The sequence below is a fragment of the Duganella sp. Root336D2 genome (assembly GCF_001425005.1).
Classification (GTDB): domain Bacteria; phylum Pseudomonadota; class Gammaproteobacteria; order Burkholderiales; family Burkholderiaceae_D; genus Rugamonas.
This window is the reverse complement of sequence record NZ_LMDB01000038.1, coordinates 334,417-379,378: the sequence shown is the minus strand read 5'-3', so window position 1 is coordinate 379,378 and position 44,962 is coordinate 334,417. Positions and strand designations below refer to the sequence as shown.

At 61.6% G+C, this 44,962-nt stretch carries 39 protein-coding genes, 1 tRNA gene and 1 pseudogene (1 of these 41 cut by a window edge); 24 read left to right on the top strand and 17 right to left on the bottom strand.

Features of this window, described 5'->3' with window-relative positions; genetic code table 11:
- Positions 1-799 precede the first annotated feature (799 nt).
- Complete coding sequence (locus ASD07_RS28100; RefSeq protein WP_055938534.1) at positions 800-1,576, bottom strand: enoyl-CoA hydratase; 777 nt, start codon at positions 1,574-1,576, stop codon at positions 800-802.
- A 116-nt stretch (positions 1,577-1,692) separates the two neighbouring features.
- On the opposite strand from ASD07_RS28100, the gene ASD07_RS28095 reads away from it, so the two are divergent.
- Entirely contained in the window at positions 1,693-2,130 is a 438-nt protein-coding gene (locus tag ASD07_RS28095; protein ID WP_055938531.1) for a universal stress protein, read from the top strand.
- Here ASD07_RS28095 and ASD07_RS28090 read toward each other — a convergent pair.
- On the bottom strand, positions 2,127-3,350 hold the full coding sequence (locus tag ASD07_RS28090) for a murein transglycosylase A (protein WP_055938528.1): 1,224 nt from the start codon (positions 3,348-3,350) through the stop codon (positions 2,127-2,129). The genes ASD07_RS28095 and ASD07_RS28090 overlap by 4 nt on opposite strands.
- A gap of 117 nt (positions 3,351-3,467) precedes the next feature.
- On the bottom strand, positions 3,468-3,842 hold the full coding sequence (gene apaG, locus ASD07_RS28085; protein ID WP_055938524.1) for a Co2+/Mg2+ efflux protein ApaG: 375 nt from the start codon (positions 3,840-3,842) through the stop codon (positions 3,468-3,470).
- 102 nt (positions 3,843-3,944) lie between these two features.
- Here apaG and rpe point away from each other — a divergent pair, with 102 nt between their 5' ends.
- The 7 genes from rpe to trpC all read left to right on the top strand — a co-directional run bounded on the left by rpe (position 3,945) and on the right by trpC (position 10,062).
- On the top strand, positions 3,945-4,610 hold the full coding sequence (gene rpe, locus ASD07_RS28080) for a ribulose-phosphate 3-epimerase (protein ID WP_055938521.1): 666 nt from the start codon (positions 3,945-3,947) through the stop codon (positions 4,608-4,610).
- 4 nt (positions 4,611-4,614) lie between these two features.
- Positions 4,615-5,301, top strand: a complete 687-nt coding sequence (locus ASD07_RS28075) for a phosphoglycolate phosphatase (protein ID WP_055938518.1) — start codon at positions 4,615-4,617, stop codon at positions 5,299-5,301.
- Positions 5,302-5,480: 179 nt separating this feature from the next.
- Positions 5,481-6,977 (top strand): anthranilate synthase component I, encoded by a 1,497-nt coding sequence (trpE, locus tag ASD07_RS28070; RefSeq protein WP_055938515.1) that lies wholly within the window; start codon positions 5,481-5,483, stop codon positions 6,975-6,977.
- A gap of 1 nt (position 6,978) precedes the next feature.
- Positions 6,979-7,545 carry an aminodeoxychorismate/anthranilate synthase component II gene (locus ASD07_RS28065; RefSeq protein ID WP_055938512.1) on the top strand — a complete coding sequence of 189 codons (567 nt, stop codon included), beginning with the start codon at positions 6,979-6,981 and terminating at the stop codon, positions 7,543-7,545.
- Between the two features lie 14 nt (positions 7,546-7,559).
- Positions 7,560-8,597 carry an anthranilate phosphoribosyltransferase gene (gene trpD / locus ASD07_RS28060; RefSeq protein ID WP_055938509.1) on the top strand — a complete coding sequence of 346 codons (1,038 nt, stop codon included), beginning with the start codon at positions 7,560-7,562 and terminating at the stop codon, positions 8,595-8,597.
- A 3-nt stretch (positions 8,598-8,600) separates the two neighbouring features.
- Positions 8,601-9,254 (top strand): LysE family translocator, encoded by a 654-nt coding sequence (locus ASD07_RS28055; protein WP_055938505.1) that lies wholly within the window; start codon positions 8,601-8,603, stop codon positions 9,252-9,254.
- Positions 9,255-9,261: 7 nt separating this feature from the next.
- Positions 9,262-10,062 (top strand): indole-3-glycerol phosphate synthase TrpC, encoded by an 801-nt coding sequence (gene trpC / locus ASD07_RS28050; protein WP_055938502.1) that lies wholly within the window; start codon positions 9,262-9,264, stop codon positions 10,060-10,062.
- Here the strand turns inward: trpC and ASD07_RS28045 are convergent.
- The 9 genes from ASD07_RS28045 to ASD07_RS28005 all read right to left on the bottom strand — a co-directional run bounded on the left by ASD07_RS28045 (position 10,055) and on the right by ASD07_RS28005 (position 21,290).
- The gene (locus ASD07_RS28045) at positions 10,055-11,575 is read right to left on the bottom strand and encodes a hypothetical protein (RefSeq protein ID WP_055938499.1); all 1,521 of its coding nucleotides are present in this window, start codon (positions 11,573-11,575) and stop codon (positions 10,055-10,057) included. The genes trpC and ASD07_RS28045 overlap by 8 nt on opposite strands.
- Before the next feature lie 176 nt (positions 11,576-11,751).
- A complete protein-coding gene (locus ASD07_RS28040) occupies positions 11,752-12,912 on the bottom strand; it encodes a hypothetical protein (protein ID WP_055938496.1) in 1,161 nt (386 codons plus the stop codon).
- A gap of 103 nt (positions 12,913-13,015) precedes the next feature.
- Entirely contained in the window at positions 13,016-14,185 is a 1,170-nt protein-coding gene (locus ASD07_RS28035; RefSeq protein ID WP_082507603.1) for a GGDEF domain-containing protein, read from the bottom strand.
- 7 nt (positions 14,186-14,192) lie between these two features.
- The gene (locus ASD07_RS28030; RefSeq protein WP_055938494.1) at positions 14,193-15,980 is read right to left on the bottom strand and encodes a M61 family metallopeptidase; all 1,788 of its coding nucleotides are present in this window, start codon (positions 15,978-15,980) and stop codon (positions 14,193-14,195) included.
- Positions 15,977-16,570, bottom strand: coding sequence for an NTP transferase domain-containing protein (locus ASD07_RS28025; protein WP_055938624.1), 594 nt, complete (start codon positions 16,568-16,570; stop codon positions 15,977-15,979). Before ASD07_RS28025 ends, ASD07_RS28030 begins: the two co-directional genes overlap by 4 nt.
- 68 nt (positions 16,571-16,638) lie before the next feature.
- Complete coding sequence (locus tag ASD07_RS28020) at positions 16,639-18,843, bottom strand: xanthine dehydrogenase family protein molybdopterin-binding subunit (RefSeq protein WP_055938491.1); 2,205 nt, start codon at positions 18,841-18,843, stop codon at positions 16,639-16,641.
- 11 nt (positions 18,844-18,854) lie between these two features.
- The gene (locus ASD07_RS28015; protein WP_055938489.1) at positions 18,855-19,313 is read right to left on the bottom strand and encodes a (2Fe-2S)-binding protein; all 459 of its coding nucleotides are present in this window, start codon (positions 19,311-19,313) and stop codon (positions 18,855-18,857) included.
- Positions 19,314-19,350: 37 nt separating this feature from the next.
- Positions 19,351-20,073 (bottom strand): thioredoxin fold domain-containing protein, encoded by a 723-nt coding sequence (locus tag ASD07_RS28010; RefSeq protein ID WP_055938488.1) that lies wholly within the window; start codon positions 20,071-20,073, stop codon positions 19,351-19,353.
- Positions 20,074-20,084: 11 nt separating this feature from the next.
- Positions 20,085-21,290, bottom strand: coding sequence for an FAD-dependent monooxygenase (locus tag ASD07_RS28005; RefSeq protein WP_055938621.1), 1,206 nt, complete (start codon positions 21,288-21,290; stop codon positions 20,085-20,087).
- A 75-nt stretch (positions 21,291-21,365) separates the two neighbouring features.
- Here ASD07_RS28005 and ASD07_RS28000 point away from each other — a divergent pair.
- The 5 genes from ASD07_RS28000 (at position 21,366) to ASD07_RS27980 (ending at position 24,409) form a co-directional block, all read left to right on the top strand.
- Positions 21,366-21,441, top strand: a tRNA-Phe gene (locus ASD07_RS28000).
- Positions 21,442-21,602: 161 nt separating this feature from the next.
- Complete coding sequence (locus ASD07_RS27995; RefSeq protein WP_055938485.1) at positions 21,603-22,193, top strand: outer membrane beta-barrel protein; 591 nt, start codon at positions 21,603-21,605, stop codon at positions 22,191-22,193.
- Positions 22,194-22,408: 215 nt separating this feature from the next.
- The gene (locus tag ASD07_RS27990) at positions 22,409-22,981 is read left to right on the top strand and encodes a PEP-CTERM sorting domain-containing protein (protein WP_055938482.1); all 573 of its coding nucleotides are present in this window, start codon (positions 22,409-22,411) and stop codon (positions 22,979-22,981) included.
- Between the two features lie 131 nt (positions 22,982-23,112).
- Complete coding sequence (locus tag ASD07_RS27985) at positions 23,113-23,469, top strand: helix-turn-helix transcriptional regulator (RefSeq protein WP_055938479.1); 357 nt, start codon at positions 23,113-23,115, stop codon at positions 23,467-23,469.
- A complete protein-coding gene (locus tag ASD07_RS27980) occupies positions 23,462-24,409 on the top strand; it encodes an SRPBCC family protein (protein WP_055938476.1) in 948 nt (315 codons plus the stop codon). Before ASD07_RS27985 ends, ASD07_RS27980 begins: the two co-directional genes overlap by 8 nt.
- A gap of 37 nt (positions 24,410-24,446) precedes the next feature.
- On the opposite strand, the gene ASD07_RS27975 is transcribed toward ASD07_RS27980, so the two are convergent.
- Both ASD07_RS27975 and ASD07_RS27970 read right to left on the bottom strand, forming a co-directional pair.
- Entirely contained in the window at positions 24,447-27,266 is a 2,820-nt protein-coding gene (locus ASD07_RS27975) for a pitrilysin family protein (protein WP_055938474.1), read from the bottom strand.
- Positions 27,267-27,354: 88 nt separating this feature from the next.
- Complete coding sequence (locus ASD07_RS27970; protein ID WP_055938472.1) at positions 27,355-27,729, bottom strand: GFA family protein; 375 nt, start codon at positions 27,727-27,729, stop codon at positions 27,355-27,357.
- A 90-nt stretch (positions 27,730-27,819) separates the two neighbouring features.
- Between ASD07_RS27970 and ASD07_RS27965 the strand changes: the two genes are divergently transcribed.
- From ASD07_RS27965 to ASD07_RS27955, 3 genes are all read left to right on the top strand, one after another.
- A complete protein-coding gene (locus tag ASD07_RS27965; protein ID WP_082507602.1) occupies positions 27,820-28,803 on the top strand; it encodes a DUF4424 family protein in 984 nt (327 codons plus the stop codon).
- A gap of 247 nt (positions 28,804-29,050) precedes the next feature.
- A complete protein-coding gene (locus tag ASD07_RS27960) occupies positions 29,051-30,631 on the top strand; it encodes an isocitrate lyase (RefSeq protein WP_055938466.1) in 1,581 nt (526 codons plus the stop codon).
- Positions 30,632-30,850: 219 nt separating this feature from the next.
- The gene (locus tag ASD07_RS27955; protein ID WP_082507601.1) at positions 30,851-32,416 is read left to right on the top strand and encodes a S8 family serine peptidase; all 1,566 of its coding nucleotides are present in this window, start codon (positions 30,851-30,853) and stop codon (positions 32,414-32,416) included.
- Here ASD07_RS27955 and ASD07_RS27950 read toward each other — a convergent pair.
- Positions 32,413-33,360, bottom strand: a complete 948-nt coding sequence (locus ASD07_RS27950; RefSeq protein WP_055938464.1) for an MYG1 family protein — start codon at positions 33,358-33,360, stop codon at positions 32,413-32,415. The two genes, ASD07_RS27955 and ASD07_RS27950, sit on opposite strands and share 4 nt — an antisense overlap.
- Positions 33,361-33,462: 102 nt before the next feature.
- On the opposite strand from ASD07_RS27950, the pseudogene ASD07_RS27945 reads away from it, so the two are divergent.
- Positions 33,463-34,170 (top strand): annotated as a pseudogene (locus ASD07_RS27945) (alpha/beta fold hydrolase); the annotation flags it as partial.
- Here ASD07_RS27945 and ASD07_RS27940 read toward each other — a convergent pair.
- A complete protein-coding gene (locus ASD07_RS27940) occupies positions 34,171-35,061 on the bottom strand; it encodes a DJ-1/PfpI family protein (RefSeq protein WP_082507611.1) in 891 nt (296 codons plus the stop codon). It lies immediately after the preceding pseudogene.
- Between the two features lie 138 nt (positions 35,062-35,199).
- Here ASD07_RS27940 and ASD07_RS27935 point away from each other — a divergent pair, with 138 nt between their 5' ends.
- From ASD07_RS27935 to yegQ, 5 genes are all read left to right on the top strand, one after another.
- Positions 35,200-36,234, top strand: a complete 1,035-nt coding sequence (locus ASD07_RS27935) for a sensor histidine kinase (RefSeq protein ID WP_162246606.1) — start codon at positions 35,200-35,202, stop codon at positions 36,232-36,234.
- Positions 36,234-36,935, top strand: a complete 702-nt coding sequence (locus ASD07_RS27930) for a LytTR family DNA-binding domain-containing protein (protein WP_055938454.1) — start codon at positions 36,234-36,236, stop codon at positions 36,933-36,935. Before ASD07_RS27935 ends, ASD07_RS27930 begins: the two co-directional genes overlap by 1 nt.
- Before the next feature lie 33 nt (positions 36,936-36,968).
- Positions 36,969-37,445, top strand: a complete 477-nt coding sequence (locus tag ASD07_RS27925; protein WP_055938451.1) for a hypothetical protein — start codon at positions 36,969-36,971, stop codon at positions 37,443-37,445.
- 68 nt (positions 37,446-37,513) lie between these two features.
- Positions 37,514-38,284, top strand: a complete 771-nt coding sequence (locus ASD07_RS27920; RefSeq protein WP_055938448.1) for a ParA family protein — start codon at positions 37,514-37,516, stop codon at positions 38,282-38,284.
- Positions 38,285-38,353: 69 nt separating this feature from the next.
- On the top strand, positions 38,354-39,649 hold the full coding sequence (yegQ, locus tag ASD07_RS27915) for a tRNA 5-hydroxyuridine modification protein YegQ (RefSeq protein ID WP_200953864.1): 1,296 nt from the start codon (positions 38,354-38,356) through the stop codon (positions 39,647-39,649).
- A gap of 103 nt (positions 39,650-39,752) precedes the next feature.
- Here yegQ and ASD07_RS27910 read toward each other — a convergent pair whose 3' ends face one another.
- Positions 39,753-41,777, bottom strand: coding sequence for a M13 family metallopeptidase (locus tag ASD07_RS27910; protein ID WP_055938445.1), 2,025 nt, complete (start codon positions 41,775-41,777; stop codon positions 39,753-39,755).
- Between the two features lie 177 nt (positions 41,778-41,954).
- Here ASD07_RS27910 and ASD07_RS27905 point away from each other — a divergent pair, with 177 nt between their 5' ends.
- On the top strand, positions 41,955-43,607 hold the full coding sequence (locus tag ASD07_RS27905) for a M28 family metallopeptidase (protein WP_055938442.1): 1,653 nt from the start codon (positions 41,955-41,957) through the stop codon (positions 43,605-43,607).
- Between the two features lie 104 nt (positions 43,608-43,711).
- On the top strand, positions 43,712-44,962 hold the 5' portion of the coding sequence (locus ASD07_RS27900; protein ID WP_229207314.1) for a methyl-accepting chemotaxis protein. 357 nt of this gene lie beyond the right edge of the window; 1,251 of the gene's 1,608 nt are visible here — the first part of the coding sequence; its start codon is at positions 43,712-43,714; its stop codon lies beyond the right edge, outside the window.

The window sequence follows — 44,962 nt, the reverse complement described above, 5'->3', positions numbered from 1 at the left end:
AAACTCTTCAGTTTAATCTCTGTTTTTCCAGCATTGCTGCCGGAGGTCACTCACTCAAAATACTGACGAATCTCTTGCGAGATTACGTTTAATATATTTGTGCGAGCGTATAACTATATTTTGAGCATCGAACCCGAAGGTTCGTGGCAATATCGTCAAACGCCCACACTTATCGACTGTTGATTTTTAAAGATCGCTGCCTTGTTTATTCGACGAAGCGTTGTGTTCGTCAGCAGCAGAGAAGCGCTGCCGTTCGACTTGCATGTGTAAAGCATGCCGCCAGCGTTCAATCTGAGCCAGGATCAAACTCTTCAGTTTAATCTCTGTTTTTCCAGCATTGCTGCYGGAGGTCACTCACTCAAAATACTGACGAATCTCTTGCGAGATTACGTTTAATATATTTTGTGCGAGCGTATAACTATATTTTGAGCATCGAACCCGAAGGTTCGTGGCAATATCGTCAAACGCCCACACTTATCGACTGTTGATTTTTAAAGATCGCTGCCTTGTTTGTTCGACGAAGCGTTGTGTTCGTCAGCAGCAGAGAAGCGAGATTATGCGGTACAGCGTGCAGCTCGTCAACCCCTTCTTTTTCTCGTTTCGCTCTGCTGTTTTGTCAGCACTGCGTTGCGAGGGACAGAACTATAGCAAACGACNGCAGCAGAGAAGCGAGATTATGCGGTACAGCGTGCAGCTCGTCAACCCCTTCTTTTTCTCGTTTCGCTCTGCTGTTTTGTCAGCACTGCGTTGCGAGGGACAGAACTATAGCAAAGGGATCGCCATACCGCAAGGCCTGTTTTTACAAACCCTCGAACTTCGGTGCCCGTTTTTCCAGGAAGGCATACATGCCTTCGCGCTGGGCAGGGGTGCCGAAGCCCGCGTGGAACAGGCGGCGCTCGTAGTTCACGCCCTCGGATAGCGTGGTTTCAAAGGCGCGATTCACGCAATCCTTGATCTGCATGGCGACGGAAACCGGCATCTGGGCGATTCCCTGGGCGATCTCCAGCACGGATTCGATCAGCTTGTCGGCCGGGACCACCCGCGACACCAGGCCGATACGCTCCGCTTCGGCAGCGTCGATCATGCGGGTGGTCAGCAACATATCCATGGCCTTTGACTTGCCGATGGTGCGCGGCAAGCGCTGGGTGCCGCCTGCGCCCGGAGTTACGCCGACCTTGATTTCAGGCTGGCCGAACTTGGCGCTGTCCGCTGCAACCAGGAAGTCGCACATCATGGCCAGCTCGCACCCGCCGCCCAGCGCGAAGCCGGCCACCGCGCCGATCACCGGCTTGCGTACTTTCAGGATGTGCTCCCAGTTGCGGCCAATATAGTTGTCCCGGTGGGTATCCTGATAGGTGTAGTCCTTCATTGCGGCGATATCGGCGCCAGCGGCAAAGGCTTTTTCGCTGCCAGTCAGCACGATCACGTGGATTGCAGGGTCTTTCTCGAACTTGGCGAAGGCCTCACCCAGCTCATTCATCATATTGTCGTTCAGGGCATTCAGCGCCTTGGGGCGGTTCAGACGGATCAGTGCCACTTTTTCATGCACTTCCACGAGCAGGTCCTGGTATTCCATTTATTCTCCTCCAGTCGGTTAACTATCGGGCAATTGTAGCTGTTGTGGTCGAAGCGCGCGCCTGTGAATCGGGGGCAGACCTACACTGGACAAAGGAATTTGTCAGGAGAACCGCCATGTTCAAATCGATTTTGCTGCCCACCGACGGCTCGCAACTTTCGGAACGGGCTACCCAGACCGCGATCGAGTTTGCCAAGATCCATGGCGCGCGTATTACTGCGGTGTCCGTGGTTCAGCCCCTGCCCTTCGTGCCGCTGGCTGATGCGGCCGTGCTGCCGGATCCGGGGGCCTTCGACCGCGAAATGCGGCGGAATGTGCAGCTCGGCCTGGATAAGGTGCTGGCTGCCGCCAGCGCTGCCGGCATCGAGTGCGAAACAGTGCTGGGCGAGGCGATCAGCCCTTATGAGGTGATCGTCAGGACTGCAGAGGAACGCCATTGCGACATCATCCTGATGGCGTCCCATGGCCGCACCGGCTTAAACAGGCTTTTCCTCGGTAGCGAAACGCAGAAAGTCCTCGCCCACACACATTTGCCGGTACTCGTGCTGCGCTAACGGGCCAGCTTGGGCAGCAGCACCCAGATATTGCCGCGCTGTTTCATGCGGCCGGCAAGATCTGCCGCTTCCGAGCCGAAGCCGAAGAACAGGTCGAGGCGAATCGCACCCTTGATGGCGCCACCCGTATCCTGCGCCAGCATCAGCCTTTGCAGCGGCATCTCGTCGTCGCCTGGCAGCGTGGTATTCAGGTAGACCGGCGCACCCAGGGGAAGCTGGCTGCGGTCGATCGCGACGGAACGCTGCGGCGTCAACGGCACGTTCAGCGTGCCTTTCGGCCCGACTTTCGGGTCCGGCAGCTTTTCTTCCTTGAAGAAGACATAGCTCGGATTCGCGTTGAACAGTTCCTGCTGGCGCGTCGGATGGCCATCGATCCAGGCCTTGATGCCTTGCGCGGTGGCTTGCTCGAGCGTCAGCTCTCCCTTCTGCACCAGCCATTTGCCGATCGACTGGTAAGGGCGGCCATTCTGGTCGGCGTAGGCAACACGCACGGTATCGCCGTCAGGCAGTTGCACGCGGCCGGAGCCCTGCACCTCCAGGAAGAAGGCCTCGACCGAATCGTCCACCCACAGCAGTTCGTTGCCCGGCAGGCCTGCGCGGCTGATCTCCTCTCGCGCCGGATAGGGCACCACGCGCTTGCCTTTCAGGCGGCCGCGCACGCGCTTGCCGGCCAGCTCGGGGTAGACCGAGCCGACGTCGATAATGACCATATCGTCCGGCACTTTATATAAAGGGGTCTTGTATGGGCCACCCTTCTTGCGGGCGCCCCGCAGCAGCGGCTCGTAATAGCCGGTAATCAGCCCGGTGTTGCTGCCGTCCGGCCCAACCACCTGATGCGGGTCGAAGAAGGACTCAAAGAACAGGCGGATGGCAGCTTGGCTGTTGGCATCCACCGTTTTGGCGATGGCGCAAGGCTCTTTCCAGTCTGCGCCGCCTGCCAGCTTGGAGCAGGACAGCATGAAGGCCGGCCATGCGGCGCGCAGGTCGTCACGGTCCCAACCGGGCAGGTCGGAGAAGCGGGCCGGGATGAATTCAGCCTTGGCGGGTGCAGTCGGCGCCGCGGGCACGGTCGGCTGTGCCGGCGGCTGGGTGGGCGCGGCCGGTGCGGTTGGCGTAACTGGCGCAGGCTTGCTTGGTGGAGATGGCTGCGTCGCGCAGCCGGCCAGCACTAACGCGACGGCGGTGGCGCAAACGGGTAAACTACGGCGTGTCAAAAACATGAGGTGTTGTCTATGATTTATCTGATGCTTGAAGCGCTGGTGGCGCTCTTCCTTCTGGTGTTCATCGTCTGGTGGACGCTGCCATCCAACAAAAAGAAGAAGGACGGCGACAAGTAATTAGTGCAGGGCTCGCGGCAGCGACAGCACGAATTCCGGAATCCTGGTCTCGAACTGATGGCCATCTTCGGCCACGCAGAAATATTCGCCATACATGGAACCCTGCTGCGTGCGCAGTTGCGTGCCGCTGGTGTATTCAAACACTTCGCCTGGCGCCAGCAATGGCTGGTGGCCCACCACGCCCAGTCCGCGCACTTCTTCAATATGGTTGTTCGCATCGGTGATCACCCAGTGGCGGGAAATCAGCTGGGCAGGCACAGTGCCGGTGTTCTTGATGGTAATCGTGTAAGTAAACACGAAATTGGTGCGATCCGGATTGGACTGTTCCGGCAGGTACTGGGTGCGTACCTCGACCGCAAACTCATACTGGGCCATAAGGGTTTCCTTCATAACAATTGGGCAATTCTAGTCCAAGCAATCGGACAGCGTCCGCACGGAAGCGTAAAATAACGCATCTTTTTTCACAGCCGACCAGCCATGACTACATTCCGTATCGCTCCCAGCATCCTGTCCGCCGACTTCGCCCGCCTGGGCGAAGAGGTTCGCAACGTTGTTGCAGCCGGTGCCGACATCATCCACTTTGACGTCATGGACAACCACTACGTGCCGAACCTGACCATCGGTCCGCTGGTATGCCAGGCAATTCGCCCGCACGTGCAAGTGCCGATCGACGTGCACCTGATGGTCAAGCCGGTCGACCGCATCATCCCTGATTTTGCCAAAGCCGGCGCCAACATCATCACCTTCCACCCGGAAGCCTCCGATCACATCGACCGCTCGCTGCAACTGATCCGCGACAACGGCTGCAAGGCCGGCCTGGTTTTCAACCCTGCCACCCCACTGAGCTACCTGGACCACGTGATGGACAAGATCGACATGATCCTGATCATGTCGGTGAATCCGGGCTTCGGCGGCCAGTCCTTCATCCCGCAGGCGCTGAAGAAGATCGCCGAAGCGCGTCGCCGCATCGACGAATCCGGCCGCGACATCATGCTGGAAGTCGACGGCGGCATCAAGATCGACAACATCAAAGCGGCAGCAGAAGCTGGCGCCGACACCTTCGTGGCCGGTTCCGCGATCTTCGGCCAGCCTGACTACAAGGCCGTGATCGACGCAATGCGCGGCCAACTGGCTTCGGTGTAATCGCATGGCAGCGGTCCTGCGCGGCGTAAGGGCCGCCATCATTGACCTCGACGGCACCATGCTCGACACGATGCCGGACTTCGAGGTGGCCATCAACCTGATGCGCGAAGAACTGGGCCTGGCGCCGATTGGCGTGGCGCAGATCGAGCTGATGGTCGGCAAAGGCTCCGAGAACCTGGTACGGCGCGTGCTCGCACTGGACTACGGTGAAGAAGGCGTTGAACGCCTGTTCGCCCAGGCGATGGAGGCTTACCAGCGCCATTACCTGGTCATCAACGGCCGCCACAGCGAGGTGTATGCCGATGTGATGGCGGGCCTGCAGGCGATGAAAGCCAGCGGCCTGCGCCTGGCCTGCGTCACCAACAAGCCGGTAGCCTTCGCCAAACCGCTGCTCGCGCTGAAAGGCCTGGACGGTTATTTCGAGGTGCTGTTCGGCGGCGACTCCTTCGAAAAGAAGAAGCCGCACCCTATGCCGCTGTTGAAGGCCTGCGAATTCTTCGACCTGCCGCCGGCCCAGGTAGTGGCGATCGGCGACTCCTCAAACGATGCGGAAGCGGCCCGCGCGGCCGGCTGTCCTGTGCTTACTGTGCCATATGGATATAACCACGGAGTGGGTATACATGAAACAGATTCCGATGGTATAGTTGACACGCTTCTTCATGCAGCTGAACTGATTTCACGCGCAAACTAGACCGATGTTTCTCAACAAAAGACACAATGTAACCCACCGGGGCTCGATTGAGGCCTGGCTGTGGCGACGCTGGCAATCCTGACTTAGTCCTGATTGCTGCCGGCGCACGCGCATGTGTTCCGGCAGGTTTTTTGCAACCTACCGCCCCCACCCTATCCTGCGGCGGAACGGAGAGACACATGACCGAACTCGAATTCAAATCCCTGGCCGCGGAAGGCTATACCCGTATCCCTTTGATCGCGGAAGCTTTCGCCGACCTTGAAACCCCGCTCACCCTGTACCTCAAGCTGGCCCAGACCCAGAACTACGGCAAGAACACCTTCCTGCTGGAGTCGGTGGTAGGCGGCGAGCGCTTCGGCCGCTACTCTTTCATCGGGCTGCCGGCCAACACCATCCTGCGCAGCACCGGCAAGCTGACCGAGATCGTCAAAAACGGCCAGGTGATCGAGACCCATGAAGGCAATCCGCTCGAATTCATCGAGCAATACCAGGCGCGCTTCAAAGTAGCCGTGCGTCCCGGCATGCCGCGCTTCTGCGGCGGCCTGGCCGGCTACTTCGGCTACGACACCGTTCGCCATATTGAAAAGACCGTGGCCAGGACACAGCCAAAGGACGACCTGGGCCTGCCGGAAATCCAGCTGATGGTGACGGAAGAACTGGCCGTCATCGACAACCTGTCCGGCAAGCTCTATCTGATCGTCTACGCCGACCCGCAACAGCCGGAAGCCTACTCCAAAGCGCGCCAGCGCCTGAAAGACCTGCGCGCCCTACTGCGCCGCGGCGTCGATGCGCCGGTGACCACGCCTTCGGTACGCACTGAAACCATCCGCGACTTCGCCAAAGAAGATTACCTGAAGGCGGTCGCCAAAGCACACGAATACATCCTGGCCGGTGACCTGATGCAGGTGCAGATCGGCCAGCGCATCCGCAAACCGTATGTGGATTCGCCGCTCACGCTGTACCGCTCCCTGCGTTCGCTGAACCCCTCGCCTTACATGTACTTCTACAATTTCGGCGACATGCAGATCGTCGGTGCGTCGCCGGAAATCCTGGTGCGCAACGAGACGCTGCCGGACGGCGAAAAGAAAGTCACGCTGCGCCCGATCGCCGGCACCCGCACGCGCGGCAATACGCCGGAACGCGATGCGGCCCTGGCGGAAGAACTGCTGAACGATCCGAAGGAAGTGGCGGAACACGTCATGCTGATCGACCTGGCGCGCAATGACCTGGGCCGCATCTCCGAAATCGGCAGCGTGAAGCTGACCGACAAGATGGTGATCGAGAAGTACTCGCACGTACAGCACATCGTCTCCAACGTCGAGGGCAAGCTGAAGAAAGGCATGTCCAACCTGGACGTGCTGCGCGCGACCTTCCCTGCCGGCACCCTGACCGGCGCGCCAAAAGTGCGTGCGATGGAAATCATCGACGAACTGGAAATCTGCAAGCGCGGCATCTACGGCGGCGCCTGCGGCTACCTGTCCTTCGGCGGCGAAATGGACGTGGCAATTGCGATCCGCACCGGCGTGATCAAGGACGGCATGCTGTATGTGCAGGCCGCCGCCGGCATCGTCGCCGACTCGATCCCGGAAATGGAATGGCAGGAAACTGAAAACAAGGCGCGCGCCGTGCTGCGCGCAGCCGAGCAAGTGCAAGATGGCCTGGATGGGGAGTTCTGAAATGCTGCTGATGATCGACAACTACGACTCCTTCACCTACAACATCGTGCAGTATTTCGGCGAACTGGGCGAAGACGTGCGCGTGCACCGCAACGACGAGATCACCATCGCTGAAATCGAAGCATTGAATCCCGACCGCATCTGCATCTCGCCCGGTCCAAAAGACCCGTCGCAGGCGGGCATCTCGCTGGAAGTGCTGAAGCACTTCGCGGGCAAGAAACCTATCCTGGGCGTCTGCCTGGGACACCAGGCCATCGGCGAAGCCTTTGGCGGCAAAGTTATCCGAGCCAAGCAAGTCATGCATGGCAAAACTTCTCTTATCGCGCATACGGGTGTCGGCGTGTTCCAGGGCTTATCCAGCCCGTTCACGGTAATCCGCTACCACTCTTTGGCAATCGAGCGATCCTCGCTGCCTTCCTGCCTGGAAGTGACAGCATGGACCGACGACGGCGAAATCATGGGCGTGCGGCACAAGGAATACGACATCGAGGGTGTGCAATTCCACCCTGAGTCCATCCTGTCCGAGCACGGCCACGCCTTGCTGAAGAATTTCCTCGACCGCAAATAAGAGAAGGAAGCATCATGGCAATCACGCATCAAGAAGCACTGGTTCGCTGCATCGAACACCGTGAGATTTTCCACGACGAGATGCTGCACCTGTTCCGCCAGATTATGTCCGGCGAAATGTCGCCTGTGATGATGGCGGCCCTGATCATGGGCCTGCGCGTCAAGAAGGAAACCATCGGCGAGATCACCGCTGCGGCGCAAGTCATGCGCGAGTTCTCGACCAAGGTGCCGATGGCCGACACCACCAACCTGGTGGACATTGTCGGCACCGGCGGCGACGGCGCCCATACTTTCAATATTTCTTCCGCCTCGATGTTTGTCGCCGCTGCCGCAGGCGCGCGCGTGGCCAAGCATGGCGGGCGTTCCGTGTCTTCCTCTTCGGGCAGTGCGGACCTGATCGAATCGCTGGGCGCCAATATCAACCTGAAGCCGGAGCAGATCGCGCAGTCGATCGCGCAGACCGGCATCGGCTTCATGTTCGCGCCCAACCACCATGCCGCGATGAAGCATGTGGCGCCGGTGCGCCGCGAACTGGGCGTGCGATCGATCTTCAACATCCTTGGCCCGCTGACCAATCCTGCCGGCGCGCCGAACATCCTGATGGGCGTGTTCCACCCGGACCTGGTCGGTATCCAGGTGCGCGTGCTGCAGCGCCTGGGCGCGCAGCACGCGGTGGTGGTGTACGGCCGCGACAACATGGATGAAGTGTCGCTGGGCGCCGGCACCATGGTGGGTGAACTGGTCAACGGCGAGATCCGTGAATACGAGATCCACCCGGAAGATTTCGGCCTGTCGATGATCGCTTCACGCAACCTCAAGGTGGCCGATGCGGTGGAATCGAAGGCGCGCGTGATGGAAGCGCTGCGCGGCGAACCGGGTCCCGCTTCGGACATCGTGGCATTGAATGCCGGTACCGCCCTGTATGCGGCGGGCATTGCGTCCTCGATCGAGGACGGCCTGGCACGTGCCCGCACGGCTGTCTCTTCCGGCGCTGCGGTGGCCAAGCTGGAACAGTTCGTCCGCGTGACCCGGGAACTCGGCCGGGAGGGCTAAGCGATGTTCGGCATCCATGACCTGACGCTGTTTGTAATCTCCGGTCTGCTGCTGAACATCATGCCGGGACCGGACTCATTGCTGATCATGGCGCGCAGCGCCACCCAGGGCTGGCGCGCCGGTTGCGCGGCGGCGCTGGGGATCGGCGCCGGCACCATGGTGCACATCGGCGCGGCAGCGCTGGGCTTGTCGGCAGTGCTGGCCACCTCGGCCACCGCCTTTACCGTCGTCAAATGGGTCGGTGCAGCTTACATCGTCTGGTGCGGCATCGGCATGCTGCGCGCACGGCTAAAGCGCGACGCTACAGCCGGTGCTGCGCTTGCACCGAGCACCCCGCCGGCCGCCCAGCCCTTCCGCAAAATCTTCGCCCAAGGCTTCCTGACCAATGTGCTGAACCCGAAGGTCGCGCTGTTCTTCCTGGCTTTCGTACCGCAGTTCATTGATGCTGGCGCGGCCAACAAACCGCTGGCCTTCCTGGTCCTGGGCTGCATATTCAACTTCAACAGCATGCTGTGGTGTAACGGCCTTGCCGTCTTCACCGCCTTCGCGAGTGCGAAGCTGAAGGTCAAACCGCTGGTGGCACTGTGGCTGAACCGCGTGACCGGCAGCCTGTTCATCGCACTCGGCGCACGCCTGGCCCTGTCCGAACAACATTGAGAACCATATGTCCGATATCCTGAACAAAATCCTGGCCGTGAAGGCCGACGAAGTAGCAGCCGCCAAGAAGCACCGCAGCTTGCAATCGCTGCGCGACGAAGTGGAAGGCGACAAGGAATTGCATGCAAGCCTGCGCGGCTTCGAAGCCAGCCTGCGCCAGAAGATCGACGCCGGCCAAGCCGGCGTGATTGCCGAAGTGAAGAAAGCATCGCCATCGAAAGGCGTACTGCGCGCCGACTTCCGCCCTGCCGAAATCGCCGACAGCTACGCCAAGGCCGGCGCCGCCTGCCTGTCCGTGCTGACCGACGTGAACTTCTTCCAGGGCTGCAACGAATACCTGCAGCAGGCACGCGCCGCCTGCGATATTCCCGTGCTGCGCAAGGACTTCATGGTCGACATGTACCAGATTTATGAAGCCCGCGCGATGGGCGCCGACTGCATCCTGCTGATCGTGTCGGCACTGGACCATGGCCTGATGGCGGAAATGGAAGCCTGCGCCCACGAACTGGGCATGGACGTGCTGATCGAATCGCACGACGGCGACGAACTGACCGCTGCGTTGAACCTGAAAAGCCGCCTGATCGGCATCAACAACCGCAACCTGCGCACCTTCGACGTCACGCTGGACACCACGCTCGACCTGCTGTCGCGCATCCCGCCGGAACGCATGGTGATCACCGAGTCCGGCATCATGGCCCCGGCCGACGTACAGCGCATGCGCGAACGCGACGTGCACGCCTTCCTGGTTGGCGAGGCCTTCATGCGCGCGCCCGACCCTGGAGCCGAGCTGCGCAAGCTGTTCAATTAAATCCGCAACGCGCCGATTTCATGGCGCCCGCGCGGCGCCATTCAGTAAACAGGCCCATCGACTTGGGCTCGAAAATAGTCAGGGTCTGGCCGTCCAGGCTAAGCTTGAAGGTCTCGATACGTTCCACCTTCATCCATGGCTTGTCGGCCAGCGGCACTTGCCACACGAAGTTGCGGTTACGTACGGACCATTCGCCCTCTTCCTGTTTTACCTTGTCCTCCTGGCCTTTCAATGGCAGGACAAAGTAATTGCCGTCATCGCGCATCAGCACCCTGCCATTCGGGCCAAGTTTGCTCGATTCCCAGATGCCGACAATGGCGCAAGGCTGCGGGTGGCTGCCAAGCGCTGCGTCGATGTATTTTTCCGCCGCCTGCCGCCCAAGGCCGACCAGGCCAGCCACACCCAGCGCTGCAATCAAACCGATCGTGGTCGAAGGAAGAATCCCGGTACTGCCGCCGCGCAAGCGGACAATATCGTCATACGACGCGCCGAACCAGCCGGTGCCAACTTCATTCTCGCGCAGCGCCACTTTGCCGCGCCTGATCAGCAGCAGCAATACCAGGATATTGGCAAGCGGGATGATGATGAAGATCATCGCCAGGATGCGCATCACAATATTCGACCCTGCGCCCTTGGACAGCCGGTAGACGCCAGCCATAGCCAAAACGGTCACGACCAGCGCCAGCATGCCCCTCGGCCATCCGGCCAAGCCGCGGATGAAGTATGCCGAAACGAGGTAAAGCACGGTCGCAAAGACCGTCAGGCGCAAACCATCTGCCAGCATGAAGAGGCGCGCATCGGCGCCGGAATCGGCCGGGGCATACGGTTCCGGCTCCGGCTCACGCGATCGCGGCGGCATGGCGGATTTGGCTTCCGCCGCTTGCAGCGACAGGCCGCCAGCGGCCGGCGCCCGCTTCGCCTGGGCCGGCCGGGCTGGCGCCGGGTTGGGCGGCGGAGGTTTCGGATACTCCTCCCGGTCGTGTTCCGCTGCCAGCGTAGCGTGGCAACCCGCGCGCTCTTTCAGCGCATCCACGTAGTACTGGGCCTGGCTGCGCGGCACGCCTTTTTTGACGACCTTGCGGCGCCCACCCGACAACAGTGCCAGCATTTCCGTGATCGGCTTGTTCATCAAGGCGGCAAGGCGGTTGGCGGCGTCGCCCAGCGCCACGCCCGGCGCGGGGCCCTCGAGAACGACCTGGTAGCTTGCAGGGCGATGCACTTTGCCGGTCTGGTTATCCACCACGGCCAGCCCGAATTCACCGGCAAGGTAAAGCACATGCGGCACGACTTCGTCGCGGCGATGCGTCACTGCCAGGCGTCCCGCATCACCGGCGAAGTGGCTATCCGACCAGGGCGCATCCGGGAACAACGCGAGCAAAGCGTCATGAAAGCGCTGCAACGAGGCGGACGGCGGCAGTCCGCCGCTGTCTTGCCGCAACTTGTTGATAAAGGAGAATACGTCCAGGTCTGCCTCCGGAAGGGCGACCGACGCCAGTTGGATCTGGTAACTCATGCAATTAAATTAAACTACTATCAAGCCATGGTAAATTACTACGAGGCAAAGATAAAGTTTCTGGAGACATGAAAACGACAAATCGCCCCGCCGGCCGGCGGCCGATTCGTGTTTTCGGTGTTGCGGAGGAGGAGGATCGGCTGGCAGCGCAGCGCTGGCCAGCCGTTGTGATCTCACTACAGATAGGTAATGTAGGCGTATCCGCCGGCTGGGGCCAGGACCAGCAATGCGAGCAATAATTTAGTTGAAGGCAACATTCCCTCGCGGCCACCCAGTTCACGCACCTCGTCGGCATCCAGCAAGGCGTTGCGGGTGGTGAGGCCATTCGCCTTCAAGACGCCCGCAGCGCGGAAATAGGTCCAGATGGCCAGCAAGCTGCCGATACCTGGAACCAGTGCCAGCGGTGACAGCACCATGCGGAACAGGGTCGAACCTGTCGCCTGGCCAAGCTGGAAGACCGCCGCGGCACCCAGTACATTCATCGCCAATGCCAGTGCGAACAGGTAGGGCGAATTGAGGCGCAGGACCATCACCAGCAGCAGCACTACACCACTGAAAAGCAGAGCCCGCGCTGCCATGCGCTGCGACTCGGCTGCCTTGAACATCTTCTCGTCCGGCTCGATGCCGACAAATGTCGGCGCGTCAAAGACCGGGGCCGGCTGCGGCTGCGGCACGCGCGGCTGCGGCACGCTTGGCGCCTTCGCTGGAACCTTGCTTGCTACATGGGGCGCGGCTTTTGCCGGGGATTTGCGCGGTTCGGGCGACACCGAAGCACGACAGCTGGCGCGCTCGCGCAAGGCTGCCACATAGACTTCGGCCTGGGTCCGGGTGAGCCCCTTCTTGACCAGGGTACGGCGGCGCGAATGCAGCAGCAGCACCATCTGCGGCAGCGGCTGGTTCATCAGCTCTGCCAGCTGGGTCGCAGCGACTTCGACTTCCACGCCTTCCAGCGCGCCTTCCAGCACCACCTGGTAGGACAGCGGGCGGTGCACTGCGCCATTCTGCTCGTCCACCACCGTCACGCCAAGGTCGCTGGCAATACGCAGCACATGCGGAATCACTTCATCATGGCGGCGCGCAATCGCCACGCTGCCATAGCCGCCCTTGAAGTTGTCGGACAGGGGGCCGTCCGCCCAAGGGCAGTTGTCAATGGCCTTATCCCCGGCGCCATAGCTGCTCAGGCAGGGGAACAGCTTGACGATGGCGTCGCGAAAACTCTTCAGCTGCTGGGATGGCGCAATACTGATGGTTGCGCCGGCAATCTGTTCCAGGAAAGGGAGAACTTCCGCATCGTTGGCTGGAACTTCGCGCGCGACGATGTGCAGTAGATAAGTCATAAATTAAACGTTAACCAAACTCGTAATGAGTGATGTTAAATTACTGGCGAGCAAAATAATAGTCCGTGCGGCATGAAAACGACAGCCATCAACGCGGCGCCAGTCAAGCGGCTAACGGTGTATGGGTCGCGATTTCAGTGCGGTTGCGGCCATTTGCCTTGGCGCGATAGAGGGCGGCGTCGGCGCGCGATAGCAAGCTGTCAAGAGATTCGGCCGGCGTTTGTTGACTAGCAACACCGATGCTGATCGTGCAAGATGGCACGCCTGGTTGTTGGCATTCAAGCAATTGCGCCTGGATGCGCTGGGCCAGCTGCTGCGCCTGCGGCAGCGCGGTTTCCGGCAGCAGCGCGACAAATTCCTCGCCGCCGAAGCGGGCCACGAGATCGCATTGGCGCACTGAGCGCATCACCACCGACGCCACGTGCACCAGCACTTTGTCGCCCTGCGCATGGCCATGCTGGTCGTTGATCGCCTTGAACAGGTCAAGGTCGATTGCCATCAGCGACAGCGGCGAATCGTGGCGCTGCTGGCGCGCCCGCACGCCGCTGAAGCCTTGCAGGAAGCCGCGGCGATTCAATACGCCCGTCAGCGGATCGTGGGTGGAGCGCTGCTCCAGGATCTTTTGCAGCTTGCGGGTGGCCAGCATCAGGAAGGCCACCGTCATCAGCAAGGTCATGAAGTTGGCCAGTGCGAGGTAGACGTTGACCAGGGGGCTGCGCTGCATCAGGTCCGCCGCTTCGCCGTTGATGAACATGGCGGCCACGCCGCGCGTCAGCACGTTGACAACCTGCAGCGCCAGCAGGACGCCGAAGAACCAGCTCGTGAAATGAGGCGTACGATGGCGCCAGACCAGCCGTAACTGGTCCAAGTAAAACACCGCGACCAGGAAGCTGAAGGCCGTTGCACGGCGCGGGAAACTGGGCTCCGCCAGCAGCCACCACAGGATGGCCGCCAGCTCCAGCACCCACACCGCGTGGAATATCCTCCAGCCCGGCGGCGCGCCGAAAAAGCGCCGCGTTCCCACCATCGACAGCCCAATGCCCCACATCAGGCAGGTATTTGCCGCAGGCAGCGCCAGTTCGTCAGGCAGCAGTCCGCGCGACAGGAACAGGCCGCCGGCGCCCACCATGCAAAGCAGTCCGCAGGCCCAGTACCCGACGCCAGCGACCTCGCGGCGGAAGCTCACATGCATGGAGTACATGGCTACCGCCAGCACCGCGCAAGTCAGCGTGGTGGTGAACAGGATGGTGAACGGGTCCAGCGCGGACTTCACGGCTGCATCAGGCAGTCGGGCGGCGCAGGCTGGTTTTCTGCTGCTCCACCGCGATGCTGATGCCCGGCGCGCGGTCGCCTTGCAGCACCACGTCGAAGGCCATCAGTTCGTCGCGCCGGAAAGCATGCACCTGCACGGTCTCACCGACCTTGTAGCGCGACAGCAGGGCGTCGACATTGGACGGATTGCCGCTGACACGCAGGCCGTCGATCGCCACCAGCAGGTCGTTGGCCGAGAGGCCGGCCTTCTGCGCCGCGCCGCCGTCGTGCACGGCGCCCAGCTTGCAGTCGGCGCCGTCGCGGCCGATGTTGACGTCCAGGCTCGGCTTGGACGACTTGCGTTCGTCCCTGTAGCCGACGCCGAACTGCGGCAGCAGCTTTGCCAGCGGTACGTCCTCGGTGCCGCGGATGTACTTGTCGAAGAAGGTCTTCAGCTTGAAGCCGGCCACATTATCGAACAGCGCTTCCACCTCTTCCGGCGTGACGCCGCGCGCTTTGCCATTATAGAAATCGCGGCCGAACTTTTGCCACAGCGCGCGCATGATGTCGTCCAGCGAGCGCTTGCCGTTGGTCTTGGCGCGAATGGTCAGGTCCAGGCCCAGGCCGATCAGCGAGCCCTTGGCGTAGTAGCTGACGATGGCGTTCGGCGAGTTTTCATCCTGGCGATAATACTTGCCCCAGGCGTCGAAGCTGGAATCGGCCACGCTTTGCTTGCTGCGGCCGCTGCCGCGCAGCACGGCGCCGGCGGTCTTGCCCAGCATCTTGAAGTAGCCCTCTTCCGACAGCAGGCCGGCGCGCACCAGCATCAGGTCGTCGTAATAGCTGGTAAAGCCTTCGAACAGCCAAAGCAGCGGGGTGTAGTTCTCCACCTGGTAATCGTAAGGCGCGAACACCGCCGGCTTGATGCGCTTGACGTTCCAGGTGTGGAAATACTCGTGGCTGCACAGGCCGAGGAACTTCATATAGCCTTCACTTGGCTCCTTGCCTTTCTGCGCGGTGGTGGGCAGGTCGGCACGGGAGCAGAACAGCGCCGTGGAGGCACGGTGTTCCAGGCCGCCATAGCCGTCGCCCACTACCATGGTCATGAAGACGTAGCGTTCCATCGGCGCTTTTTTCGTGCGCGGCTCGAAGAAGGCAATCTGCGCCTCGCAGATCTGTTTCAGGTCGGCGCAGACGCGGGCGATATCGAGGTTGGGCACGCGGCCGGTGAACACCACGTCGTGCTGCACGCCCAAAGCCTTGAAGCTGGCAATTTCAAACGTGCCCATTTCGACCGGGCTGTCGATCAATTCGTCGTAGTCCTGCGCGATGTAGGTGCCGAAGCCGTAGCGCTTGGCCTTCAGTTCCGGCAGGGCCGTAGCGACGCGCCATTTGGCCGCTGCCTCATGGGCCGGGCGCTGGATGTCGACCACATGCGGCTCGCCTTCCTGGCCAACGGCGCGCAGGAACACGCTGGTGCCGTTGAAGAAGCCGTGGGTCTGGTCGAGGTGGGCGGCCCGCACCGACAGGTCCCAGGCATAGACTTCGTAGTGCACCGTGAGCTTGCCCTTGCAAGGCGCAGCCTGCCAGGAGTGCTTGTCCAGCTTCGCCAGTTCCACCGGCTGGCCGCCGGCTTCGGCGCGGATCTGCACGATATTGCGCGAGAATTCGCGGATCATGTAGCTGCCGGGGATCCAGGCCGGCAGCACCAGGACCTGCCCCTCCGGCGCCGGGGTCTCAATCGTCATCGCGACCTGGAACATATGGGTGGCCGGGTCTTGGGCGGCGATGGTATAGCTGATTTTTTTGCTTTTCATTGGATGTCGGACGGCGTGTCGATGTCCTGCAGGATGCCGGGATCGTTCACCGTCAGTTCGTTAACCGGGTTGTTCTTCAAGATGCTGCGGGCGCCCTGGTCGCCGGCCAGCGCCAGCAAGGCTTGCAGGTGGGTACGGCCGAAGGCGACCGGGTTGCCGCGCCGGCCTTCGTGCACCGGTGCCGCGATGGCCGCAGTGCCTGAGGCGCTGCCGCCCTGCCCGACCGCGCCTGCCAGCGCGGCCATTGTGGCCGGCTGCACATAAGGCATATCGGCCAGCGCGATCAGCCAGCCGCCGGCATCGCGCGCGTGCTGCACAGCGCATGCCAGCGAAGCGGCCATGCCATCTCCAGCGTTGGCGCAAACGACAACTTCACAGCCAAGGCCGCGCAACAAGCCTGCCGTTGCCGCGTCTTCCGGGCGCACCACGGCGAATACGCGCGGCACGGCTGCCAGCAAGGCGCGGGCACTGGCCACAACGACCGGATCGCCATTCGGCAGCGCCTGCAGCAGCTTATAGCGCTCGCCAGTGGGATCGAAACGGCTGCCGCGGCCTGCCGCCAGCAGGACGCCCACCACTGCGCTCCCCACGGCGCCTGCGTCCGCAACTACGGCGGACGCGATGGCGGCAGTTGGGGCGGCCACGTGCGATGCCCGCCTTAAGCTGTGGACAGGTCGAACGGCAGCTTGCGAACGCGTTTGCCGGTCAGTTTGAACACTGCGTTGGCCAAGGCCGGAGCCAGCGGAGGCAAGCCAGGCTCGCCCATGCCGGTCGGATTGTCGGTCGATGCGACGGTGAACACCTCCACCACCGGCATGTCCGTCATGCGCGCCACCGTGTAGTCGCTGAAGTTCGACTGTTCAACCACGCCATCTTTCAGCGTGATCGCCGCGCCGGGCAAGGTAGTGCCGAGGCCCATCAAGGCCGCGCCCTGGACCTGCGCCTCGATGGTCATCGGGTTCACCGGCAGGTTGCAATGCACGCCGGCGGTTACCTTGTGCAGCTTGGGCTGGCCATTCTTCATCGACGCCACCACGACGTATGCCACGGAAGTTTCGAACGATTCATGCAGCGCCACGCCCCAGGCCTGGCCTTTGGGCAGCTTGGCCTTGCCGTAGCCCGACTTCTCCACCGCCAGGTTCAGCGCCGCCAACTGGCGTGCATGTTTGGGGTCGATCAGCTTGCGCCGGTATTCCACCGGATCCATCTTGGCGACATGTGCCGCCTCGTCGATCAGGGTCTCCATCACGAAGGCCGTGTGGGTCGAACCGACGGAGCGCCACCACAGCACCGGCACATTGGCCGTCACATTGTGCACGCTCAGGTTCATCGGCACCGAATACGGGTCGCCCATGCCCTCGACCATGGTCGCGTCCACGCCATCCTTCACCATCATCGGTTCGAACGGCGTGCCGGTGATGATGGACTGGCCGACAATCACATGGTTCCAGCCAACGATATTGCCCTTGGCATCAAAGCCGATATCGGCCTGGTGCACATGGGAAGGACGGTAGTAGCCGCCCTTGATATCGTCCTCGCGGCTCCAGATCAGCTTGACCGGCCCCTTGCCCCAGGCCTTGGCCACATTCACCGCTTCCACGATGTAGTCGGAAGTCGGCACCGCCCGGCGGCCGAAACCGCCGCCTGCCATCATGGTGTTCAGCGTGACCTTGTCCGGCGTCAGGCCGGCCGCCTTGGCGGCAGCCACCGCGTCCAGGGTCTGGAACTGGCTGCCCGCCCAGATGGTGCAGGAATCGCCCTTCAAGTCCACCACGCAGTTCAGCGGCTCCATTGGCGCGTGCGCCAGGTAAGGGAATTCATAGGTCGCACTGATCTTCTTCGGCGCCTTGGCGATGGCCGCGATATCGGCCTTCTTCACCGGCGTGCCGGGCTTCTTCGCCAGCGCCTTGTACTCGGCGAGCTGCTTCTTGCTGCTGACCTTTTCCAGGCCCTCGGTATCCCACTCGACCACCAGCGCCTCGCGGGCCTGTTTGGCCGGCCAATAGCCGTTCGCCACCACGGCCAGGCCGCTGCCGCCACGGTCGGTATCGACCTTGATGACATCGATCACGCCCGGAATGGCCTTGGCCCTGGAAGCATCGAACTTCTTCACTTTGCCGCCAAACACCGGGGCACGCACCACCAGCGCAACCTTGGCGCCCTCAGGCTTGAAGTCCATGCCGAATTGCTGGGTGCCGCTCGACTTGGCGCGCGCATCCAGGCGCGGCGTCGGCTTGCCGATGATGGCGAAGTCCTTCTGGTCTTTCAGTTTGACTTCTTTCGGCACCGGCTGCTTCATGGCCGCATCGGCCATGGCGCCGTAAGTCGCGTTCTGTCCGGCGGGGCCAGTTAGCACGCCCTTCGAAGCACGCACCTGGGAAACAGGAACTTTCCACTGCTCGGCCGCCGCGGCAACCAGCATGGCGCGTGCCCGGGCGCCGATTTCGCGGTGCTGCTGCCAGGAGTGCTTGACGGCGGTGGAGCCGCCCGTCATCTGGATGCCGAAATTAGGGTCTTTGTACGGATCGCCGGCCGGCGCCAGCGAAGAGCGCACCTGCGACCAGTCCGCGTCGAGTTCTTCGGCGATCAGCATCGGCAGCGCGGTATGCACGCCCTGGCCGAATTCGAGCCGGTTGACCTGGATGGTGACGGTATTGTCAGGCGCGATATGCAGGAAAGCGTTGGGCGCCACCGGCGGCTTGGCCGGCGCATCGGCAGCCAGCGCCCGGGCAAAGCGCCCGCCGCCACTGGCCACGTAGAAGCCGAGGAGCAGGCCACTGCCGGCCTTCAGGAAAGAACGGCGCGACACCCCTTCAGGAGCCGCATCGTCCGCTTGAGCTGCCATGAACCATTCTTTGCGCATGGCGGACTCCCTTAAGCGATGGATTTCGCGGCGTCCTTGATGGCGGCGCGGATCCGTTGATAGGTACCACAGCGGCAGATATTGCCCGACATGGCGTTGTCGATATCGCTATCACTCGGCGCCTTGTTGGTGCGCAGCAGGGCCGTTGCGCTCATCACCTGGCCACTCTGGCAGTAGCCACATTGCGGCACATCGTGCTTGACCCAGGCATCCTGCACCGCCTTGCCCACCTTGTCGGCTGACATGGCTTCGATGGTGCTGATCTTCTGCCCCACCGCCGCCGAAATCGGCGTCACGCAGGAACGGATCGCCTGCCCTTCCAGGTGCACCGTGCACGCACCGCACATCGCCATGCCGCAGCCAAACTTGGTGCCGGTCATATTGAGGTTATCGCGCAAGGCCCACAGGATGGGCGTGGAAGGATCGGCGTCGACTTGCACGTCGCGCCCGTTGATGTTCAATGTGACCATGCCAGCTCCCTAGTTAGTTGGACCTGAACCCGCATTTTTACTTAATGGTGGCGAACTTTGCTTCCAGCGCACGCTGGTCAACGGCTCCTGCAATGCGGCTACCGTCAGCGAAGAAGATCGCCGGCGTGCCATTGATGCTCATTTTCTGGCCCAGGGCCAGTACCTTGTCGTTAGGCGAAGTGCAGCCATTCGGCGCTGCCGGCGCTGCCTTGCCGTTCAACATCCAGTCGTCCCAAGCCTTATTGCGGTCGGACGAGCACCAGATGTTCTGCGACTTGGTGAAAGAATCCGGCGACAGGATGTTGTACAGGAAGGTGTACACGGTCACGTTATCCGTACTGGCCAGGGTCGTCTGGCGGAAGCGCTTGCAATAGCCGCAGTTCGGATCTTCGAAAATCGCCATCACGCGCTTGCCGTTGCCCTTGACGGACTTCAGCGCCAGTTCGAAAGGCAGGTCGTCGAACTTGATCTTGTTCAGGTCATCGATGCGGGCCTGGGTCAGGTCGGTGCGGGTCTGCAGGTCAAGGATGTGGCCTTCCAGCAGGTAGCGGCCGGTCGGGTCGGTGTAGCGCAGCTCATTGCCGATCGCCACTTCATACATCCCGGGGATCGGGGCCTTCCTGATGGAGTCGATCTTGACGCCGTTCAGGCGCTCGGCCAGGGCTTTGCGCACTTGCGCTTCTTCTTTTCCATTCTGCGCATCCGCACAGGACATCAGCATGACCGAGGCCATTGCCAAAACCAGCTTACTCTTCTTCATAGGTTCTCCGCTTACAGCTTTCCGAGGGCATGTGAGATCAGCCGGCGCTTTACGCCCGGCAATTTATCCAGCAAGTTTAGCCCGAAATTACGCACTGCGCGCACCGGTTCGAGATCGGTGGCGAACAGTCGCTCCAGTCCATCCGTTGTGGCCAGCATCAGGCTGACTTCTTCCTTGCGTGCACGGGCATAGCGCGCCAGCACGCGGTCATCGCCGATGGAACGGTGCTCTTCCCGTTCCGCCACGGCTTTCACCAATTCCTGCACATCGCCGAAGCCCAGGTTCATGCCGTGGCCGGCCAGCGGGTGCACCACGTGGGCAGCATCACCCACCAGGGCCACGCGCGGCGCCACCATCGAATGCGGGCGCATCAGCCGCAGCGGGAAGGCCTTGACCACTTCCGGCTGCAGCGGCGCCAGCTTGCCCAGCTTTTCATGGGCAAAGGCGGCCAGCCGTTCGGCCAGCGCAGTGGCGCCTTCGCGGCACAGGGAATCGGCCAGCGTGTCCGGCGCAGACCACACCAGCGAAACCTGGTTGCCCGGCAGCGGCAGCAGGGCCACGATGCCCTGCTCGCCAGTAAACCACTGGTGCGCAACGCCGTGGTGCGGCAGTTCGCAAGCGAAGTTGGACACCACGCCGCTCTGGTTGTACGGGCGGTAATCGAGGCCGATATCGCACTGGCCGCGCACCCAGGACTGGGCGCCGTCGGCGCCAACCACCAGCGAGGCGCCCAGGTGGGAACCATCGTCCATGGTGATCACCGCGCCCTGCTCGTCGTGTTTCAGCGCGACCGCTTGGCCGTGCACGAAATGCACGTTCTGGGCGAAACGCAGCGCGGCATCCAGCGCCTGGTTCAGGTTGCGGTCCTCCACGATCCAGCACAATGTGCCGGTGTGGGCGCCGTAGGCATCGAAGTTCAGCGCGCCGGCCTTGCTGCCGTCGCCATTGACCAGCATGGCGTCGACCGGGGCAATACGCGCCTGATCCATCGCGCCCCACACTTTCAGGGAATCAAGCAGGCGGTGGGCAGTGTGGTTGATGGCGAACACGCGGACGTCCCAGCTCGCCTCGTCCGGGCGGGCCGGCGGCGGAGCCGGCGCCAGCAAGGTCACACTCAATCCGGACTGGGCAAACGCCAGGGCGGCCGTCTTGGCAATGGCGCCATTGCCAACGATGCAGACCGCAGTCTGCATATGGTGATGCGTGGGCTTGTTCATGCGCGCATTATAACTTTCCCACAACAGAAAAAGGCTATTGCAAACCAAGGATTGCCTGCTATAATGCTGCCTCTTGGCCTGGTAGCTCAGTTGGTAGAGCAGAGGATTGAAAATCCTTGTGTCGGTGGTTCGATTCCGCCCCGGGCCACCAAGAATAAAAAGTAAAAACGCCGATCCTTGCGATCGGCGTTTTTGTTTTGTGCAATGGCTTTTGATTTGGTGAGAATTAGCGCATTTTAAGAAGGTATCAAGATGATACCATCTCGCGTTTATATTTCCCCTTAGCAAGTTTTTCAACAAGAGATCAAAAGCATGAAAAAAGCTGTATTCGCCCTCGCCGCGCTGGCAATCGCCTCGTCTTCGTTCGCCCAGGAAGTTGCCGCCCCGGCCAAGACCGTTCGCGGCTTTGTCGGCATCGGCGCCAGCACCGGCGGCGACAAACTGGCCACCGCCGAGTACACCAACGGCGACACGGCCAGCATCAAAGCCGGCTCCGGCGTGTACTTCACCGCTGGCCTGGAATTCCGCATCAATGAGCAGTTTTCCGCGCAAACCAGCGTCAACTTCCACGTGGACGAGCAGTCCGCGCAAAATGGCAGCCTGACGTTCCAGCGCGTCCCGGTAGAAGCCATGGCCTTCTATCACATCAACCAGCAATGGAAGATCGGCACCGGCCTGCGCTATGTATCGGGCGCCAAGCTGAGCGGAAGCGGTGTGGCCGATATCGACGACGTGAAGTTCGACAACACCCTGAGCGGCCTGGTAGAGGCGGAGTATATGTTCTCGCCGCAAGCGAGCATTAAAGTGCGTTACGTGAATGAGAAGTTCGACGTCAAGAGCCGTTTCCGTCCCGTGGAAGTGAAAGCCGAGCACGTTGGCATCTCGGGCAATTACTATTTCTAAGGCCTGCACGAAGCTTGTCCTGGAGCTAAAAATGCCACCTTCGTGTGGCATTTTTGTTTTTGTCGGGAAATTTTACACATTGCCATCCAGGCAATGAATTTCACTAGTAAAACAAGGCGTAACCGCTTGTAACTACAAGCGAAACCAACAATATTGTTGCTATGGCATGATTTGTGCTAATCCTGTTGAGTCTTTGTCAACCCTTGGGATTCTCAATGAAACTTCTTCGCCAGCTCTTGGCTGCCATCGCACTGATCGCCCCGCTGTCAGCCTTTGCCTTCCCGATCGCCACCACCGGCACCGAAGGCAATCCTGTGCTGGTTGGCAGCACCGCCAATATTGTCGCGCGCTACGAGGGCAATTCCGCTTCGTACAGCAATGACCTGTACCTCGTCACCAATGACGGCATCGCGGGCAACGACATTTTCCTGTTCAATAATCATGGCTCGGCCATTGGCGCGACTGTGGACCTGGGCAGCTTTGCCGTGGCTAGCGAACTCGTCTTCCGCCTGCACGTCAACAACACCAATTCGGACTATTTCACCGGGTTGGCCGGCCGCAACCAAGATGGCTCGTTCCACGCACGCGTGCAGGGCAACTGGCTTCCCAACACCACGCTGGTGAGCTTCGAAGACCTGTACAACGGCCCCTTCGAATTCAATGACCTGAGCTTCTCCTTCAGCAACACCACCACGCCGAATGACATCCCGGAACCAGCCAGCATGCTGCTGCTGTCGCTGGGCCTGGCAGGCATTGCCATTGCGCGCCGCAAGCCACGCAAGTCGTAAGCCGAAGCCCCCCCTGAAAACGCCGATCCTCACGATCGGCGTTTTTCTTTCCGGGACAGGACGCGCTTGACGCCATCCCTTCTCCGGCCTATATTAAACCAATCAGTTAATTAATCGATTGGTGAAATTCGATGCAAGATCCTCTCAGCCAAACCTTTTCTGCGCTGGCAGACCCGACCCGGCGCGCCATGCTTGCGCGGCTGTCGCTGGGAGAGGCCAATGTTTCCGACCTGGCCGAGCCTTTCCTGGACGAGATGAGCTTGCCTGCTATCACCAAACATTTGCAGGTGCTCGAAAAGGCCGGCCTCATCACCAAGACGCGCAAGGCGCAATGGCGCTCGTGCAAGATCAATGGCCAAGGGCTGAAGGACGCCGCCGGCTGGATGGAGCAATACCGCGGGTTCTGGGAAGAAAGTTTCGACCGCCTCGAGGCCTACCTGAAAACCGTCACTGCAAAAAACCCACCTGAAGGAGATGAAAATGCCTGAATTCACTGCCCCGAATGAGATTCGCATTATCCGCAGCTATGACGCGCCCGTGCAGGCAGTCTGGGATGCGTGGAACGATCCAGCCCAAGTGGCGCAATGGTGGGGGCCGCGCGGCTTCACGCTGACCACGCACAGCAAGGACCTGCGCGTCGGCGGAACCTGGCGCTACACCATGCACGGCCCGGACGGCACCGACTTCCCCAACATGACCACCTATCACGTGGTGGAGCCGCTGCATAAGCTGGTCTACGACCACGGCGCCACCGAAGACACGCCGCCGCTGTTCCGCGTCACCGTCCTGTTTGAAGAGGTGGATGGCAAGACCCGCATGGACATGACCATGGCCCTGGCCGATGCGCAAGCTGCCGCCCAGACCCGCCAGTTCATCCGCCACGCCAATGGCGATTCGACCTGGGACCGCCTGGCCGAATACCTGGGCAAGCGCCTGGCGGACCAGGACAAGTTCGTCATCAACCGCAGCTTCGAGGCGCCGCTGGCAACCGTGTTCGACATGTGGACCAAGCCCGAGCACCTGGCCCGCTGGCTTCCGCCTACCGGCATGGAGATGCGCTTCCTGCGCGCAGACATTCGCTCCGGCGGCGCATCGCTGTACTGCATGAGCAATGCGGCCATCACCATGTATGGCCGCGCCCATTACGAAGAGATCCGCCGCCCCGACCTGCTGGTCTACACCCAGCAATTCTGCGACGAGAACGAAAACATCGCGCGCCATCCAATGGCGCCGGTATGGCCGGAAACCATGCGAACCACGGTGCAATTCGCTGCCGAAGCGCCGAATCGCACCCGGGTGACGGTAACGTGGGAAGTGGAAGGCAAAGCGACGGCGGCCGAACTGGCGGCCTTCCTCGAGCACCGCGCCAGCATGACGCAGGGCTGGAGCGGATCCTTCGACAAGCTCGAGGCGCTGCTCGGCGCTTAAGGGGAGACCCGCCGCGCGAAGCGGCGGGGAACTTCAATTACGGCTTGGAGGCTGGCGCCGCACCGGCTGCACCGGCTGCGGCTTTGGCAAAGTCACCGGCCTTGATCACCGAAACCGCTTCCGGCTTCAAGTGAGCGCGCAGTGCCTCGTTCACCTGTGCTACGGTCAACGCACTGACTTTGGCTTCCAGGTCCTTCTCGAAGGCCATGGTGCGCTCGAAGCTCAGGTAGCTCGCCAGGCGCCCAGCCAGGCTGGCGTCACCGGTACGGCCCACTTGCTGCGATTGCAGCCAGGCTTTCTTGGCATCGGCCAGTTCAGCGTCGGTGAAACCGTCCTTGAGCGCCTTGGACAGTTCCTCACGCAGCGCAGCTTCTACCTTGGCGGTGTTTTGCGGCGCGCTGATCGCGAAGGCCAGCCACAGGCCGGCCGGATCGCGCGACGGCACCGACAGCTGCGAGCCCACGCCATACGACAGGCCTTCTTTCTGGCGGATGCGGTCGGCCAAACGGCTGCGCAAGGCGCCGCCGCCAAGCATGTAGTTACCCATCAGCAGGGCCGGGTAGGCCGCGGCATCATCCTTCATCGGCACTGGCTGGATCGCGAACAGGACCGAGTTGGCTTTGTCCGGAGTCTCCAGCGAGATGGCCTGGCCTGCCACCTGCTTCATTTCGCTGGCGATGCGGACGTACGGCTGCTCCGCCTTCCAGTTGCCGAACAGCCTGGCTGCCTGCGCCTGCACTGCGGCGATGTCGAAGTCGCCAACCACGGACAGGGTCGCGTTACCGGCGCCATAGTAGGCTTTGTGGAAGGCTTTGACTTGCTCCAGCGTCGCAGCCTTTTGTTCCGCCAACTGCTCCGGCAGGGTCATGGTGTGATGCGGGTGGCCGGCCGGGAAAGTATTGGTCAGGCGCCGCATCGCGTTGCTGGCCAGTGGCTGCGGCTCGGTCAGTTGCTGCTCGGTGCCGGAGATCATATCGCGCTGCTGCTCGGAGAAGTCTTTCGCCGTCAGCGCCGGTTTCATCAGCGATTCGCCCAGCAAGTCCAGTGCTGCCGCCAGGTTGTCGCGCGTGGTGGTCAGGTTGACCGTCACGCCTTCCGCGCCACCGTTGACGTTCACGTTTGCCTTCAGCTTATCCAGCGCATCCTTGACTTCCTGGCGCGACAGTCGCTCGGTACCGCTCAACAGCAACGATGCGGTCAGGTCGCCGATGATGGCCTTGCCCGCCAGGTTCTCGGCCGTTCCCATGCGCAGCTGGATCGATGCGCTGACAGTGTTGCCCTTGGTGCTCTTTGGCAGCAGCGCCAGCTTCATGCCGTTGGCCAGTACTGAACGCTGGGTGCGCTTCTCGATGTTGTCCGGGCTCGGGTCAAACACTTCGCCCTGTGCCACCGCTGCACGGCCTTTGTAGTCCTTGACCAGTGCTGCCACGTCAGGCGTCTTCGGCACTTCGGTGCGGTCCGCCCCTTCGGTAGGAATGAAGCGCGCCAGGGTGCGGTTCGCAGGTTTCAGGTATTTCAGCGCAACCGCCTGCACTGCTGCCACATCGATTTTCTCGACCTGGTCGCGGCGCTGGTGGAACAGGCGCCAGTCGCCGGCGGCTTGCGCCGAAGTCAGGGCGATGGTGAAACGGGCGGTGTCGTTGACGGTCTGGTCGATGTCTTTGGCGATCGAAGCTTTGGCGCGCTCTACTTCTGCTGCGGTCAACGGGTTGGACTTGATGTCCTCCAGCGCCTTCAGCATCGCCTCTTCCACCGCGGCGGTCTGGCCGTCCTTCGGCACGACCGCTGCGAACAGGCGGTAGCCCGGCTCCATCTGGTTGAAATCCAGGTCCATCACGGAAGACGCCAGCTTGGCATCGACCAGGGCTTTGTGCAGTCGGCCGCCTGGTGCTTCGGACAGGATACGGCCAAGCACCTGCAGGGCTGCCGCATCGTCATGGCTGGCCGGGGCCACGTGGTAGCCGGCGGCCACGATCTGGGTGCCGCCGGTGCGGCGGATGGTGACCGAACGCTCGCCATCCTGGGTCGGTTCGGCGGTATAGGTTGGGGCCAGCACGCGCGTCGGCTTCGGGATTTTTCCGAACAGTTCGTTGATCTGGGCCAGCACCCTGGCTTCGTCGAAGCGGCCGGCAACCATCAGGATCGCGTTGTCCGGCTGGTAGTAGCGCTGGTAGAACGCGCGCAGGCGGTCGATGCTGACGCCTTCGATATCGGAGCGGGCGCCGATGGTCGATTTGCCGTAGTTGTGCCAGTCGAAGGCAACCGACATGGTGCGCTCGAGCGTGACGCGGAACGGATCGCTTTCGCCCCGTTCGAATTCGTTACGCACGACGGTCATTTCGCCCTTCTGGGTCTTGTTGTTCCACAGGTCATCCTGGCTGATCGGCGAATTGACCATGCGGTCCGCTTCCAGCTCCAGCATCAGCTTCAGGTTGTCGTCGTTGGCCGGGAAGGTCGAGAAGTAATTGGTGCGGTCATACCAGGTGGTGCCGTTGAAGCGGCCGCCGGTCTGGTTCAGCACTTCCACCGGAGTCTTGCTGCCTTTCTTGATGCCGAAGTTGGCGGTCGGCTTGAACAGCAGGTGTTCCAGCAAGTGGGCCATGCCGGTCTCGCCGTAGTTCTCGTGGCGCGAACCCACCATGTAGACGATGTTGGTGGTCAGCGTCGGCTTGCTCGCGTCCGGGAACAGCAGCACGCGCAGGCCATTGGCCAGGCGGTATTCGGTAATGCCCTCGACCGAGGTGACTTTGACGGCGGCGGCCTTGGCAGCGGCGGCCTTGGCCGGTACGGCTGGCGCGGCGGCGAATGCTGGCGACAGGATTCCTGCGCTGAGCAGGATGGCGGTAAGTAGCTTCACTCTGGGTAGTTCCTATATAAAAATAAAGGTTATCGATTATATAATCGGGAATTTGCCATGGTGAAAATTCTTTAATTTTCGCCGCAGCTCACCACAGGTGCTTGCCGTCGATCACGGTCACAGCGGCCGTGGCAGCATCAAAGCCGTCGAACAGGCGCGCATTGACGCCGATGCGGCGGGTATGGCCATCCCAGCTGCCGTCGAGCTGGAAGTCAGGAGAATCAGAAAAGGTAGCGCAGCCGCACAGCGGGCAGAAATGGTGCGCCACAGCCCTGGTCTTCCAGCGATAGGCGCTGTCGCCCGACGGTGCCGGCACCAGTTTGAACTGGCCCGGGGGAAAATAGGCCAGCAGCGCACCGCGCTTGGCGCAGAAGGAGCAGGTACAACGCGTGAGCTGAGGGGGAATTTCGCCATCGATCTCGAATGCGACGGCACCACAATGGCAACTTCCTTTGATAGTCATGGCCGGCCTCCTGGGGAAAATGCCAATGTAGCGCCATCGGCGCCCCAGGAGCGCGCAGCTATTCCATTATTAACAATATAATTACTTACCATGAATAAACACTTGCACCTCGCCATTGCGGCGCTCACCCTATCCAGCGCCGCGCTGGCCAACGACGGCATTGCCGCAGTTGGCGTTGGCGGCATCGTATTCGGCAAGACCGACGCCATTGCCATGAAAAAGGAAGTGCTGAATATCAGCCACAACCTGATCAGTGTCGACTATGAATTCCTGAACGAATCGGCCAGCGATGTCGAAGAAACCATTGTTTTCCCGTTGCCGCCCTACCCTGCCGCGCAACAGGACAGCGATACCTACTACGGCCAGCCTGACGGTTTTTCCATCCGGGTAGACGGCAAGCCGGTGTCGTTCCAGAGCCGGATGGTAGCTCGCTTGCCTGATGGCAAGGACGTCACGGCGCAACTGCGAAAACTTGGTTTCAGCAACAAGGAAATCGCCTACTCGCCCAGCTTTGGCGCAAAGTCGGGCAGGGCCGCCGCGTTCACTGGACAGCAAGCCAAACAGATGACCAAGCTGGGCCTGCTGGACAAGGATAATGGTGAGCCGACCTGGAAGGTGGAAGTCAATTACGTCTGGAGCCAGAAATTCCCTGCCAATAAAGTCGTGCGCGTGCACCATGACTACCGCCCCTTCGTCGCCGGCGGCCCCGGCGAATCCGGCATGCACGAGGACTTCGCGAAAGTCTACTGCACCGACAAGAGCTACCTGAACGCGCGTGCCAAGGTGGAGGCGCGCAACAATGGCTATGTCAACACGCATAACGTGTCCTACATCCTCACCACCGGCAACACCTGGAAGCGCGGCATCGAAGATTTCACCCTGAATATCGTCAAGCGCAAGCCCGATGAACTGATCAGCCTGTGCTTCCCTGGCACCTTCAAGAAGATCGACGCACGTACCTACCAGGTGCGCCTGTTGAATTTCCAGCCGACCCAGGACCTCGAAGTCCATTTCGGCAACGTCGACAGCAGCGAGGAAGACCAAAGCGGGGTGATGCCGGTGCTGCCCAAATGAGCGCATTTCACATTGCAAAATCCTGATCTCATATCGTAGAAAATTGCTTGGCGGCGCATCATACCGAACAGTTCATTCCGCGAAAAGCAATTTCATATCATGGTAATTGCAAAATATCTCATTGAATTTAAACGATAAAATATAACTTATATGTCTTATATAAGACATGGTGCATCGCAAAAGAACGGCCTATCATTATTCCAAGTGCTTCGCCTTTTTTAATCCGCTTTTTTGCTAGGAATAGACCATGTCCCACTACCAAGACGACATCCAAGCCATCGCAGCCCTGAAGGAACGCAACGGCAGCGCCTGGAACGCCATCAGCCCGGAAGCGGCCGCCCGTATGCGCGCCCAGAACAGGTTCAAGACCGGCCTGGACATTGCCCGCTACACCGCCAAGATCATGCGCGCCGACATGGCCCGCTACGATGCCGACCCATCCCAGTACACCCAGTCCCTGGGTTGCTGGCACGGTTTCATCGGCCAGCAAAAAATGATCTCGATTAAGAAGCACTTCAACAGCACCGACCGCCGCTACCTCTACCTGTCGGGCTGGATGGTCGCTGCACTGCGCTCCGAGTTCGGCCCGCTGCCGGACCAGTCGATGCATGAAAAAACCGCCGTCTCGGCCCTCATCAAAGAGCTGTACACCTTCCTGCGCCAGGCTGACGCGCGCGAACTGGGCGGCCTGTTCCGCCAGCTCGACGCCGCCAGCGGCGACGCCAAGAAAGCCATCCAGGACAAGATCGACAACCACGTCACCCACGTCGTGCCGATCATCGCCGACATCGACGCCGGTTTCGGCAACGCCGAAGCGACCTACCTGCTGGCCAAGCAGTTCATCGAAGCGGGTGCCTGCTGCATCCAGATCGAAAACCAGGTGTCCGACGAGAAGCAGTGCGGCCACCAGGACGGCAAAGTCACCGTGCCACACGAAGACTTCCTGGCCAAGATCCGTGCTGTGCGTTACGCCTTCCTCGAACTGGGCGTGGACGACGGCATCATCGTGGCGCGTACCGACTCGCTGGGCGCCGGCCTGACCAAGCAGATCGCCGTCACCAGCAAGCCTGGCGACCTGGGCGACCAGTACAACGCATTCCTGGACTGCGACGAAGTGGCGGCCGACGCCCTGGGCAACGGCGACGTGATCATCAAGCGCGACGGCAAGCTGCTGCGTCCTAAGCGCCTGCCTTCCAACCTGTTCCAGTTCCGCTCCGGCACCGGCGAAGCACGTTGCGTCCTGGACTGCATCACCTCGCTGCAGAACGGCGCCGACCTGCTGTGGATCGAAACCGAAAAACCGCATATCGGCCAGATCGGCGGCATGGTCAAGGAAATCCGCAAGGTGATCCCGAACGCCAAGCTGGTCTACAACAACAGCCCATCGTTCAACTGGACCCTGAACTTCCGCCAGCAAGCCTACGACCGCATGAAGGCTGCAGGCGAGGACGTGTCGTCCTACGACCGCGCCGCCCTGATGAATGTCGAGTACGACAGCACCGCACTGGCACTCGAGGCAGACGAGAAGATCCGCACCTTCCAGGCTGATGCGGCGCGCGATGCAGGCATCTTCCACCACCTGATCACCCTGCCAACCTACCATACCGCGGCACTGTCGACCGACAACCTGGCCAAGGAATACTTCGGCGACCAGGGCATGCTGGGCTACGTGGCCGGCGTGCAGCGCAAGGAAATCCGCCAGGGTATCGCCTGCGTCAAGCACCAGAACATGTCCGGTTCGGACATCGGCGACGACCACAAGGAATACTTCAGCGGCGAAGCTGCCTTGAAGGCAGGCGGTAAAGACAACACCATGAACCAGTTCTAAGCTTCCTCCTGGGGCAGAACGCCACCTTCGGGTGGCGTTTTTTTTGCCTATTTCCATATGGAATTTGTGTAGTTTCCTGGTCAATTTTGCGGGGAAAGCCAATGTTGCGGTTGACCTCAGGGTTGAAGCCACCTAGCATCAATTTGATAGCCGCTACCCGCGGCTGTCTTCTTCTGTTGTCCAAGGCCATTCATTCCACATTCGATCCCAGGACTCATCATGTTCAAAAAACAGAGCAGAAATCCGCGCGCCAAACTCGCCATGAGCGTGCTGGCGGCAGCCCTCAGCGCCCAGTTCCCTGTCGCCAGCGCCGCAGCCGGCGACATACGCGTCATTGTCGGCTTCAAGGCCGGCGGCGCGGCCAACGGCAAAGCAGCTATCGCGTCAGCGCGCGGCAAGGTGGTACAGGACCTGGCGGAAATCAACGCCACAGCGGCCGAAGTCCCCGGCAGCGAACTGGCCACGCTGCGCAAGAATGCACAGATCGAATTCGTGGAAGAGGACAAGAAACGCCGCCCCTTCAGCGCCAGCATGCCATCGACCGGGAGTCCCTATTTGCCGGGCCAGCTGGTGCCTTATGGCATCGGCATGGTCCAGGCCGACCAGTTGCCCGACACCTATGCCAGCAACCGCACGGTGTGCATCATCGACTCCGGCATCGACCTGGCGCATGAAGACCTGAACGGCAACCGGCTCAGCGGCAACAGCAATCCCGGCACCGGCAACTGGTTCACCGATGAACTGCACCACGGCACCCACGTAGCCGGCACCATTGCCGCCATCAACAATGCCGGCGTCGGCGTGGTCGGCGTCAATCCGGGGCGCCAGTTGAACATCCACATCGTCAAAGTTTTCAGCGCCGACGAATGGACCTACACTTCGACCCTGATCGGGGCCGCCAACAAGTGCGGCGCAGCGGGCGCCAATGTGATCAGCATGTCACTTGGCGGCGAAGAGTCGAGCATCGCGGAGGAACGCGCCTTCGCCGGCCTGGCCAAGCGCGGCGTGCTGTCGATTGCCGCCGCCGGCAACGACGGCAACAATACCCAATCCTATCCCGCCGGCTATAGCAGCGTGATGTCGATCGGCGCGCTGGACGAAAACAGGCAGGTCGCCAGCTTCTCCCAGTTCACGCCAAAAGTCGAGTTGTCGGCGCCCGGTGTCAGCGTGCTGTCGACAGTCCCGATGGGCAGCGGCCGCACCGCGACCCTGCAGGTGAGCGACGTCATTTACACGCCGCTGCCGATGGACGGCACCCCGCCCGGCACCGCATCGGGCGTCCTCGCCAACTTTGGGCTTGGTACTGCTGTCGATGGCGCCATGGCGGGCAAGATCTGCCTGATCCAGCGCGGCTCGGTCTCCTTCGCAGCCAAGGTCACCAACTGCCAGGCCAGCGGCGGCATTGGTGCGGTGGTATACAACAATGTGGCCGGCGAGCTGAATGGCACGCTGGGCGGAACGGCGACCAGCATCCCTTCAGTCGGCGTATCGGATACCTTGGGCGCCTCCCTGTTGCAACAGGCGGGACAGCCCGCGGTCCTGCAAGTGAACGCAACCAGCTATGCGCTGTTTGACGGCACCTCGATGGCGACACCGCACGTATCGGCAGTCGCTGCACTGGTGTGGAGCTACTTCCCGAAATGCAGCGCGGCCCAGATCCGCAGCACGCTGGACAAGACTGCGCTTGACCTGGGCGCGGCCGGCCGCGATCCATACTACGGCTACGGGCTGGTGCAAGCCAAGACTGCCTACGACCGCATCCGCACCATGGGCTGCAATAATTAAGCGGGAGCGACGGCCTTCAGGGCGAGGGAAGCCATGGCCCGGATTCCCTCGTAAGACCTGGCGGAAGCGATAAACCTGCCGTTGTGGCAAAAGCCGGCGTCAGGCACGCCGGTGACAGCCGCCAGTTCGGCGTCGCGCAGTCCGGCCCAGGCCTGCGGCAAGTCGGCGCGCGCATCGAAACTCTCGGTACTCACCGGAACGGTATGCAGCATGTGGCGCTGTTCGGCGATGCTGTAGCTGATCACGAACAGCACCTTCGGCATTTCCTTGCGTACCACCTGGCTCCAAGGCAGCGCGCCATTCTTCAGGAACAGGACCTTGCCGCCTTCCAGCACTTCGCCCTGGCGCACCTGCTCCAGGGCCAGCAAGGCGGCAACGCGGTACCTGACGGCATTGGCCATGACATCGGTCAGCAAGGCCATCGCACGGCGGAATTGCGACAGCCGGAACCCCTCCGTCTCTTCGCCATAACCCAGCCTTTGCTCATCGAGCCAGTTGGTGTTGTAGCCGGAAACCACCGCCGACAGGCCATAGCCGCCGGGCGCGCTTTTCGCAGCGCCAACGTCCGACAGGTCGAGGTACTGCACCACATCGGCATCAATGCCGTAAGCGATTTCGCGCGCCGGCCCTTCGGCCAGCTGCTGTCCGGTGTGCGCCAGGGCCAGGGCAGCCACGCAGCGCGCGCCGTATTCGCGCCACACCAGCCCAGCGCTGGCGTAAGGCACGCCTGACTGCCGCGCCACGTCGAAACCTTTTTGATGGTGGTCGAAGCGGCCGGTGGCCGGGTCCCAGACACCGCCCACATCCACCGCAAAGTCGGCCGTGTCGATGATGGCCTGGTCGCGCGTGCGGATGATCTCGGCGCCGGGATACAAAACGTTGAGGACAGCCACCGCCCACGCATCGTCTGCGTGGAACTTGCCGCTGTGAGTCACTATGAGCATGCCAAATCCAGTTCTATGAAACTACCTGCATGATATACCCTGACACAATCCAGATACGTTTCGTTTCTATACTAGGCCCCTTACAAGAACGCCGCGGCCTGCGGTACCACGCGCTTCCTGTCCAAAGACGCCTTGCGCAACGCGCAGCAGACGGCCGTCGCGCTCGACATCATCGGCATGATGGATGCACTGAAGATCGAGAGCGCGGTCTTCGGCGCCTTCGACTGGGGCGCGCGCACCGCCTGCATCATCGCCGCCCTGTTCCCGGAACGCTGCAAAGGCCTGGTGTCGGTCAGCGGCTACCTGATCGGTACGCCGGCCGGCAACAGGAAGCCGCTGCCGCCGCAGGCCGAGTACGAATGGTGGTACCAGTACTACTTCGCAACGGAGCGCGGCAAGCTGGGTTATGAGGCAAACCGCAATGACTTCAACCGCCTGATCTGGAAAACCGCCTCGCCCAGGTGGGCCTTCGACGACGCCACCTTTGCGCGCAGCGCGGCGGCATTCGACAATCCGGACCACGTTGAGATCGTGGTCCACAACTATCGCTGGCGCCTCGGCCTGGCCGATGGCGAACGCAAATACGATGCACTGGAAGCCAGGCTGGCAACCGGCCCTGCAATCACCGTGCCATCGATCACGATGGAAGGTGATGCCAACGGTGCACCGCACGCGCCGCCGGCTGCCTATGCGAAAAAATTTACCGGCAAGTACCAGCACCGCACGCTGAGCGGCGGCATCGGCCACAACCTGCCACAGGAAGCGCCGCGCGACTTTGCGCAGGCCATCATCGACGTGGCGGCCCTGTGATCAGATAAAGCTGGATGGATGCGCCTCGAACAGCTTCCTGTGCTCCTGCATGCAGAAGTAATACGTGCGCTTGCGGTAGGTGGTGGAGAACGAGCTCGCCTTGTCGACATCCATTTCGCAAACCGGGCACAGTGGATGCTGACCGGTCGAGCGGCGTGCCTTGGCATAGGCGCTGTTGGAGAACGGGTCCAGCCAGCCCTGCCCCTGGTATTCCATGGTATTGGCCGTGTTGCGCGCCACGGTGCGGCCAAAGTAGCGCTCCACCACACGCAAGGCCAGGTCGATGCCGGACGAGAGGCCGCCCGCGGTAGCGATATTGCCTTCTTCGACAAACCGTGCACCGCGCTTGAGCGCAACGCGCGGGAACTTCATGGCGAAATCCTTGAAGGCGGCGTGATGGGTGACTGCCGACTTTCCGTCCAATAGCCCCGCATGGGCCAGGATGAACGCGCCGGTGCAGACCGACATTGTCAGGTCCGCCGTGCGCGACGCCTGGCGCAGCCACTCCAGCACGGCCGGGTCGCTCACGGTTTGCGCAGGAACCACGATCACCCTTGGCGCCGGCGCGTTGGCAATGGAGAAGTTCGGCACGATCTTCATGCCGCCATAGGTAGTGATCGGCGCCTCCGTCGCGCCAACCGTGTATAGCTGGAACAGCGTCCCCTCCCGTCCCGGCACGCTGACGTTGCAGAACACTTCCCAAGGGCCGCCAAAGTCGATCATCACCGCATTGTCCGACAGCAGGAAAGCAACCGGGATGGAGCCTTGCGCCGGTGGCGCCAATGGCGCTGCCGGCGCAGCGGCCTGCTGCGCTTTGGCATGCGCCAGCGCCGGCAGCGCGGCACCCAGGCCCATTGCGGTGGAAATACGGAAAAGGTCTCGTCTTTTCATGGTCTCGCCTCAGTGGATTGTCAAGGCTTGCAGTCTCCCATCGCCCTTGTGCGCAGCGCGATGCTGTTCGCTGCAGCCTGCTGTGGTTTCGCTGCAAACCGGTGTCCCGCTGCCTTGATATCCCATATGATTGCGGCCATGACCGCAATTGCTCCCTTCATCGCCTGGCTGGCACTGGCCCTGTTCGATGCGACCCAGACCGTGGTGTCCATGCGCGCCATGGGCATGCAGCACGACTGGTGGACGCTGTTCTTCGTGATCGTTGCATCGTGGGGCGCATGGGCGGCGGCCACCCCGCTGGCGCTTGCACTGCTGCGGCACTTTCCCCTGCCTTCGCGCGCCATGCGCAATTGGGCCGTGCATATCTGCGCCTGCCTGGCAATCGGAGCGGCGTGGACCTGCTGGGCCGCCACGCTGGAACATGCGTTCAATCCTTTCGCCTACCCCAAGGGCCCCGATCCGTTTTTGCCACTCTGGAAATCGAAGTTCATCGGCAACCTGGTGGGCGAAGTGATCCTGTATGGCGCGGTTACGGCGCTCAGCGTCACTTTCGCCACCCGCAAGCGCTTGTCGCAGCAGCGCGAGCTGCTGGCGCAGGCGCAGCTGGCCGCACTGCGGCTGCAGCTCGAGCCACATTTCATTTTCAATGCGCTCAACGCGGTTACAGGCCTGATCCGCGAGAAGAAGGATAACGAGGCGATTGCCACCATTGCTGCCCTGGGCGACCTGCTGCGCCGGGTGACGGATCGTTCCGAGCGCCAACTGGTAGCACTGGAAAGCGAAGCCGATTTCCTGCGCAAGTATCTCGAAGTCCAGCAGGTGCGCTTCGGCGAGCGCCTGCACTGGCAGCTCGACATTCCGGCCGCAATCTCGGGCGCTCAGGTGCCCGACCTTGTCCTGCAGCCGCTGGTGGAAAACGCCATCAAGCATGGCATCGCCAAACGCGCCAAAGGCGGAACACTGCGCGTCACGGCTGCCCGCGCAGGCGAGGTGCTGACGCTATCCGTCGCCAACGACGGTCCGGGGCTGGCGGCGCCGCTGCGCGACGGCGTCGGACTGTCCAACACGCGCCAGCGCCTGCAAGCGCTGTACGGCGGGCAGCAATCGCTGCAACTGCGCGACTCCGGGCAAGGGGTGCTGGCCACCCTCACCTTACCCTACCGGGGGCAATAATGCTGCGGGCATTGATCGTCGACGACGAGCCACTGGCACGCAGCAACGTCGCCCTGCTGCTGGCGCGCGACCCGGCCATCGCGCTGGTCGGCCAATGCGGCTCGGCGGAAGAAGCGCTGGCGGCATTACCTGCGGCCCGGCCCGACCTGCTCTTCCTCGACGTGGAGATGCCCGAATGCGACGGCTTTGACCTGCTGGAGCGCCTGGGCACCGCCCCGCCTTTTGCCATCGTCTTCGTTACGGCCCACCACCAGTTCGCACTGCGCGCCTTTGAAGTCGGCGCGCTTGACTACCTGCTCAAGCCCTTCGACGACCAGCGCTTCGAACGCGTGCTGGAGCGCGTGAAAGAACGCCTGCGTGCGCCGGGCGAAACGCGCCGCTTCATCGTCAGGAACGGCAACGCGCTGGAGGTGGTGAAATTTACCGACATCGACTGGGTCGAGGCCAGCGACTATTACGCCACTTTGCATGCGGCCGGCCGCGCCCATATGCTGCGCCGCAGCCTGTCCGATCTCGAAGGCGAACTGGCGCCGCACGGCTTCCAGCGCATTCACCGCTCCGCCATCGTCAACCTGGAACGGGTAAGGACCCTGGAGCTGCATGAAGACGGCGAGTATGAAGTCGTGCTGGATGGCGGCCAGCGCCTGCGCATGAGCCGCCGCTATCGCAAGGCGGTGCTGGATCGAATGTCCCCGACTTAGTTTATACTTGCATTTTTTTTAACCCCAGAAGACATGCAACGACTGATACTGGCCATTGCCGCGCTGGCCCTGAGCGCGTGCGCCACCAAGGAGCAAAACCGCATCCAGGAAATTGGCGTCACGCCGCTGCGCGACCTGAATATCGCCAAAGTTGAAATCCCCGACGTCCTGCGCGACGCCATCGGCAATCCATACAAAACCCCCTCCGACCGGAGCTGCCCGGCCTTGCTGGCGCAAGTTGCGGACCTGGACGAAGAGCTTGGGCCGGACTTCGACGTTCCTGAAGAAAAGCAGAGCCATATGGACGCTTCGAAGGAAGCACTGGGCGATGCCGCAACCGGCGCCCTGGCACGCACGGTGGAAGGCGCAATTCCATTCCGCGGCTGGCTGCGCAAGCTAAGCGGCGCGGAGCGCCAATCGCGGAAAGCTCAAAGCGCAATCCTGGCGGGCAAAGTGCGTCGCGGCTACCTGCGCGGCATCATGGAGTCGAATTCCTGCCAGAAGGCATAAACGCTTGCTTTTGCTGCGCCGCATCATGCTAGAATCGTTGTCATCCAAGCCACAACGGGGGCCAGCAAATGAAACGCGTAATCTTCAACCAGAAGGGCGGCGTCGGTAAATCGACCATTGCGGTAAACCTGGCGGCCATTGCGGCGCACCATGGCAAACGCACGCTATTGATCGATATCGACCCGCAGTGCAATAGCAGCCGTTACCTGCTCGGTGCGGCGACCGCAGCACTGGCGCCTACGCTTGGCGCCTACTTCGAGCAAATGCTCAGTTTCAGCATGTTTGCCAAGCCGGCCGGCGAATACGTGCACGCTACGCCGTTCGACAACCTGTCCATCATGCTGGCCCATCCCGAACTGGGCGACCTGCAATCGAAGCTGGAGTCGCGCCACAAGATCTACAAGCTGCGCGATACGCTGAACGAGCTGGAAAAGGAATACGACGAAATCTACGTCGATACGCCGCCGGCCTACAATTTCTTCACCCAGTCGGCCCTGATCGCGGCCGATAGCTGCCTGATCCCCTTTGACTGCGACGACTTCTCGCGGCAGGCGCTCTACACCCTGGTCAACAACGTCAAAGAAATCAAGGCCGACCACAATCCGAACCTGCAGATTGAAGGCATCGTGGTCAACCAGTTCCAGCCACGCGCCCTGCTGCCGCAGCGCATGGTCGACCAGCTCAAGGAAGAAGGCTTGCCGGTATTCGAGAACAAGCTCTCCAGCTCGATCCGCATCCGCGAATCGCACGAGCGCAACCTGCCGATGATCCACCTTGACCGCAGCCACAAGCTAAGCCAGGAATTCCTCGCCCTGTACGGCGAGCTGCAGCCGGCGTAATACGCCAGGCTTGATCCAGGTCATGGCCGGGCCGCGGCGGCATGGCTATGCTGGCGGATTTTGCCTGCCATGCTGACCGCCCCCGAACTCCTCCTGCCCGCCGGCTCCCTGGCCAAGATGAACGCCGCCCTCGACTACGGCGCCGATGCCGTCTACGCCGGCCAGCCGCGCTACAGCCTGCGCGTGCGGAACAACGACTTCTCCACCCTGCAGGCGCTGCAGGAAGGCATCGACGGCGCCCACGCACGCGGCAAGCAGTTCTTCGTCGCCAGTAATATCTTCGCCCACAACGCAAAGCTCAAGACCTACCTGCGCGATATGGCGCCCGTGATTGCCATGCAGCCCGACGCGCTGATCATGGCCGATCCGGGCTTGATCATGATGGTGCGCGAAGAGTGGCCCGACATGCCGATCCACCTCTCGGTGCAGGCCAACGCCGTCAACTGGGCCGACGTGAAATTCTGGCAGCGCATGGGCCTGACCCGCGTGATCCTGTCGCGCGAACTGTCGCTCGACGAGATCGAGGAAATCCGCCAGCGTTGCCCGGACATGGAACTGGAAGTGTTCGTACACGGCGCGCTGTGCATGGCATATTCCGGCCGCTGCCTGCTATCCGGCTATTTCAATCACCGCGACGCCAACCAGGGCAGCTGCACCAATGCCTGCCGCTGGGACTACAAGGTGGGCGAAGGCTGCCAGGACGCCACCGGCGACATTTCGGTGCTGCACCAGCAGCCGCGCCACCCGCTGTCCAACCAGACTTATTTGCTGGAAGAAGCCGGACGCCCCGACCAGCTGATGCCGATCTTCGAAGACGAACACGGCACGTACATCATGAACTCGAAAGACCTGCGCGCAGTGGAGCACGTGGAACGCCTTGTGAAGATCGGCATCACCTCGCTGAAAGTGGAAGGCCGCACCAAATCCGCCTACTACGCAGCGCGCACGGCACAGGTGTACCGCAAGGCGATTGACGATGCGGTAGCCGGCCTCCCCTTCGACGAAAGCCTGCTCGGCCAGCTCCAGGGCCTGGCCAACCGCGGCTACACGGACGGTTTCTACCAGCGCCACCATACGCAAGAACACCAGAACTACATGCGCGGCGCCTCGGAAACCGACCGTAGCCAGTATGTAGGGGATGTACTGGAAATCGACGGCGGCTGGGCGCGCGTCGATGTGAAGAACCATTTCGCGGTGGGCGACCGCATTGAAGTCATGCACCCGGGCGGCAACCGCGATATCACCATCGCCCGCATGCTGGCGAACGATGGCGGCGAGATCACGGTTGCCCCAGGCAGCGGCCACATCGTGCACATCCAGCTCGATGCAGGGCTGGATGGCGCAATGCTGTCGCGCTATCTGTAGCCGGATAAAAGTCGGGGTCAGCTCCGGCAATCAGACATAAATTCCGCGAGCGAAACTTATGTCTGATTGCCGGAGCTGACCCCGACTTTTCAATTGAGAGTAATTACCAGAAGATCACGCGCTGCTGCGGCGACAGGTACATCTTGTCGCCTTCTTTCACGCCAAAGGCGTCGTAGAAGCCCGGATGATTTTTCAGGCTGCCGTTCACGCGAAATTCGGATGGCGAGTGCGGGTCGGACTTCACTTGCTGGATCAGAAAAGCGTCGCGGCCTTTGCCGCGGCGTGCCTGCGCCATGCCCATGAAGATGCGCTGTTCGGCGGTATAGCCGTCGATCACCGGGCCCGGCTGGCCTTTCATGTAGATCTTGTAGGCGCGGGTAGCCATGATCAGGCCGGCGTTGTCGGCAATGTTCTCGCCCAGGGTCAGTTCGCCGTTCACGTTATACCCCGCCAGCGGGCTGTAGCCGTTGTACTGCGCTACCAGCATCTTGCCGCGTGCCGCAAACTTTTCGCCGTCTTCCCTGGTCCACCAGTTGCGCAGGTTGCCGTCGCCGTCGTATTGCGAGCCTTTATCGTCGAAGGCGTGGCTGATTTCGTGGCCGATCGAGATGCCGACCGCACCGTAATTGACCGCCGGTTCCGCCTTGGCGTCATACAGCGGGTACTGCAGGCGCGCCGCCGGGAACACGACCTCGTTCAGCGAAGGGCTGTAATAGGCGTTGACAGTTTGCGGCGTCATGCTCCACGCCGAACGGTCCACCGGCTTGCCCAGTTTGTCGATACTGAAGCTGTGCGCGAATTCGCGCGAGCGCAGCACATTGCCCACCAGGTCGGTGCGCGCCACTTTCAGCCTGGTGTAATCGCGCCATTTGTCCGGATAGCCGACCTTGACGTTGATCTTGGCCAGCTTGGCCTGCGCCTGCAGCTTGGTTTCAGGGCTCATCCACTCTAGCGTGTCGATCCCTTCGCGGAAAGCAGCGATGAAGTTCTGCGCCATCTCCGCCACCTGCTGCTTGCGTTCAGCCGGGAAGTATTCTTTTACATAAGCCTTGCCCACCATTTCGCCCAGCGCACGGTTCACTTCCGTAATGGCGCGTTTTTGCAGCGAGCGGTTTTCCTTGGTGCCGGCCAGCACGGCGCCGCGGAAAGCGAAGTTTTCATCGACCAAAGGCTGCGACAGGTAGGGCGCGAACGAGCTGATCATGTGGAATTCAAAGTAAGCCTTCCACGCAGGCAGCGGCGTCGCTTCAATCAGCTTGTCCAGCGCCGCCAGGTAGCTTGGCTGGCTGACGATCACGGAATCGATCTTGCCTGCCACGCCAACGCCCTTCAGGTAAGCATCCCAGTCGAAGCCCGGCATCAGCGCTTTCAGCTCGGCCAGCGACAGCTTGTTGTAGGTCCTGACCGGATCGCGGTTTTCCACGGCGGACCAGTGGGCGCGGGCGATCTCTGTTTCCAGCGCCACGATCTGTGCCGCCTCCTGCGCCGCCTGCGCGTGGCCGGCCAGCGCCAGCACCTTTTCAACGTGCTGCTGGTACCTGGCGCGGATATCGCTCAGGCGCGCATCCTTTTCGGACAGGAAGTAGTCGCGGTTCGGCAGGCCCAGGCCGGACTGGCGGATGGCCACCACGTAGCGTGTCGAATCCTTCGCATCCTGGCGCACGCTCATGTCAAGCGGGCCGCCGCCATCGATGCGGTTCAGGTGCGCCACCAGCGCACCGATGCCCTGCTTGCCGGATAAGGCAGCAATACGCGCCTGCTCCGCCTTCAGCGGCTTCAGGCCCAGCGCATTGCGGCGCGCTTCATCCATGAAGCTGGCGTAGTAGTCGCCGATCTTCTGCGCGTCGGAACCGGGCTTGCGCGTCTTGTCGCGTTGCGCATTCTCGATGATGGAATTGACCTGCCCTTCCACGTTTTCCTGCGCCACATTGAACGCCCCCCAGCTCGAACGGTCGGCCGGAATCTCGACGCCGCTCAGCCACTTGCCTTGCGAATAACGGAAAAAATCGTCCTGCGCGCGGACCTGCTGGTCAATGCCGGCAGCGTCAATGCCCGAACCCAGTTGCGCCGCCCATGCGTGGGAACATGCCAGGCCAACAATCAGGCTGCCGAGAATAGTGCGTTTCATGTAATAACTCCGATGAAAAAAATGCTCCCGGCAGTATGCCGCAGCCAGCGCCGCGCGTGGACGCTGCGGCCCAACGAGCAACACTAAGTTACATAAGGCCGGGCATTTGACCAACAGCCCGGCAAGGCCGATACTTGCCGGGTTTTAGATCCATTCACCCCAACCAGGAGGTAACCAGTGAAATATTCCATGCTGGCCACCGTGCTGCTGGCTGCAGCCGCAGCGCAAGCGCAGGACGTGCCGAAGATCGATCCGCAGCGCCTGTCGCAGGACGTTAAAACTTTGGCATCCGATGAATTCGAAGGCCGCGGCCCGAACACCGCCGGCGAAATAAAAACCGTCGAATACATCGCCAGGCAATTCGAAGCAGCCGGCCTGAAGCCGGGCGGCGACCTGGTGAAAGGCAAGCGCAGCTGGTACCAGGAAGTCCCGCTGGGCCGCTTCGAGATCAAAGGCCCGGTGGTGCTGAATGCGCACGCCGGCAAGGACAGCATCGCGTTTGCCCAAGGCGAGCAGATGGCAGTGCGCGCCGCGATGAACGGCGCCAAGCGTGTCGACTTCGACAAGGTCCCGCTGGTTTTCGTCGGCTATGGCGTCACCGCACCTGAGCGCAAGTGGAGCGACTTCAAGGGCGTGAACCTGAAGGGCAAGCTGGCCGTGGTGCTGATCAACGATCCGGACTTCGAAACCGGTGAAGGCGAATTCGGCGGCAAGGCCATGACCTACTACGGCCGCTGGACCTACAAGTACGAAGAGATGGCGCGCCAGGGCGCGATCGGCACCCTGATCGTGCACGAAACAGCGCCGGCTTCCTACGGCTGGGCGACGGTGAAGAATTCCAACACCAACGTGATGTACGACATCGTGCGCAAAGAGCCAGGCAAGTCGCACGCGCCGATGGAAGCATGGATCCAGCGCGACGTGGCGTCCGACCTGTTCAAGCGCGCCGGCCTCGATTTCGACGCGCTCAAGAAGCAGGCGCAAACGCGCGACTTCAAGCCGGTGGAACTGAAAGGCGTCAGCCTGTCGGCCCACTATGCGGTGGACGCGCAAGTGATCAAGTCGAAGAACGTGATCGCCGTGCGCGAAGGCAGCGCAGCACCAAATGAAACCGTGATCTACAGCGGTCACTGGGACCACCTCGGCGTCGGCCTGCCGGACGCCAAAGGCGACAAGATCTACAACGGTGCCATCGACAACGGCACCGGCATCGCCGCTTTGCTGGAACTGGGCCGCGCCTACGCCAAGGCGCCGGCACCCAAGCGCAGCGTGGTATTCCTGGCCGTGACGGCGGAAGAAAAAGGCTTGCTCGGCTCCGAGTACTACGCATCCAACCCGGTCTATCCGTTGGCCACCACCGTCGGCATGATCAATATGGATGCACTGAGCCCATACGGCCCCGCACGCAACTTCACCATTTCCGGCAGCGCCAAGCTGGACCTGCTCGATATGCTGGTCGCCAAGTTCAAAGCGCTGAACGTCAGCTACACGCCTGACCCGCATACCGAAGCCGGCTACTTCTTCCGCTCCGACCACTTCCCGATGGCCAAGCGCGGCGTGCCTGCTTTCTCGCTCGATTCCGGCGAAGACTGGGAACAAGGCGGCGTGGCAGCCGGCAAAGCGGCGCAGGAAGCCTACACCAACAACAATTACCACCAGCCTTCGGACGAGTGGGATGCCAAGTGGCCGTTCAGCGGCATGGCGCGCGACCTCGGCGTGCTGTATAGCCTGGGCCGCGACCTGGCAGAATCGAAGGACTGGCCGAACTGGTCGAGCGACTCCGAGTTCCGCACCATTCGCGACCAGAGCGCAGCAAAACGTTCCAGGTAAAAATGCAAAGCCAAGTCAAGGCCCTCCACGGAGGGCCTTTTCTTTTTCTGCGAGGCGTGCCATGCTGGGTTCACAAAAAGGATCGTTTAAGCTGGAGACAAATCATGAACTTCACGCAGTCGATGAGCATTGCCAAGAAACTCGCAGTGCTGAATGCCGGTGCCATCCTCGGCATCATCATCCTTACCGCCATTTTCCTCATTTCAGAGCGCACCCTCATCCTTGAGGAAAGGACCAGCAACGTGCGGCAGGCCGTCGAAACGGCCTATGGTGTGCTCGACTACTACCAGAAGCAGGAAGCGGCTGGCGCCCTGCCGCGCGCTGAAGCCCAGAAGAAGGCAATGGATGCGATCAAGGTGTTGCGATATGGCAACAACGAGTATTTCTGGCTCAACGATATGCAGCCGAAGATGATCATGCACCCGATCAAACCGGAACTCGACAACAAGGACCTCAGCGCCAACAAGGACCCGACCGGCAAACACCTGTTCGTCGAATTCGTCAACATGGTCAAAAAAGCAGGCGCCGGCCCGGTCGATTACATGTGGCCCAAGCCTGGCAGCGACAAGCCGGTGCAAAAGGTCTCCTACGTCAAAGGCTTTGAACCCTGGGGCTGGATACTCGGCTCCGGCGTCTACGTCGACACTGTCGACGCCACCGTGCGCGGACGCGCCGTCGTCTTCGCCGCAGGTGCGGTGGTGCTGGCCGCCGTACTGCTTGGCATCGGCGTCTTCATCGCTCGCGGCATGCTGCGCCAGTTGGGCGGCGAACCGGATTACGCTTCCGCGATTGCCCGCAGCATTGCGGGTGGCGACCTGACCGTGCCGATCGACGTCAAGCATGACGACAACAGCAGCATGGTCAACGCGCTGAAGGGCATGCGCGACGACCTGGCGCGCATCGTCAGCTCGGTGCGCAACGCCACCGATACCATCGCCACCGCATCGGGCGAAATCGCGGCCGGCAATAGCGACCTGTCGGCGCGTACCGAAAGCCAGGCCAGCTCGCTGGAGGAGACCGCGGCATCGATGGAAGAACTGACTTCGACTGTGCGCCAGAATGCAGACAATGCCCGCACTGCCAACGAACTGGCCGCCAACGCTTCGGAAGTGGCGCAGAAAGGCGGCGCCGTGGTGTCGCAGGTGGTTGAGACCATGGCCTCCATCGACAGCTCTTCGCGCAAGATCGTCGACATCATCAGCGTAATCGATGGCATTGCGTTCCAGACCAACATCCTGGCGCTGAATGCGGCAGTGGAAGCGGCGCGTGCCGGCGAACAGGGCCGCGGCTTCGCAGTCGTGGCGTCGGAAGTGCGCAACCTGGCGCAGCGCAGTGCCGCCGCTGCCAAGGAGATC

Excerpts from the sequence above, each read along its gene's own strand:
- ASD07_RS28100 (WP_055938534.1), bottom strand. The coding sequence starts at position 1,576 with ATGGAATACCAGGACCTGCTCGTGGAAGTGCATGAAAAAGTGGCACTG.
- ASD07_RS28095 (WP_055938531.1), top strand. The coding sequence starts at position 1,693 with ATGTTCAAATCGATTTTGCTGCCCACCGACGGCTCGCAACTTTCGGAA.
- ASD07_RS28090 (WP_055938528.1), bottom strand. The coding sequence starts at position 3,350 with ATGTTTTTGACACGCCGTAGTTTACCCGTTTGCGCCACCGCCGTCGCG.
- apaG (WP_055938524.1), bottom strand. The coding sequence starts at position 3,842 with ATGGCCCAGTATGAGTTTGCGGTCGAGGTACGCACCCAGTACCTGCCG.
- rpe (WP_055938521.1), top strand. The coding sequence starts at position 3,945 with ATGACTACATTCCGTATCGCTCCCAGCATCCTGTCCGCCGACTTCGCC.
- ASD07_RS28075 (WP_055938518.1), top strand. The coding sequence starts at position 4,615 with ATGGCAGCGGTCCTGCGCGGCGTAAGGGCCGCCATCATTGACCTCGAC.
- trpE (WP_055938515.1), top strand. The coding sequence starts at position 5,481 with ATGACCGAACTCGAATTCAAATCCCTGGCCGCGGAAGGCTATACCCGT.
- ASD07_RS28065 (WP_055938512.1), top strand. The coding sequence starts at position 6,979 with ATGCTGCTGATGATCGACAACTACGACTCCTTCACCTACAACATCGTG.
- trpD (WP_055938509.1), top strand. The coding sequence starts at position 7,560 with ATGGCAATCACGCATCAAGAAGCACTGGTTCGCTGCATCGAACACCGT.
- ASD07_RS28055 (WP_055938505.1), top strand. The coding sequence starts at position 8,601 with ATGTTCGGCATCCATGACCTGACGCTGTTTGTAATCTCCGGTCTGCTG.
- trpC (WP_055938502.1), top strand. The coding sequence starts at position 9,262 with ATGTCCGATATCCTGAACAAAATCCTGGCCGTGAAGGCCGACGAAGTA.
- ASD07_RS28045 (WP_055938499.1), bottom strand. The coding sequence starts at position 11,575 with ATGAGTTACCAGATCCAACTGGCGTCGGTCGCCCTTCCGGAGGCAGAC.
- ASD07_RS28040 (WP_055938496.1), bottom strand. The coding sequence starts at position 12,912 with ATGACTTATCTACTGCACATCGTCGCGCGCGAAGTTCCAGCCAACGAT.
- ASD07_RS28030 (WP_055938494.1), bottom strand. The coding sequence starts at position 15,980 with ATGAAAAGCAAAAAAATCAGCTATACCATCGCCGCCCAAGACCCGGCC.
- ASD07_RS28020 (WP_055938491.1), bottom strand. The coding sequence starts at position 18,843 with ATGCGCAAAGAATGGTTCATGGCAGCTCAAGCGGACGATGCGGCTCCT.
- ASD07_RS28015 (WP_055938489.1), bottom strand. The coding sequence starts at position 19,313 with ATGGTCACATTGAACATCAACGGGCGCGACGTGCAAGTCGACGCCGAT.
- ASD07_RS28010 (WP_055938488.1), bottom strand. The coding sequence starts at position 20,073 with ATGAAGAAGAGTAAGCTGGTTTTGGCAATGGCCTCGGTCATGCTGATG.
- ASD07_RS28005 (WP_055938621.1), bottom strand. The coding sequence starts at position 21,290 with ATGAACAAGCCCACGCATCACCATATGCAGACTGCGGTCTGCATCGTT.
- ASD07_RS27995 (WP_055938485.1), top strand. The coding sequence starts at position 21,603 with ATGAAAAAAGCTGTATTCGCCCTCGCCGCGCTGGCAATCGCCTCGTCT.
- ASD07_RS27990 (WP_055938482.1), top strand. The coding sequence starts at position 22,409 with ATGAAACTTCTTCGCCAGCTCTTGGCTGCCATCGCACTGATCGCCCCG.
- ASD07_RS27985 (WP_055938479.1), top strand. The coding sequence starts at position 23,113 with ATGCAAGATCCTCTCAGCCAAACCTTTTCTGCGCTGGCAGACCCGACC.
- ASD07_RS27980 (WP_055938476.1), top strand. The coding sequence starts at position 23,462 with ATGCCTGAATTCACTGCCCCGAATGAGATTCGCATTATCCGCAGCTAT.
- ASD07_RS27970 (WP_055938472.1), bottom strand. The coding sequence starts at position 27,729 with ATGACTATCAAAGGAAGTTGCCATTGTGGTGCCGTCGCATTCGAGATC.
- ASD07_RS27965 (WP_082507602.1), top strand. The coding sequence starts at position 27,820 with ATGAATAAACACTTGCACCTCGCCATTGCGGCGCTCACCCTATCCAGC.
- ASD07_RS27960 (WP_055938466.1), top strand. The coding sequence starts at position 29,051 with ATGTCCCACTACCAAGACGACATCCAAGCCATCGCAGCCCTGAAGGAA.
- ASD07_RS27955 (WP_082507601.1), top strand. The coding sequence starts at position 30,851 with ATGTTCAAAAAACAGAGCAGAAATCCGCGCGCCAAACTCGCCATGAGC.
- ASD07_RS27950 (WP_055938464.1), bottom strand. The coding sequence starts at position 33,360 with ATGCTCATAGTGACTCACAGCGGCAAGTTCCACGCAGACGATGCGTGG.
- ASD07_RS27940 (WP_082507611.1), bottom strand. The coding sequence starts at position 35,061 with ATGAAAAGACGAGACCTTTTCCGTATTTCCACCGCAATGGGCCTGGGT.
- ASD07_RS27935 (WP_162246606.1), top strand. The coding sequence starts at position 35,200 with ATGACCGCAATTGCTCCCTTCATCGCCTGGCTGGCACTGGCCCTGTTC.
- ASD07_RS27930 (WP_055938454.1), top strand. The coding sequence starts at position 36,234 with ATGCTGCGGGCATTGATCGTCGACGACGAGCCACTGGCACGCAGCAAC.
- ASD07_RS27925 (WP_055938451.1), top strand. The coding sequence starts at position 36,969 with ATGCAACGACTGATACTGGCCATTGCCGCGCTGGCCCTGAGCGCGTGC.
- ASD07_RS27920 (WP_055938448.1), top strand. The coding sequence starts at position 37,514 with ATGAAACGCGTAATCTTCAACCAGAAGGGCGGCGTCGGTAAATCGACC.
- yegQ (WP_200953864.1), top strand. The coding sequence starts at position 38,354 with ATGCTGACCGCCCCCGAACTCCTCCTGCCCGCCGGCTCCCTGGCCAAG.
- ASD07_RS27910 (WP_055938445.1), bottom strand. The coding sequence starts at position 41,777 with ATGAAACGCACTATTCTCGGCAGCCTGATTGTTGGCCTGGCATGTTCC.